Here is a 57671-nt window from a genome sequence, read left to right as displayed (position 1 = left end):
TTGCAGGAACAGGTTGGCGCTGCCCACCTGCTCGCGGATCGACAGGGCCTGGGCGGTGTTATTCAGGTAGAAGCCTGGAATATCACGGGTATTGATCGCCTCCATCACCAGCTTGATGCCCACTGCTTGCAGTTTGTCGGCGGCGTACTTGAGGTTGGCGACAAAGGTTTTTTCCAGGGTTGCATCATCAACGCCCTGGGGCCGGATACCCGCCAGGCAGTTGACCTGCGTATTACCCAGCACCTGGGCATAGGCGATGGCCAAGTTGACCCCCGCGCGGAATTCCTCGACCCGATCCGGGTGGCAGGCCAGGCCGCGTTCGCCCTTGGCCCAGTCACCGGCCGGCAGGTTGAACAGCACTTGGGTCAGGCCATGGGCATCCAACTGTGCCTTGATGTCGGCTGAGCTGAACTCGTAGGGGAACAGGTATTCCACCCCACTGAAGCCTGCCTCGGCAGCGGCTTTGAAGCGAGCAAGAAAGTCCTGTTCGGTAAACAGCATGGACAGGTTGGCGGCGAAGCGCGGCATAGGGTTCTCCTTAATCGAGCAGGGAAATGGCGGTCGGCGCATCATTGCCGACCAGGGCCAGGTCTTCGAATTCATTGACGGCGTTGATCTCGGTGCCCATGGAAATATTGGTCACGCGCTCCAGAATAATCTCAACGATCACCGGGACCTTGAATTCTTCGATCATCGTCTCGGCCTTGCGCAACGCCGGCGCAATCTGGCTCGGCTCGAACACGCGCAGGGCCTTGCACCCCAGGCCTTCGGCAACCGCGACGTGGTCCACGCCATAGCCGTTGAGTTCCGGGGCGTTGAGGTTGTCGAAGGACAGCTGCACGCAGTAGTCCATTTCAAAGCCACGCTGGGCCTGGCGGATCAGCCCCAGGTAGGAATTGTTCACCACCACGTGGATGTACGGCAGCTTGAACTGCGCACCCACGGCCAGCTCTTCGATCATGAACTGGAAGTCATAGTCGCCGGACAGCGCCACCACTTTGCGGCTCGGGTCGGCCTTGACCACGCCCAGCGCTGCCGGGATGGTCCAGCCCAATGGGCCAGCCTGGCCGCAGTTGATCCAATGGCGTGGCTTGTAGACGTGCAGGAATTGCGCGCCGGCAATCTGCGACAGGCCGATGGTGCTGACGTAGCAGGTGTCTTTGCCGAACACCTGGTTCATCTCTTCGTACACCCGTTGCGGCTTGACCGGCACGTTGTCGAAGTGGGTCTTGCGGTGCAGGGTGGCTTTGCGCTGCTGGCAATCATGCAGCCAGGCGCTGCGGTCCTTGAGTAAGCCTGCGGCTTTCCACTCGCGGGCCACTTCGATAAACATCGTCAGGGCGGCGCCCGCGTCGGAAACAATACCCAGGTCGGGGGTGAAGACGCGGCCGATCTGCGTCGGCTCAATGTCGACGTGAATGAATTTACGCCCCTGGGTGTACACCTCCACCGAGCCCGTGTGGCGGTTGGCCCAGCGGTTGCCGATGCCCAGCACCACATCTGACTTGAGCAGCGTGGCGTTGCCGTAACGGTGGGAGGTTTGCAGGCCGACCATGCCCACCATCAGCGGGTGATCGTCCGGGATGGTGCCCCAGCCCATCAGGGTCGGGATCACTGGAATGCCGGTCAACTCGGCGAACTCCACCAGCAGCTCGCTGGCATCGGCGTTGATCACGCCGCCACCGCTTACCAGCAGCGGGCGTTCGGCCTGGTCCAGCAGTGCCAGGGCTTTCTCCACCTGGATGCGTGTGGCCAGGGGTTTGGCCAGGGGCAGTGGCTGGTAGGCGTCGATATCGAATTCGATCTCGGCCATCTGCACGTCGAACGGCAGGTCGATCAGCACCGGACCGGGGCGGCCGGAGCGCATTTCGTAGAAGGCTTTCTGGAACGCGTAGGGCACCTGGCCGGGTTCCAGGACGGTGGTTGCCCATTTGGTCACCGGCTTGACGATGCTGGTGATGTCCACGGCCTGGAAGTCTTCCTTGTGCATGCGTGCCCGCGGCGCCTGGCCGGTGATGCACAGGATCGGGATCGAGTCGGCCGAGGCGCTGTAGAGGCCGGTGACCATATCGGTGCCCGCCGGGCCCGAAGTGCCGATGCACACGCCGATATTGCCGGCCTTGGTGCGGGTGTAGCCCTCGGCCATGTGCGAGGCGCCTTCAACGTGGCGAGCAAGGACGTGATCGATGCCACCCACTTTCTGCAAGGCCGAATACAGTGGGTTGATCGCGGCGCCTGGGATACCGAAGGCGGTGTCCACGCCTTCACGGCGCATCACTAAAACGGCGGCTTCGATTGCTCTCATTTTGCTCATTGTTTTGGTGCCTCTTGCGTTTTGTAATTGTATACAAGTGGTGTTTGTCCAAAGTGTATTCACGGCGAGCGACATAGGTCAATGCATTTTATGTGCGGTCCTTTGCGTTCGTCGGAAGGCAGTTTTTCGACGGATGGAGGGTTTGTTAAGAAATATTGTATACAATAAATAAAATAATTGTGTTCTATTTGTTTGATCGAGCATCTGATCAAACAGACCTCCACGGCGTTACCCATAACAAGATAAGGACGGCACCATGAGCGCTTTAACCTTGAAAATTGCCACCCAACTGGCCAGCCAGGCCCTTACCGCTGGCCGTACGATTTCAGCCGCGCCGCTGACCATCGCGGTACTGGACAGCGGCGGTCACTTGATCACCCTGCAACGGGAAGACGGTGCCAGCCTGCTGCGCCCGCAAATCGCCATCGGCAAGGCCTGGGGGGCGATCGCCTTGGGCAAAGGCTCACGCCTGCTGGCGCTGGATGCGCAGCAGCGCCCGGCGTTTATCGCGGCGTTGAACAGCCTGGGGCAGGGCAGCGTGGTGCCGGCACCGGGCGGGGTGTTGATTCGCGATCAGGCGGGGTTGGTGTTGGGGGCGATCGGGATCAGTGGGGATACGTCGGATATTGACGAGCAGTGTGCGATCACGGCGATCGAGGGGGTGGGGTTGATGGCGGATGCGGGGGTGTCAGCTTGAGGATTGGGTGACTGTCAGGGCCTCATCGGGGGCAAGCCCCTCCCACATTTTGAACTGCGAACATGGTCAAAATTGTGGGAGGGGGCTTGCCCCCGATTGGCCCAGGCCCCCCGGTGTATCAGTCCGGCTCACACCCCTTGAGCACCAACCGAATAATCGTCTGCGCCGCGGCTTCATAATCGGCCTCATCCAGCTTGGCTTTGCCGGTCACCGCCGAGATCTGCCAGTCAAAATCCGCATATGTCTGCGTCGCCGCCCAGATGCTGAACATCAGGTGATTTGGATCGATCGGTGCAATCAACCCGCGATCCACCCAGCTCTGGATGCAGTCGATATTGTGCTTGGCCTGGGCGTTGAGCTGTTCAACCTGCTCGGTGCTCAGGTGCGGGGCGCCATGCATGATTTCGCTGGCGAACACCTTGGAGGCGAACGGCAGGTCGCGGGAGATACGGATTTTCGAGCGGATGTAGTTGCTGAGCACCACCGAAGGCTCACCCTCGGGGTTGAACGGCGTGGAAGCCGCCAGGATCGGCTCGATAATGCTCTCGAGCACCTCGCGGTAGAGGTTGTCCTTGGACTTGAAGTAGTAATAGACGTTGGGCTTGGGCAACCCGGCCTTGGCGGCGATGTCGCTGGTCTTGGTCGCGGCGAAGCCCTTGTCGGCAAACTCCTCGCTGGCCGCCCGCAGGATCTTTTCTTTGTTGCGCTCGCGAATGGTGCTCATAAAGTGCTCAGTCTCACAGATACTGTTTTTTTTTGACGGCGTCTGTTGCCGCCATTCTGCGTCGCCGCTCCTCCCCCTAGCGAGCTATGAGTCGTCGCGGCTCCTTGCCTGACGACAACAGCCACTCGCCAAAAGAGAAACGTATCTATGAAACTGAGCACGGGATGTTTCCTTGCCAGGACAGGCGGTCGGGCATGGTAGCACCGGCTTCGCGCGAGCCTCAAGAATGCGCCATTGCCGCGCTTTCCCTGGGCTGCGTTTGCCATTACCGTATCGGCTCTTTTGCAGTGGTCGATTGCCGATGGACACCTCTGAAAAAAACGTGATTACGTCCCTGGATGTGGCCCGGCATGCCGGTGTTTCGCGCTCGGCGGTGTCGCGCACGTTCACCCCGGGTGCCAGCGTGGCCCCCGCCACCCGCGAAAAGGTGCTGGCCTCGGCCAAGGCCCTGGGTTATCAGGTCAATATGATTGCCCGCACCATGAACAAGGGCAGCAGCAACTTTGTCGGTGTGGTCACTGCCGGTTTCGACAGTGCGTTTCGCGCCAGCCTCTTGAGCCCCATCGCCCATAGCCTGAGCCGTCGTGGCTTGATGCCCTTGTTGATGAATGCCGATGACCCGGCGCAGCTTGAGCAGTCGTTGCATGCGTTGCTCAGCTACCAGATTGCCGGGGTGATCCTGACCTCGGCCTCGCCGCCGTTGTCGGTGGTCCAGCATTACCTGGATCGGCAGATTCCGGTGGCGATGATCAACCGTGGCCATGAACTGGCCGGGGCTGAAGTGGTGGGCAGTGATAACCGCGCCGGTGGGCGTATGGCTGCCGATGCCTTGCTCAAGGGCGGCGCGCGGCGCCTGGCGTTTGTGGGCCAGGGCGCGCATAACTTCAGCAGCCGCGAGCGCTGGCTGGGGTTTTCCCAGCGCCTGGCCGAGGTGGGGGTCGAGGCGCAGACGGTGTTTAATGAAACCCCGGGTTATCAGGGCGGCATGCAGGCGTTGCTGGCGTTGTTCAGCCAGGGGGAGGGACCGGACGCGATCTTCTGTGCAACCGATATGCTGGCACTCGGGGTGATGGACGCATTGCGCTTTACGTTGCACCTCCAGGTGCCGCAACAGGTGCAGGTGATCGGCTTTGACGATATCGCCCAGGCTGCGCAATTGGCCTACGACCTGACCACCGTGCGCCAGGACAGTGTGCAACTGGCGCAACGCGCCGTCGGTGCTATCGTCGCGCGGGGGGAGAACTTCATGCGGGTCGCTGAATTCGAGCCGGTGCCTGTGACCTTGATCGAACGCGGCACGACGAAAATTCAGAAATAAAATTTCAATAATAGCTTGAAGAGAAAATTTATTTCGTGTTGTATGGGCAGTAATCGGTGAATGGCCGGCCTCCCCAAAAAGGCGTGCCTTCACTTTTTTTTCCCGAACGATTGCACACGTGTGCAATCGACGCTGAAGGTAAGGCTTATGACACAAGCAGAGACATTACCGCGCCTCGATCATCTGGCCGCGCGTTACGCGCTGGTGCGTCAGGTCGCGATGGAAGCCGCGCGGCGTGGCATGACGTATTACCAGCAGCGCGAGCAATTGCATGTTGAACATAAAGGGGCTGTCCCCCAGGACGTGGTCAGCATCGCCGACCGCGAGTTGGAGGTGTTTATCAAGGCGCGCCTGGCCGAGCAGTTTCCCGAGGATGGCTTCGTGGGCGAGGAGGGCGGCGCGGCCGGCTTGCAAGCGCGTTGTGTGTGGGTGGTCGACCCCATTGATGGTACCAGTTGCTTCGTCAATGGCCTGCACACCTGGTGCGTGTCCATCGGCCTGCTGGTGGACGGTCAACCCTGGCTCGGTGCCGTGGCCGACGCCAACCACAACGAGCTGTTCCACGCCTGCCGCGGCCTGGGCGCCTATGTGAATGACACGCCGATCCGGGTCAGCCCGGCCGCCGATATTCGATACGGTGTGACCGGCGTCGGCACCTCCCACCGGCGTGGCAAGGAGCACTTCATCCCGTTTCTCACTGGCTTGCTGGAGGGCGGCGGCATGTTTATTCGCAATGGTTCCGGCGCGCTGATGATCGCCTACGTCGCGGCTGGGCGCCTGGTGGGCTACTACGAAACCCATATCAACAGTTGGGATTGTGCGGCGGGGTTGGTGCTGGTCAGTGAAGCCGGTGGCCGTTGCAGCGATTTCCTGCGCGGTGATGGTCTGCTCGGCGGCAACCCGTTGCTGGTGGCCAGCGCCCAGGTGTACCCGCAACTGGCCGAGTTGATCGGCCCGTCACTGGAGGCTTGAGCCCTTTTTACGATCTGCGTTTGAACGTACAGCGAATAATAACAATAGGAGACTGTCCGCCATGAATTCCCTGCTGTCCTTGTTCCATGCCGCGCCTGCGCGACCTCTGGTGGCCGACCCCGATGGGCGACGTTTTCGCCGGGTGCGTTGGCTGACCTTTTTATCCATGTCCCTGAGCTATGCGCTGTTCTACGTGTGCCGGCTGTCCTTCAATGTGGCCAAGCCGGCGCTGGTGGGGCAGAACCTGCTCAGCCCAACGCAACTGGGCATGATCGGTTCCGCGCTGTTCTTCACCTATGCCGTGGGTAAGCTGGTCAACGGCTTCCTGGCCGACCATGCCAATGTGCGGCGCTTCATGATGCTCGGGTTGTTGATCAGCGCGGTGGTCAACGCCTGCATGGGCCTGACCACCAACGCGATCATTCTCACCCTGGCCTGGGGTCTGAACGGTTGGGCCCAGTCCATGGGCGTGGGGCCGTGCGTGGTGTCGTTGTCGCGCTGGTACGCCGACAAGGAGCGCGGCACGTTCTATGGCTTCTGGTCGATTGCCCACAGCCTGGGCGAGGCGTTGACCTACATCGCAGTCGCCGCCGTGATCGTCACCTGGGGCTGGCAGTACGGCTATTTCCTGGCGACTGCCATGGGCGTGCTCGGTATGTTGCTGATCTACCTGTTCATGGCCGACTCGCCGCAGAGCGCAGGCTTTGCAGAAGTGGACGGTGGCCGCGAAGAAGTGCTGTTGAAGACCGTCGGCAAGTGGGGCGCGCAATTGGCACTCCTGAAAAATCCGGCGCTGTGGCTGCTGGCCCTGGCCTCCTGCCTGATGTATATCGGCCGCTATGCGGTGATTTCCTGGGGCGTGTTCTTCCTTGAAAACGCCAAGGGCTACAACACATTGTCGGCTTCGGCGCTGATCTCCATCACCGGTGTATTCGGCATTGTCGGCACGGGCCTCAGTGGGCTGGTGTCCGATCGCTTCTTCGATGGCCGGCGTCATGGCCTGGCGATCCTGTTCGGCTTGATGAACAGTGCGTCGCTGGGGATGTTTCTGTTCCTGCCTGGGGGCCACTACTGGCTGGATGCGCTGGCCATGATGTTGTTCGGCCTTTCCATGGGCGCGTTGCTGTGTTTTCTCGGCGGCTTGATGGCCGTGGACATTGCCGCCAAAAGCGCAGCCGGTGCAGCGCTGGGCATGATCGGCATTGCCAGCTACGCCGGGGCAGCGGCGGGCGAGATTCTCACCGGGGTGTTGATCGAACACGGCACCACCCTGGCCCAGGACGGCAGCAAGCTGTACGACTTCCATACCCTGTCGCTGTTCTGGCTGGGCGCTTCGCTGATTTCGGTATTGATGACCGCGCTGTTTTCCGGGCAAGTTCACCGCCGTAAACGAAAACAACAGCTTTTGATCGATACCCCGTTAACTAACTGACCACCTCTTGGTTTCACCCGTTCCGAGTCATCGGAAGCCGTACCGCTGTGCGCGTAAAACAGCAAAGTTGTCGTGTCATCCACAATAAAAATAACAGGTAAAAACATGAAGAAATTGAGCGCTGGACATCATAAGAAAGCATTAAGGCGATATTCGTTTATTGGTCTGGTCATTGCCTCTAGCACCACCCAGGCGCTGGAACTGGACTACCAGCACCAGTATTCGGAAGTGGAGCGTGAGCATAAGGACAAGGTGATGCTGACCCAGGCCCTGGACAATGGCCTGGCGTTCTCCTTCGAAGCGGTGATGGCCACCGCGCCTGACAGCGACGGCCAGCCGGGCAAGGCGTTTTCGCGGCTGACCAAGGACGAACTCAAGGCCAAGGTCAAGTACAGCCACAAGTTGGGGGCCAAGTGGAAGGTCAAGCCCAAGTTCACCTATGCCGACGGCAAGGATAAGAAATCCTATAAGCCGTCGTTGAAAGTATCCTATGCCATCACTGATAAGTTCTCCATTACCCCGGGGTATTACCACAAACTCACGCGGTATGACGAAGAGGGCAAGGCGGATAAACACGACGATGCGCTGGAGTTGGGCGCCAAGTACAAGTTTGGCCTGTTGTCGGTCGGTGTCGGGCGCAAGCAGATATACAGCAATCAGATTGTCTTCGACGGTACACGCCAGAATTACAGCAATAAGCTGCTGTTCGAATACAAACTCACCAACTACTTGACCCCATACCTGGAAGTGGCCGACGTGTATGTCGACAAGAACACTGACCAGCGCCAGGCCCGCTACCGCGTGGGCTTCTCCTACGAATTCTGATGAAAGGAACCTGAGCATGACCCTATTCAATCGTATGGGCCTGGCTGCGGCTGCGCTGACGCTATGCACCGGCCTCCAGGCTGCCGAAGCCAGCCATTACGTGCTGGAAAAAGCCGTGCAGGTCAGCCGCCATGGCGTGCGCTCACCCACCGATACCGACAAGCTGGTCAAAGCCACCGGCCGTGCCTGGACCCCATGGCTGGTGCAGGATGGCGAACTGACCGGCCATGGCTACCTGGCCGCCAGTTACATGGGCGCCTGGCAAGCGGCGTATTACCGCGATGCCGGCCTGTTGGCCAGTGGCTGTCCGCAAGCTGGGAGCCTGGTCGCCGTGGCCAGTCCCAAGCAGCGCACGCGTTCCACCGCCGCCGCGCTGCTCGATGGCATGTTCCCCGGCTGCGGCGAAAAAGCCCTTGCACGCAACAAGCCAGACCCGTTGTTCCAGACAGATGAAATGCCTTTCGCCAAGATCGACCCGGCCATCGCCAAGGCCCAGATCCTGCAAGCCCTGGGCGGTAACCTGCAAGCCGCCGAGGAGCGCCTGCGCCCGGACCTGGAGCGCCTGAAAAACGCGGTGTGCGAAGTGGGCAAGGCGTGCCCGTTCTTCGACACGCCATGGGCCTTGAAAGAAGGGGATGGCGGGCGGTTCAAGATCAAGGGGCTGGATAAGGCGTCGTCGATGGCCGAGACCATTCGCCTGCAGTACAGCGAGGGCATGCCCCTGACCGATGTCGCCTTCGGCCATGCTCGCGATGCTGCGCAAGTCTCGGCCCTGGGGCGTCTGCACCGGGCCAAATACGACTTCATCAACGACACGCCGCACATTGCCAGCCGTGGCGGCTCGCAGTTGATGAACCAGATTGTGCTGGCCCTGGAACAGGGCACTCCCTTGGAGAAAAATGATCCGCTGGGCAACCCGCCGCCGGCGCGCCTGTTGATGCTGGTGGCCCACGACACCAATATCTCGCACCTGCGCACGATGCTCGGGTTTACCTGGCAACTTGGCGAGTATCAGCCGGGCAATATCCCGCCCACCGGCACCTTGGCGTTCGAGCGCTACCGCGACACCCAGACCGGTGAGCGCTTTATCCGCACGCGGTTTATCACCCAGGGCATGGATCAGATACGCGCCCTGCAACGTCTGGGGCCTGAGCATCCACCGTTGCAAGCCGACTTCGATCAGCCAGGCTGCCAGCACACCGCTGTTGGTACCCTGTGCCCGATGGCGCAGTTTGTCGAGCGCACGGGTCGCGCCATTGACCGCACGGCGCTGACCGCTTACCGCTATCCCTGATCCGGCATGGCCATTCCCGTTCGTCCAGCGTGGGAATGGCCCTCCGTAGACCCGACACAGGACACCGTTATGTTCGCTTGCTTCGTACGATTGACCCCCTTGTTACTGGCCGGTCTGGGTTCACTCCAGACCCAGGCCGCGCCCGCCGACGGTTTTGTGCTGGACAAGGTGGTGCAGGTCAGCCGCCACGGCGTACGCCCGCCCACCGACAGTGCGAAACTGGCCAAGGTCACCGGTCGCGGGTTGCCCAATTGGTCGGTGCCGGATGGGCATTTGACCGGCCACGGTTACGCAGCGGCCGTGGAGATGGGCCGCTATCGTGGCCAGGTCTTGCGCGCCGCCGGCCTGCTGCCCAATGGCTGCCCGGCGCCCGGTGAAGTGTTTGTGCGCGCCAGCCCCCTGCAACGCACCCAGGCCACGGCGTCGGCGTTGCTCGATGGCCTGTTTCCTGGCTGCGGGTTGCAACCGAGCGTGGTGCAGGGCGATAAGGATGCGCTGTTCCAGGCCGACAAAATGCCTTTCGCTCGCCTGGACCCGCAGCGCGCTGAAGACAGCGTGCTGGCCCGCATGGGCGGTAGCGTGGCCGGTGCTCAAGCCCGTTACCACGAGGCTGAACAGCAATTGCGCAAGGTGATCTGCGGTACGTCCGGCGCGTGTGCCTACGCGGCTGAGCCTTGGCAATTGACCCAGGATGAAGACGGTCGCCTGGCGATCAAGGGGTTGAACACCCAAGCCAACCTCGGCGAGACCTTTCGCCTGGAGTACAGCGAAGGCTTGCCGCTGGATCAAGTCGCCTTTGGCCATGGGCGCAGTGCGCAGCAGGTGTCTCAACTGACTGCGTTGACCAAGGCCAAGTACGACTTCATCAACGACAGCCTGTACATCGCCAGCCGCGGTGGTTCGCAACTGATGAACCAGATTTCCCTGGCGCTCAAACAAGGCACGCCACAGGCCGCGCCAGACCCCCTGGGCATGCCGCCCGACGCGCGTTTCACCCTGCTGGTGGCCCATGACACCAATATTTCCTACCTGCGCACGCTGCTGGGGTTTCGCTGGACCCTGGGGGACTACCTGGAGGGCAATATCCCGCCGGTGGGCAGCCTGCAATTCGAGCGCTACAAGCAGGTCGCGAGCGGGCGCTATTTCCTGCGGGTGGCGTTCGAGGCGCAGTCCCTGGAGCAGATTCGTCAGTTGACGCCGTTGTCGATGTCTCAGCCGCCGTTACACGCCGATATGGCCGGTGCTGAGGGCTGTGTCGACACAAACGCGGGCGTACTGTGTCCATTAGCCAGTGCCTTGCAACGGCTGGATCGAAACATCGATCGCACCGCGCTGACGCCTTACCACTATCCATAACCCCCCGAGCCTCCTATCCTCGGCAAAACTTTTCCGAGGAGCGGAACATGGCAGGAAGCAGCTTACTGGTACTGATCGACGACATCGCCGCCGTCCTCGACGATGTCGCCCTGATGACCAAGATGGCCGCCAAGAAGACCGCCGGCGTGCTCGGCGATGACTTGGCGCTCAACGCCCAGCAAGTTTCCGGTGTGCGCGCCGAACGGGAAATTCCGGTGGTGTGGGCGGTGGCCAAGGGCTCGTTTATCAACAAGTTGATCCTGGTGCCCACTGCGCTGTTGATCAGTGCCTTCGCGCCCTGGGCGGTGACGCCGTTGTTGATGCTCGGCGGCGCCTACCTGTGTTTCGAAGGCTTTGAGAAACTCGCGCATAAATTCCTGCACAGCAAAGCTGAAGACCAGGCCGAACACACGCAATTGGTCGAAGCCGTGGCCGACCCGGCAACCGATCTGGTGGCCTTTGAAAAGGACAAGATCAAAGGGGCGATCCGCACCGACTTTATCCTCTCGGCGGAAATCATCGCCATCACCCTCGGCACCGTGGCCGATGCGCCCTTGATGCAACAGGTGATCGTGCTGTCGGGCATTGCCATTGTCATGACCATCGGCGTCTACGGACTGGTGGCCGGTATCGTCAAGCTGGATGACTTGGGCCTGTGGCTCACCCAGAAGCCCGGCCAGATGGCGCGCAGTATCGGCGGCGGGATCCTGCGGGCGGCGCCGTACATGATGAAGAGCTTGTCGGTGATAGGGACGGCGGCGATGTTCCTGGTCGGCGGCGGCATCCTGACCCATGGCGTGCCGGTGGTGCATCACTGGATCGAGGGCGTGAGCCAGAGCACCGGTGGATTGGCGTGGTTGATGCCGACGTTACTGAATGCGGTGGCGGGGGTTATCGCTGGGGCGCTCGTATTGGCGCTGGTCAGCGTGGTGGGCAAGATCTGGAAAGCGCTCAAGGCATAAATCGCCGACACAAAAAAAAGGCCATTCAATCGAATGGCCTTTTTTGTCGGCGTTATTTACTCGGCAATCTGCAACTTGCGTGATTCGGTATAGATGTAGCGCACCTTCTCGTACTCGAACGGCGAGTTCATCTGACCGTAGCGGAAGCTGGTCTGGTAGCGCTTGTCGACGGCACGCAGGGCCCAGATTTCCGGGTGGTTGGAGCTGACTTCGGAGACGTTCAGGAAGTTGATCTCGGTTTCGGCACCGTAGTCGACGATCAGGCCGGTGGTGTCGCGCAGGTTCGACGGGCCGAAGATCGGCAGCACCAGGTAGGCGCCGCCGGGTACGCCGTAGAAGCCCAGGGTCTGGCCGAAGTCTTCGCTCTGGCGCGGCAGGCCCATGGCGGTAGCCGGGTCCCACAGGCCGGCGATGCCGATGGTGGTGTTGAGCAACAGGCGCCCGGTGGTTTCCAGGGAGCGATGGCCCTTGAGCTGCAACAGGCTGTTCAACAGATTGGGGACATCGCCCAGGTTGTTGAAGAAGTTGCTCACGCCGGTCCGCAGGAAGCTTGGCGTGACGTAGCGGTAACCGTCGACCACCGGCAGGAACACCCATTGGTCGAAGCGGTAGTTGAAGTGGTAAACGCGGCGGTTCCACGACTCCAGCGGGTCATACACGTTGAGTGCAGTGAGCGACGAACGCTCGAACTCGCGCTGGTCCAGGCCCGGGTTGAACTTGAGTTTGGTCAGCGGTTCCTTGAAACCGTCGGAATCTACTACGGTCGGTGTGTGGGCCTTGCTGTTGTCGGCATTGGCCACGCCTGCGCACATTAAAGCGGCGAGCAGAAGAAGATATTTAGCCACGGAAGAACTCCAGCATGGCGTCGGCGTTGACGCGGTAATTGAGGTTGCCGCAGTGGCCGCCCAGTGGGTAGACGGTCAAGCGATCGCCGAAGGTTTTACGTAGGAAACCGAGGTCGCCGGGGCCCAGGATCACGTCGTCGGCATTGTGCATGACGGCAATTTTCGGGCTGTCGTGCAGGTAGTCCTTGAGGGCGTACAGGCTGACCTGGTCAACCAGTTGCAACAGACTGCCGCCATCGGAGCGGGCGCGCCACATCGGGATTACCTGCTCGGTGAGGTAGCAGTCGAAGTCGCATTGCAGCGCACGCTTGAGGAATGGCGTGAGGCTGGTGCCTTCGGTGATCGGGTACTTCGGCGGGATGATCAGGCCGCGGCGGTTGATCAGGTCCGAGGTGAAGGCGATGTCGGCCGCCGAGAAGCGAAACGAGGTGCCGATCAGCATGGCCATCTGTTCGTTGGTCAGGTGCTGCTTGGAGTTCTGGAAGTCGTAGAGCAGGGCATCGTTGAGGTCGATGTAGCCCTTTTGCTGGAAGTAGCGGGTCAGTTTATTCAGCACCAGCTCATAGAAAGTGGTGGTGTTGTTGATGCCCTTGACCTCGGTCTGTACCAGCTTGTCGAGGTTGGTGACCGAGGTATACAGGTTGACCGGTGGGTTAAGCAGCAGCACTTTCTTGAAGTTGAAGCTGCGACGGGTCTCGTCGAGCTTGCTGACAAACGCCGCGTCCAGGGCGCCAAGGCTGTAGCCGGTAAGGTAGAAGTCGGTCACCGGCAGCGAGGCGTTCTGTGCGCGCACGGCCTGCATCACGCGGTACATATCTTCGGCATCTTCCTGGCTGATGCCGGGGGTGGCGAAGCGCGAAGCCGAGGCGATGAAGTCGAAGCTGGTCGGCGAAGACAATTGCACTACGTGGTAGCCGGCCTGGTAATACAGCTTTTTCAGGTACTCGTTGATGCTGCTGTCAAAGCGCGCGCCGGTGCCGGCGATCAGGAAGATCAGCGGCGCGGCGCGATCCTGCTTGGCGATGCGGTAGGTCAGTTTCTTCACCGCCCAGAAATTGTCGGGCAGGCTGAATTCGCGCTCGGGGCGCATGTTCAGGGTGTAGTCGGACTGGTTGATCTCGTCGTCGGTCGGCAGTTTGGGCCGAAGGTCAGGCGGGGTGGTGGCGATGGTCGCTTCGAACGGGTTCGTCAAAGGGAAGCCATAGCTGGCTTGGTCAATGTCGACGGCCAGTGCTGACGCACTCAAAAATAGGCTGCCCAGCAAGGCAGCACAGCGCAAGGAACGGAGCATGACTTAATCCCTAAGAGGAAACGTGCTGAATGAAGTTCGCAGGCTATGACCACCGCGTTGCCACCGAAGTGCCAGCCTTCGGCACGAAAAGTCGGAAAAAAACGTCGGAATCGGGGTAATAGTCGGCAGACGATACACTTTGCCACGTATTGGTGAACACTAATTGTGTGTATGTATCTTGCTAACGGCCGCTGGCGCATTAAGCTGAGCGCCGTTTTTGCCTTTCGGAGTGCTCCATGTCCCGCCGCTTGCCGTTGATCCTGCTGCTTATCGCCCTGCCGTTATGGCTGGCTGCCAGTTATGCCGCACGTTACGGCTTCATGGAGGATGGCCAGTGGGTTGGCATCTGTGCCGATGAGGCCAGCCGCTGGGAATGCCAGGTGCGGTCGAACCTGGGCTTGATGATTCACTTCAAAGTGATGGGCTGGGCTGCGTTGGTGACCTCGGTGCTGGCGTTTTTCGTGCCGGGTCGTGCGGGGTGGGGCTTGGCCGTGTTGGGCCTGGTGTTCGGGTTCCCGGCCCTGGCGTTGTACAACACCACGTTTGCGGTGTTTGCGGTAGTGATTGCGGGGTTGCGGTTGGTCAGGCAGCCGCGGGGCGCCTGATAGGGCTGATCCGAAGCGTAGCCCCCTCCCACATTTGTAAGGAGAGGGCGACAGCCGATGGCGGTCTTAAGCCTTGCGCATCCGCAAGCACCGCCACAAGGCCACTACCATCAACACGCTGACCAGCGCCCAGCCCCATGCCTGCTGGTTGAACAGCCCTTCGCGGTACAGCTGCGGCGCAATGCCGGCACCGATGATAAAGGTCAGCAGGGCAATTTCCCGGCGCGGCCCGGTCACCGGGCGAACCAGATAGACCAAGGCGGGCAGTACCAGCGCGGCACTTGGGAAGCTGCGATAACGGGGGTCGAACACCAGTGCCAGCATCATCACCGCGCCCGCGAACCCGGCCGTCGCCACCAGCCAACCGGCGCGGTGCTCCAGCCAGTCGAAGGCACGCGCGCGCCAACCATGGCGAGTGCTCAGGGCCAGGGTAGCATGGGCCAGCACCAGCAGGTTCAGCGCCACCAGCAAGCCGGCCCATACCCACTCATCATTAAAGCGTGCGGTCACGCGGGTGAGTTCGGCCCAGGTGCCGATAGAGCAGGCCGCGACGCCCCCCAGCAGCGGCAACAACCAGGCAGCGCAGGTGCTGCGGACGCGGCCACCGAGCACCAGGGTGCCCAGCAGGATAAGCCCGCCCATGCCCAGCCATAGTGGCCAGTACGGCACATTGGTCACCGGGCCAGCAAGGATGCCCTTGTCCTGGCGATCCGCATCGAACAGGCCCCAGTAACCGCCTACGGCGCCTTCGCTGGCGCGCTTCCACGGTTGGTCGAAGGCTTCGATCAGGTTGTAGCGCCAGCCGTTGGCCTCAGCCATGGCGACAAAACCACGCATGAACTTGGCTTCATTGACTCGGCTCGGCACGGCGGTTTCGCGCTGGCGGCCTTCGCTCGGCCAGCCGGTCTCGCCGATCATCACGTCCTTGGGGGCGAACTTATTGCCGAAGGTCTGGCGCACATCCCCTACATGCTTGAGCGCCTGGTCGATGCCCGACGGGTCATCTTCCCAGTACGGCAGCAGGTGAATGGTCAGGAAATCTACCGCCGGGGCGATTTCCGGGTGTTGCAGCCAGAACTCCCAGACATCGGCGTAGGTGACCGGCTGCTTGATCTGGCTTTTGACTTTATGGATCAGCTTCACCAACTGCGCGGCGGTGACTTCCTTGCGCAGCAGGGTTTCGTTGCCGACGATCACCGAGGTCACCACGTCGGCGTTGGCATTGGCCGAGGCGATCAGGGCGTCGACTTCTTTCTCGGTGTCGACGGGGTTACTGTTGACCCAGGCGCCGATCATCAACTTCAACCCATGCTTGCGCGCCAGGTCCGGCAAGGCTTCCAGGCCGGTCATGGAATAGGTGCGGATGCATTCGAAGCGGGTGGCGAGCAGGGCCAGGTCGGCGTCCATGCGCTCGGGGCGCAGCGTGAACGGCTGGTCGAACGGCGATTGGTCCTTGTCGAATGGCGTGTAGGACGCACATTGCAGTTTGTGGCTGGCGCTGGCGACGTCCGGCAGGACCACCGGCCGGCCGAGGCCATACCAGTAGCCGACAAGGGCAAGCACGGCAAGGATCAGGGCGAAGCAATAGGGCAGGGCAGGGAAGCGGGCATTGGCGGGCATGGTCGGCTTATCTGGGGGAGCAAAGGCGCGCATCTTACCCGGATTTAGCCCGTCCCAGTGCAGCAGCATAATTTTGACATGCAAAGTTCGGGCGGGATTGTGGCGCTATGTCCTACAAAATGACTTGCTGGCGATGTGATGTCGTTTCTTGCTTACCTGAGGTCGCGGACAGAGCAGGTCGAAGATTGGCGCAGGTTGATGATCGAAGTGTCAGCACTCCACTGATGTCGCAACAGCCGAATCGATGCGCGTGAAGGGGGCGCGGTGCACCACATAACAACAGGTTGACGTCGCTCGGCATCCGTCGGGCGCAGCACTTTCGGGGAAGTACTATGAAGATGCGACGACTCTTGGGCGCAGCTGCCACTCTGGTAGTTGCGATGGGCTCCACACTGGCCAGCGCCGACAGCAAGACCCTGAGCATCGGCTACGTGGACGGCTGGTCCGACAGCGTTGCCACCACCCATGTGGCGGCAGAGGTGATCAAGGAAAAGCTCGGTTATGACGTGAAACTGCAAGCGGTCGCCACCGGGATCATGTGGCAGGGTGTGGCCACCGGCAAGCTCGACGCCATGCTCTCCGCCTGGCTGCCCGTGACGCACGGTGAGTACTGGGCCAAGAACAAGGACAAGGTGGTCGACTACGGCCCCAACTTCAAGGATGCGAAGATCGGCCTGATCGTGCCGGAGTACGTCAAGGCCAAGTCCATCGAAGACCTCAAGACCGATACCACCTTCAAGAACAAGATCGTTGGGATTGACGCCGGTTCAGGCGTGATGCTCAAGACCGACGAAGCCATCAAGGCTTATGGCCTGGACTACAAGCTGCAAGCCAGCTCCGGCGCCGCAATGATCGCCGAACTGACCCGTGCCGAAGACAAGCAGGAATCCATCGCGGTCACCGGTTGGGTGCCACACTGGATGTTCGCCAAGTGGAAACTGCGTTTCCTGGACGATCCAAAAGGGATTTATGGTGCTGCTGAAACCGTCAACAGCATCGGCAGCAAGGGCCTGGAGAAGAAAGCGCCGGAAGTCGCGGCCTTCCTGAAGAAATTCCAGTGGGCCTCCAAGGACGAAATCGGCGAAGTCATGCTGGCCATTCAAGAGGGCGCCAAGCCTGATGCAGCGGCCAAGGATTGGGTTGCAAAGCACCCTGAGCGTGTAGCCGAGTGGATCGGTAAGTAACAGACCCTGATATACCTTTGTGGGAGGGGGCTTGCCCCCGATGGCAATCTGTCAGCTATCGATGTGCTGGCTGACACACTGTCATCGGGGGCAAGCCCCCTCCCACATTAATTTCATCCCCTGCAAATCCTCCTGCATTCTCCCGATCCCTCGCTACACTCGATCTAAGACTAAGGTCGTCTGGAACCTCTACGGCAGCCGCATACAGTGGATACGTTCCAATAATAAAAAAGCTGTGCTGCGAGGATAAAAACAATGAACGACAGCATTTACCTCTCGATTCAAAACAGCCCGCGCTTCAAGGAGCTGGTGAGAAAAAGGGAAAGGTTCGCCTGGATTCTCTCGGCGATCATGCTAGGGCTTTACTCCGGATTCATCCTGTTGATCGCCTACGGGCCGCAAATACTGGGCGCTAAACTCAGCCCCGGTTCATCCATCACCTGGGGAATCCCCATCGGTGTCGGGCTGATTGTCTCGGCCTTTGTCCTCACCGGCATCTACGTACGACGCGCCAACGGCGAATTCGACGACCTGAACAATGCGATTCTCAAGGAGGCTGCGCAATGATCCGTCGTCTATTGGCTGTATTCGGCGCTTCGGTCTTCGCGCCCGCTGTCTGGGCGGCGGATGCATTGACCGGTGAAGTGCACAAACAACCGCTGAATATTCCAGCGATCCTGATGTTCGTGGCCTTTGTCGGCGCGACATTGTGCATTACCTATTGGGCATCCAAGCGCAACAAGTCGGCGGCCGACTACTACGCGGCCGGCGGCAAGATCACCGGTTTCCAGAACGGCCTGGCGATTGCCGGCGACTATATGTCGGCCGCGTCCTTCCTGGGGATTTCCGCACTGGTCTATACCTCTGGCTACGATGGCCTGATCTACTCGATCGGCTTCCTGGTGGGCTGGCCGATCATTTTGTTCCTGATCGCCGAGCGCCTGCGTAACCTGGGCAAATACACGTTTGCCGACGTGGCGTCCTACCGCCTCGGGCAAACCCAGATCCGCAGCCTGTCGGCATGTGGCTCGCTGGTGGTGGTTGCGTTCTACCTGATTGCGCAGATGGTTGGCGCGGGCAAGCTGATCCAACTGCTGTTCGGCCTGGATTACCATGTGGCGGTGATCCTGGTGGGTATCCTGATGTGCATGTACGTGCTGTTCGGCGGCATGCTGGCAACCACCTGGGTGCAGATCATCAAGGCCGTGCTGCTGTTGTCCGGTGCCTCGTTCATGGCGCTGATGGTGATGAAGCACGTCAACTTCGACTTCAACATGCTGTTTTCCGAGGCGATCAAGGTTCACCCTAAAGGTGAGGCGATCATGAGCCCCGGCGGTTTGGTGAAAGACCCGATCTCGGCATTGTCCCTGGGCCTGGCGCTGATGTTCGGTACCGCCGGCCTGCCGCACATCCTGATGCGCTTCTTCACGGTGAGCGATGCCAAGGAAGCGCGTAAGAGCGTGCTGTATGCCACTGGCTTTATCGGCTACTTCTACATCCTGACCTTCATCATCGGCTTCGGCGCGATCCTGCTGGTCAGTACCAACCCGGCGTTCAAGGATGCGGCAGGTGCCTTGCTGGGCGGTAACAACATGGCGGCGGTGCACCTGGCCAATGCGGTGGGCGGCAGTATCTTCCTGGGCTTCATCTCGGCCGTGGCGTTTGCCACCATCCTGGCAGTGGTAGCCGGCTTGACCCTCGCGGGTGCCTCGGCGGTGTCCCATGACCTGTACGCCAGCGTGATCAGGAAAGGCAGGGTCAACGAGAAGGACGAGATCCGCGTCTCGAAGATCACCACCATCGCCCTGGCGGTGCTGGCTATCGGCCTGGGTATCCTGTTCGAAAGCCAGAACATTGCGTTCATGGTCGGCCTGGCGTTCTCCATCGCCGCCAGTTGTAACTTCCCGGTGTTGCTGCTTTCCATGTACTGGAAGAATCTCACCACCCGTGGCGCGATGATCGGCGGCTGGTTGGGCCTGGTCAGCGCGGTGGGCCTGATGATCCTGGGGCCAACCATTTGGGTCTCGATCCTGCACCATGAGAAAGCGATCTTCCCGTACGAATATCCGGCGTTGTTCTCGATGATCATTGCGTTCATCGGTATCTGGTTCTTCTCCATCACCGACAAGTCGGCGGCGGCAGTCAAGGAACGTGCGCTGTACTTCCCGCAGTTTGTGCGTTCGCAGACTGGCCTGGGGGCGAGTGGGGCGGTTTCTCACTAAGGTAGTAGCTGGATAAGGAAATGCCCCGGTCGAAAGGCCGGGGCATTTTTTTTCTGGGGTTCCGGGTTGTCTGTACCAATGTCATCGGGGGCAAGCCCCCTCTCACCGTTAACCGAGTACATCATTTGGAATGCAGTTCAATGTGGGAGGGGGGCTTGCCCCCGATGGCGGTAGTGAAGTGCGCCCCAAAAGCTGGACAGCTGTTGGTTAGGCTACAGCGGACCGGGTCCTGTACGCTACAGGGCTCAGTCCGCCAAGCTTCACTTTGATTCGCTTATGGTTGTAGTAATGGATGTACTCATCCAGCCCCGCTTGCAACTGCTCCACGCTTTCAAAGCTTTCCCGATAGTAGAACTCTGACTTCAGCGTGCCGAAGAAACTCTCCATTGTGGCGTTGTCATGGCAGTTTCCTTTGCGTGACATGCTTTGCTCCAGCCCTGCTTTTTCTAGCCTCTCCCGGTACTTTGGATATCGATAGTGCCAGCCTTGATCTGAATGCAGCATAGGCTTGCCGCCCTCAGGTAAGCCTTCAATAGCTTTTTCCAGCATCTCGCCCACCAAGGCATATTGGGGACGTATTGCCGTCTGATAGGCCACGATTTCTCCGTTGTACAAGTCCAAAACTGGGGACAAGTACAGCTTTTTGCCGGCCACTTTGAACTCGGTGACATCCGTCACCCATTTCTGATTCGGTTGCTCAGCCTCGAACTGACGAGCCAAGGTGTTGGGCGACACTTCGCCCATCGGCCCTTTATACGACCTGTATTTCTTAGGCCGCACCGTGCATTTCAGACCCAGCTCCCCCATCAGTCGTCGTACCGTTTTACTGTTGATCAGCGATCTTTCTTTACGTAGTTCTAGCGTCATCCGACGGTAACCAAAGCGGCCCTTATGCTCGTTTTGGATGGTCTGGATAGAAGCTTTGATCGAGGAAAATCGGTCCGCAACGCCCATCGCCTTGAGTTGGTAGTAGTACGTACTTCGCGCAAGGCTCACTAGCTTGAGCAAGTCACGCAAGGGAAAGTGTTGCTTAAGCTCACTGACTAATCGGGCTTTTTCTTCTGTTCTTTCTCCCGCCTCATCACCGCCTCGCCTAACTCCCCAAGCTTTTTTAGATAAGCGTTCTCCATCCGTAGGTATTGGAGCTCATCAAGTAACGTCTTGTGCTCAGGCTCAGGGCTGGTGAGTGGGGCAGCGGTTTTGCGTGGTTTAGCAGGTGGTTTAGGCATAGCGGTGCTCAGTCCTCTTTTCCCTGACTCCAGGGCTTCAATACCGCCACTGTAATACTGCTGTTGCCATCTGCCCACCTGAGTGGAATCCCCCAAGTTGAAAAGCGCCGCTGCGCGGCGCAAGGAAAGGGAGTCATCCCACATGCGCCGTAGAACAGAGAACTTGAACAAGGCACTGTAACGCTGGCCGGTACTGCTCAAGCTGGCCTCACCGTGTAATCGATAAGCCTCGACCCAACGACGAAGCAAGGTGGGGTCCATTTGAAATTGAGCGGCGACCCGGCGAAACCCTCGGCCTCGCTCAAGGAAAGCGGTGATGGCAGATAGCTTGAACTGCGTGGTGTACTTGCTCATGAAAACGCCCCAGAAATTGGATGGGTGTCCAACTTCTGGGGCGCACTTCAGTAGACCAGGCGGCACAAACAAAAACGGCCTCCACTGAGGGAGGCCGTTTTCGGTGCAACTAAGCGATGCTTACTTGCGATCTTCCAGCTTGGTGATGTCACGCGACTCGTAGCCGGTGTACAGCTGGCGCGGGCGGCCAATCTTGTACGGGCTGGAGAGCATTTCTTTCCAGTGGGAGATCCAGCCCACGGTCCGCGCCAGGGCGAAGATCACGGTGAACATGCTGGTTGGAATGCCGATCGCCTTGAGGATGATCCCCGAGTAGAAGTCGACGTTCGGGTACAGCGAGCGTTCGATGAAGTACGGGTCGGTCAGGGCGATCTCTTCCAGGCGCATGGCCAGTTCGAGTTGCGGATCGTTGTTGATGCCCAGTTCCTTCAGCACTTCGTCGCAGGTCTGCTTCATGACGGTGGCGCGTGGGTCGCGGTTCTTGTAGACCCGGTGACCGAAGCCCATCAACTTGAACGGATCGTTCTTGTCCTTGGCCTTGGCGATGAACTTGTCGATGTTCGAGACATCGCCGATTTCATCGAGCATGGTCAGTACGGCTTCGTTTGCACCGCCGTGGGCAGGGCCCCACAGTGCGGCGATACCGGCGGCAATACAGGCGAACGGGTTGGCACCCGAAGAGCCTGCCAGGCGCACGGTAGAGGTGGAGGCGTTCTGCTCGTGGTCGGCGTGGAGGATGAAGATCCGGTCCATTGCCTTGGCGAGTACCGGGCTGATCGGTTTGATCTCGCACGGGGTGTTGAACATCATGTGCAGGAAGTTTTCCGCGTACGTCAGGTCGTTGCGCGGGTACATCATGGGTTGTCCCATGGAGTACTTGTAAACCATTGCGGCCAGGGTCGGCATCTTGGCAACCAGGCGGATCGCGGAAATTTCGCGATGCTGCGGGTTATTGATGTCGAGGGAGTCGTGATAGAAGGCAGACAGGGCGCCAACCACACCGCACATGACGGCCATCGGGTGGGCGTCGCGGCGGAAGCCGTTGAAGAAGGTCTTCAACTGCTCGTGAACCATGGTGTGGTTCTTGACGGTGCTGACGAACTGGGCTTTTTGCTCGGCTGTTGGCAGTTCGCCATTTAGCAGCAGGTAGCAGGTTTCCAGGTAGTCCGATTTTTCAGCCAGTTGCTCGATCGGGTAGCCCCGGTGCAGCAAAATGCCATTATCGCCATCGATATAGGTGATCTTCGACTCGCAAGAGGCGGTCGACATGAAGCCTGGGTCGAAAGTGAAACGGCCCGTGGCCGTCAGGCCCCGTACGTCGATAACATCGGGACCAACGGTGCCGGTTAAAATGGGCAGCTCGACGGGGGCTGCGCCCTCGATGATCAACTGCGCTTTTTTGTCAGCCATGTGGCCTCCTATTTATGCTTCAAATCATCAGACAGACCCCCCACGCAGGGCCCGCACCACTATAGTGAGATAAATTCAGATGTCAATTTGCCTAAAGTCTTGCTCCAGAAGGCTTTAACCGTACTTTTTCCTCGAAATTGACTGCCATTTACGCCTTTTATCCCTCCAGCGCAATCCGCTATTAGGGTGAGGTGCGCGCGTTGTCATTAGTAACCTAACTGTCTATACTCGGCCACCGACCGCCAAGGGCTTTTGGGCTTGCTTTCATTGGGGGTCGCACTCCCTGGGTGGTGCTTACCTGACCAGTGCACTCCCCTACAACTTTGCCCTGATTGTTAGGGGCTCTTCAGTGTGAAAAAAAGCCGTGAAGAATAGCCAACGACCTGTAAACCTTGACCTAAGGACCATCAAACTCCCCATCACCGGCGTTACGTCGTTCCTGCACCGTGTTTCCGGCATCATCCTGTTCCTGGGCCTGGGCATCATGCTTTATGCATTGAGCAAATCCCTGGGTTCCGAGGAAGGTTATGCCGAGGTGAAGGCATGCTTGACCAGCCCGCTGGCCAAGTTCGTAGCATGGGGCCTCCTGTCCGCTCTGCTTTATCACCTGGTAGCCGGCGTGCGCCACTTGATTATGGATATGGGCATCGGTGAGACGCTGGAAGGCGGCCGCCGCGGCTCGAAAATCGTCATCGCCATTTCCGTGGTGCTGATCGTTCTGGCAGGAGTTTGGATATGGTAACCAGCGTAACGAATCTGTCGCGTTCGGGCCTCTATGACTGGATGGCACAGCGTGTGTCTGCGGTCGTTCTCGCGGCTTATTTCATTTTCCTGATCGGATACCTCGTCGCAAACCCGGGCATTGGCTATGAGCAATGGCACGGGTTGTTTTCCCACAATGCGATGCGAATCTTCAGTCTGCTGGCCCTTGTAGCCCTGGGCGCTCACGCCTGGGTCGGCATGTGGACCATCGCGACCGACTACCTGACGCCGATGGCGCTGGGCAAGCCCGCGACCGCAGTACGGTTTCTCTTCCAGGCAGTATGCGGCGTCGCGATGTTCGCTTACTTCGTCTGGGGTGTGCAGATTCTTTGGGGTATCTGATCCATGGCTAACATTCCAACTATTTCCTTCGACGCCATCATTATTGGTGGTGGCGGTGCTGGCATGCGCGCAGCGCTGCAGCTGGCTCAGGGCGGTCACAAGACTGCCGTGATCACCAAGGTGTTCCCGACGCGTTCCCATACCGTATCGGCCCAGGGTGGCATCACCTGCGCCATCGCGTCTGCCGACCCGAACGATGACTGGCGCTGGCACATGTACGATACCGTCAAGGGTTCCGACTACATCGGTGACCAGGACGCTATCGAATACATGTGTCAGGAAGGCCCGGCCGCGGTGTTCGAGCTGGACCACATGGGCCTGCCGTTCTCCCGTACCGAGCAGGGCCGTATCTACCAGCGTCCATTCGGCGGCCAGTCGAAGGATTACGGTAAAGGCGGCCAGGCTGCCCGTACATGCGCCGCCTCCGACCGTACCGGTCACGCGTTGCTGCACACCCTTTATCAGGGCAACCTGAAAGCCGGCACCACGTTCCTGAACGAGTACTACGCGGTTGACCTGGTGAAAAACCAGGACGGCGCATTCGTCGGCGTGATCGCCATCTGCATCGAAACCGGTGAAACCACCTATATCCGCGCCAAGGCGACTGTTCTGGCGACCGGTGGTGCAGGTCGTATCTACGCTTCGACTACCAATGCCCTGATCAACACCGGTGACGGCGTCGGCATGGCACTGCGTGCTGGCGTGCCGGTACAGGACATCGAAATGTGGCAGTTCCACCCGACCGGTATTGCCGGCGCTGGTGTACTGGTTACCGAAGGTTGCCGTGGTGAAGGTGGCTACCTGATCAACAAGAACGGCGAGCGTTTCATGGAGCGCTATGCTCCGAACGCGAAAGACCTTGCCGGTCGTGACGTTGTAGCCCGTTCGATGGTCAAGGAAATCATTGCCGGTAACGGCTGTGGCCCGAATGGCGATCACGTGCTGCTCAAGCTCGATCACCTTGGCGAAGAAGTGCTGCACAGCCGCCTGCCAGGTATTTGCGAGCTGTCCAAGACCTTCGCGCACGTTGATCCGGTCGTTGCCCCGGTTCCGGTTGTTCCGACTTGCCACTATATGATGGGCGGTGTTCCGACCAACATTCATGGCCAGGCGATCACCCAGAACGCAGACGGTGTGGACGAGATCATCCATGGTCTGTTCGCCGTGGGCGAAGTGGCTTGCGTATCGGTTCACGGCGCCAACCGCCTGGGCGGCAACTCGCTGCTCGACCTGGTGGTATTCGGTCGTGCTGCTGGCCTGCACCTGGAAAAGGCGCTGACCGACGGCATCGAATACGATGACGCTACCGACGCCAACATCGAAGCGGCCCTGGCACGTCTGACCGCTCTGAACGAGCGTACTGATGGCGAGGACGTGGCTACCCTGCGTCGCGAGCTGCAAAGCTGCATGCAGAACTACTTCGGTGTATTCCGTACTGGCGAATACATGCAGAAGGGTATTGCCCAGCTGGCTGACCTGCGCAAGCGTATCGCCAACGTCAAGATCAACGATAAGAGCCAGGCGTTCAACACCGCTCGTATCGAAGCCCTTGAGCTGCAAAACCTGCTGGAAGTGGCCGAAGCGACTGCGATTGCCGCTGAGGTTCGTAAGGAATCCCGTGGTGCTCACGCTCGTGAAGACTATGAAGATCGCGACGACGAGAACTGGCTGTGCCACACCCTGTACTTCCCGGGTGAAAAGCGCGTTGCCAAGCGTGCCGTGAACTTCTCGCCGAAGACGGTTCCGACGTTTGAACCGAAGATTCGGACTTACTAAGGGTGGCTGCCATGTTGAAAGTCAGTGTTTATCGCTACAACCCTGATCAGGACGCTGCGCCGTTCATGCAGGAGTTCCAGGTCGATACCGGTGGTAAAGACCTGATGGTGCTGGATGTATTGGCCCTGATCAAAGAGCAGGACGAAGGTTTCTCCTATCGTCGCTCTTGCCGTGAAGGTGTGTGCGGGTCCGACGGCATGAACATCAACGGCAAGAACGGCCTGGCGTGCATCACGCCGCTGTCCGCCGTTGTTAAAGGCAACAAGCTGATCGTTCGTCCACTGCCAGGTTTGCCGGTTATCCGTGACCTGGTCGTCGATATGAGCATCTTCTACAAGCAATACGAGAAAGTTAAGCCATTCCTGCAGAACGACACGCCGGCTCCGGCCATCGAACGTCTGCAGTCCCCGGAAGAGCGTGAAAAGCTCGATGGCCTGTACGAGTGCATCCTGTGCGCTTGCTGCTCGACGTCGTGCCCATCCTTCTGGTGGAACCCGGACAAGTTCCTGGGCCCAGCCGCTCTGCTGCAAGCGTACCGCTTCCTGGCAGACAGCCGTGACACCAAGACTGCCGAGCGTCTGGCTTCACTGGATGACCCGTTCAGCGTATTCCGCTGCCGCGGGATCATGAACTGCGTCAACGTATGTCCCAAAGGCTTGAACCCGACTAAAGCCATTGGTCACATCCGTAACATGTTGCTGCAAAGCGGCGTGTAACTGACGTTGTAGCAAAGCAGGACCGTTGTGCCCGTAAATGCTGCGGCGCAGGCTTCAACCGGCGCCGTAGTTTTAACTTGAGCAGCGACTTACAAAGCCGCGGCTCTTATTTTGAAGAAATGAGACAAGCAGGGGCATTCGGGTTGGTACCCGAACTATCAGCGTGATCCTAAGTGGCTTGTTTTGGTCGCTGCACTTGGCCTTTTGCAAGCAAACTCGGTGTTTTCGCCGGTGGTGTCCCCAAATCGAGGGTGACCAAGCATGCAAGAAAGCGTGATGCAGCGCATGTGGAACAGCGGCTATCTTTCAGGTGGTAACGCTGCCTATGTGGAAGAGCTTTATGAGCTCTACCTGCACGACCCTAACGCTGTGCCAGAAGAATGGCGCACCAAATTTCAGACGTTGTCTTCAGACGGCAACGCTGCCACCGATGTATCGCACGCAACAATTCGCGATCAGTTCGTGCTGCTGGCAAAGAACCAGCGCCGCGCCCAGCCGGTTTCCGCCGCAAGCGTGAGCAGTGAGCACGAGAAGAAGCAAGTTGAAGTACTGCGACTGATCCAGGCCTACCGTATGCGTGGCCACCAGGCGGCCCAGCTCGACCCGCTGGGGCTCTGGAAGCGTCCTGCACCTGCAGACCTGTCGATCAATCATTACGGCTTGACCAATGCCGATCTTGATACGACCTTCCGTGCCGGCGACCTGTTCATCGGCAAAGAGGAAGCGAGCCTACGCGAAATTCACGAAGCGTTGCAGCAGACATATTGCCGCACCATCGGCGCTGAGTTTACGCACATCACCGATTCCGAACAGCGCCACTGGTTCCAGCACCGTCTCGAAGGCGTGCGTGGCCGTCCGGTGTTGTCCGCCGATGTGCGCAGCCACCTGCTTGAGCGTGTGACCGCAGCCGAAGGTCTCGAGAAATACCTGGGCACCAAATACCCGGGCACCAAGCGTTTCGGCCTGGAAGGCGGCGAGAGCCTGATTCCGATGCTCGATGAGCTGATCCAGCGTTCCGGTTCCTACGGCACCAAGGAAATCGTGATCGGCATGGCCCACCGTGGCCGCTTGAACGTGCTGGTCAACACCTTTGGCAAGAACCCGCGCGAGCTGTTCGACGAGTTCGAAGGCAAGAAGAAGGTCGAGCTGGGTTCCGGTGACGTTAAATACCACCAGGGCTTCTCGTCCAACGTGATGACCACCGGTGGTGAAGTTCACCTGGCCATGGCCTTCAACCCATCCCACCTGGAAATCGTTTCTCCAGTGGTCGAGGGTTCGGTCCGTGCTCGCCAGGATCGTCGTAACGATTCCACCGGTGAAAAGGTCCTGCCGATTTCCATCCACGGTGACGCGGCATTCGCCGGTCAAGGCGTGGTCCTGGAAACCTTCCAGATGTCGCAGACTCGCGGCTTCAAGACCGGCGGCACCGTTCACATCGTCATCAACAACCAGGTGGGCTTCACCATCAGCAACCCGTTGGACGCGCGTTCCACCGAGTACGCCACCGACGTTGCCAAGATGATCCAGGCGCCGATCCTCCATGTGAATGGTGATGATCCGGAAGCCGTGCTGTTCGTGACCCAACTGGCTGTCGACTACCGCATGCAGTTCAAGCGTGACGTGGTGATCGACCTGGTTTGCTACCGCCGTCGCGGTCACAACGAAGCCGATGAACCAAGCGGCACCCAGCCGTTGATGTACCAGCAGATCACCAAGCAGCGCACCACCCGTGAGCTGTATGCCGAAAGCCTGATCAAGGCCGGTATCGTTGATGATGCGCGTGTTCAGGCGAAGATCGATGAATACCGCAACGCGCTGGACAATGGTCTGCATGTAGTAAAAAGCCTGGTCAAAGAGCCGAACAAAGAGTTGTTCGTTGATTGGCGTCCGTACCTGGGTCACACCTGGACGGCGCGTCACGACACCTCGTTCGATCTGAAGACCCTGCAGGAACTGTCCGCCAAGCTGCTGGAAATCCCGGATGGCTTCGTGGTACAGCGCCAGGTTGCGAAGATCTACGAAGACCGTCAGAAGATGCAAGCCGGCGGCCTGCCGATCAACTGGGGTTATGCCGAAACCATGGCGTACGCGACCCTGGCGTTCGAAGGTCACCCGATCCGCATGACCGGCCAGGACATCGGCCGTGGTACGTTCTCGCACCGTCACGCGGTATTGCACAACCAGAAAGACGCGGGCACCTACATCCCGTTGCAGAACCTGTACGAAGGCCAGCCACGTTTCGACCTGTACGATTCGTTCCTGTCCGAAGAAGCCGTACTGGCGTTCGAATACGGTTACTCGACCACTACGCCTAACGCGCTGGTGATCTGGGAAGCCCAGTTCGGCGACTTCGCCAACGGCGCACAGGTGGTGATCGACCAGTTCATCACCAGCGGTGAGCACAAGTGGGGCCGTCTGTGCGGTCTGACCATGCTGCTGCCACACGGTTATGAAGGTCAGGGCCCGGAGCACTCCTCGGCCCGTCTGGAGCGTTACCTGCAGCTGTGCGCCGAGCACAACATCCAGGTGTGCGTGCCGACCACCCCGGCGCAGATCTACCACTTGCTGCGTCGCCAGGTGATCCGCCCGCTGCGCAAGCCGCTGGTAGTGCTGACCCCTAAATCGCTGCTGCGTCACAAATTGGCCATCTCGACCCTGGAAGATCTGGCGGATGGTTCGTTCCAGACCGTGATTCCAGAAATCGATACGCTGGACGCCGCCAAGGTCACTCGCCTGATCCTGTGCAGTGGCAAGGTCTACTACGATCTGCTGGAAAAACGCCGTGCCGAAGGCCGCGAAGACATCGCCATCGTGCGTATCGAGCAGCTTTACCCGTTCCCGGAAGATGACCTGATGGAGATCATCGCGCCTTACACCAACCTCACGAATGTCGTGTGGTGTCAGGAAGAACCGATGAACCAGGGCGCGTGGTACAGCAGCCAGCATCACCTGCGTCGCAGCATCGGTAACCACAACAAGGCCCTGGGCCTGGAGTATGCCGGTCGTGATGCTTCTGCTGCACCTGCTTGTGGTTATGCGTCGATGCACGCCGAGCAGCAGGAAAAACTGCTGCAAGATGCTTTCACTGTTTAACGCCTTCGCGCTGACTGAAACCGAATTTTAAGGACCCACAGATAATGGCTATCGAAATCAAAGCCCCGTCATTCCCGGAATCGGTTGCCGATGGCACCGTTGCCACCTGGCACAAGAAACCGGGCGAGGCCGTCAAGCGTGACGACCTGATCGTCGACATCGAGACTGACAAAGTCGTACTGGAAGTGTTGGCCGAAGCCGACGGCGTCCTGGGCGCAATCGTTGCCAACGAGGGCGACACCGTCCTGTCCAACCAGGTCCTGGGCTCGATCGAAGAGGGCAGTGCCGCCGCCGCTCCAGCCGCCGCTGCACCGGCTGTCGCTGCTTCGGCTCCAGCTGCCGCACCGGCTGCTGGTGGTGAAGACCCAATCGCTGCCCCGGCTGCGCGTCAGCTGGCGGAAGAAAACGGCATCAACCTGGCTTCCATCAAAGGCACTGGCAAAGACGGCCGTGTGACCAAGGAAGACGTGGTTGCTGCAGTTGAAGCCAAGAAAAACGCTCCGGCTGCCGCGCCTGCCAAGGCTGCTGCCCCAGCCGCCGCTGCGCCTGTGTTCGCTGCTGGCGACCGCACCGAGAAGCGCGTACCGATGACCCGCGTGCGTGCCACCGTGGCCAAGCGCCTGGTTGAAGCCCAGTCGAACATGGCGATGCTGACCACGTTCAACGAAGTCGACATGACCGAAGTCATGGCCCTGCGTTCGAAGTACAAGGACCTGTTCGAGAAGTCCCACAACGGCGTGCGCCTGGGCTTCATGTCGTTCTTCGTGAAAGCGGCCACCGAAGCGCTGAAGCGCTTCCCGGCAGTCAACGCTTCCATCGACGGCAGCGACATCGTCTACCACGGCTATGCAGACATCGGCGTTGCCGTGTCCAGCGACCGTGGCCTGGTGGTTCCGGTTCTGCGTAACGCCGAGCTGATGAGCCTGGCTGAAATCGAAGGCGGCATCGCCGGCTTCGGCAAGAAGGCCCGTGACGGCAAGCTGACCATCGACGAGATGACCGGTGGTACCTTCACCATCACCAACGGTGGTACCTTCGGTTCGATGATGTCGACACCGATCGTCAACCCGCCACAAGCCGCAATCCTGGGCATGCACAACATCATCCAGCGTCCGATGGCCATCAACGGCCAAGTCGTGATCCGCCCAATGATGTACCTGGCGCTGTCGTACGATCACCGCCTGATCGATGGTAAAGAAGCCGTGACTTTCCTGGTGACCATCAAGAACCTGCTGGAAGACCCGGCTCGTCTGCTGCTGGATATCTGATAGAAGCAGCTGCAGGCCTCGAGTGACAGGCTGCCGGAGAAGGCAGTCGGGCTTGGGGCTTGCGGCTTGAAAGCTTGCTGCTAAATAGAGGAACTATTTTCATGTCGCAGAAATTTGACGTTGTAGTGATTGGTGCAGGCCCTGGCGGCTATGTTGCCGCCATCAAGGCCGCACAATTGGGCCTCTCGACTGCTTGCATCGAAAAATACACCGACAAGGAAGGCAAACTGGCATTGGGCGGTACCTGCCTGAACGTTGGTTGCATTCCTTCCAAGGCGCTGCTGGACAGCTCCTGGAAATTCCACGAAGCGCAAAGCGGTTTTGCCATCCACGGCATCAACCACGCTGGCGTGACCATGGACGTACCCGCGATGGTCGGCCGTAAAGCCAACATCGTCAAAGGCCTGACCTCTGGCGTTGCGACCCTGTTCAAGGCCAACGGCGTCACTTCCCTGCAAGGCCACGGCAAACTGCTGGCCGGCAAGAAAGTTGAAATCACCAAGCCAGATGGTTCGGTAGAAATCATCGAAGCCGAGAACGTGATCCTGGCGCCAGGTTCGCGTCCAATCGACATTCCACCGGCACCTGTTGACCAGAAAGTCATCGTTGATTCGACTGGCGCCCTGGAATTCCAAGCCGTGCCTAAGCGCCTGGGCGTGATCGGCGCTGGCGTGATCGGCCTGGAGCTGGGTTCCGTCTGGTCCCGCCTGGGTTCCCAGGTCACCGTGCTCGAAGCCCTGGACACGTTCCTGCTGGCCGCCGACACCGCGGTGTCCAAGGAAGCGCTGAAAACCCTGACCAAGCAAGGTCTGGACATCAAGCTGGGCGCTCGCGTGACCGGCTCGAAGGTTAACGGCGAAGAAGTCGTTGTGACCTACACCGACAAGGATGGCGAACAGACCATCACGTTCGACAAGCTGATCGTCGCCGTGGGTCGCCGTCCAGTGACCACCGACCTGCTGGCTTCCGACAGCGGCGTGAACATCGACGAGCGTGGCTTCATCCACGTTGACGATCACTGCGCTACCACCGTTCCTGGCGTCTACGCCATTGGCGACGTGGTTCGCGGCATGATGCTCGCGCACAAGGCTTCCGAAGAAGGCATCATGGTTGTCGAGCGCATCAAGGGCCATAAAACCCAGATGAACTACGACCTGATCCCATCGGTTATCTACACCCACCCGGAAATTGCATGGGTCGGCAAGAACGAACAGCAGTTGAAAGCTGAAGGCGTTGAAGTTAACGTCGGCACCTTCCCGTTTGCCGCTTCTGGCCGTGCCATGGCAGCCAACGACACCGGTGGTTTTGTCAAAGTCATCGCTGATGCCAAGACTGACCGCGTATTGGGCGTCCACGTGATTGGCCCAGGCGCAGCAGAGCTGGTTCAGCAGGGCGCAATCGGTATGGAATTCGGCACCAGTGCCGAGGACATCGGCATGATGGTCTTCTCCCATCCGACCCTGTCCGAAGCGTTGCACGAAGCCGCGCTGGCAGTGAATGGCCATGCCATCCACATCGCCAACAAGAAGAAGCGCTGAACGAGATAATAAGAAACCACGGCGGTTGCCCGTCGTGAGCCTTGCGCGCAAGACTCACCGCGGAATATCCGCTGGACGCAGTCTTGCGCAGCTTGACCGGGCCCAAGTCCGGCAAGTTGCGTAAGCAGCAGTCACAGGTGGCGCGGCACTCATAATGAGCGCAGCGCCGAATGCGCAGTACCTAACGAAGACGGTAAAAAGCATGAATCTTCACGAGTATCAGGGTAAGCAGCTGTTCGCTGAATACGGCCTGCCAGTTTCCAAGGGCTACGCAGTAGACACCCCGGAAGCAGCAGCAGAAGCTTGCGACAAAATCGGCGGCACTGAATGGGTTGTCAAAGCCCAGGTCCACGCTGGTGGTCGCGGTAAAGCGGGCGGCGTTAAGCTGGTTCGCAGCAAAGAAGACGCCAAGGCCTTCGCACAGCAGTGGCTGGGCAAGCGTCTGGTGACTTACCAGACTGATGCCAATGGCCAGCCAGTCACCAAGATCCTGGTTGAATCGTGCACTGATATCGCTAAAGAGCTGTACCTGGGCGCTGTCGTTGACCGTTCGAGCCGTCGCATCGTGTTCATGGCTTCCACCGAAGGTGGCGTGGACATCGAGAAGATCGCTCACGAAACCCCAGAAAAAATTCTGAAAGCCACGATCGATCCACTGGTTGGCGCTCAGCCATTCCAGGGTCGCGAGCTGGCTTTCCAGCTGGGCCTGGAAGGCAAGCAAGTTGCCCAGTTCGCCAAGATCTTCGTAGGTCTGGCCAAACTGTTCCAGGATCACGATCTGGCCCTGCTGGAAGTGAACCCGCTGGTGATCAAGGCTGACGGCGATCTGCACTGCCTCGACGCCAAGATCAACATCGACGCCAACGCCATGTACCGTCAGCCTAAGCTGAAGACTTTCCACGATCCGTCGCAGGACGATCCGCGCGAAGCGCACGCTGCCAAGTTCGAACTGAACTACGTAGCCCTGGAAGGTAACATCGGTTGCATGGTCAACGGTGCCGGCCTGGCCATGGGTACCATGGACATCGTCAACCTGCATGGCGGCAAACCAGCCAACTTCCTCGACGTAGGCGGTGGTGCTACCAAAGAACGCGTAACCGAAGCCTTCAAGATCATCCTGTCCGACTCCAACGTCGCTGCAGTACTGGTCAACATCTTCGGCGGCATCGTTCGTTGCGACATGATTGCCGAAGGCATCATCGGTGCAGTGAAAGAAGTCGGCGTTAAAATCCCGGTTGTTGTTCGCCTTGAAGGCAACAACGCTGAACTGGGCGCTAAAGTACTGGCAGAAAGCGGTTTGAACATCATCGCGGCTACCAGCCTGACCGACGCTGCTCAACAAGTTGTCAAAGCTGCGGAGGGCAAATAATGAGCGTCCTGATCAATAAAGACACCAAAGTTATCTGCCAGGGTATTACCGGTTCGCAAGGTAGTTTCCACACCCAGCAAGCCATCGAATACGGCACCAAGATGGTTGGCGGCGTAACGCCGGGCAAAGGCGGCACCGAGCACCTGGGCCTGCCCGTGTTCAACACCGTGAAAGACGCTGTAGCTGCCACTGGCGCCACCGCCAGCGTGATCTACGTTCCAGCTCCTTTCTGCAAGGACTCGATCCTGGAAGCGGCATTCGGCGGCATCAAGCTGATCGTGTGCATCACCGAAGGCATTCCTACCCTGGACATGCTGGACGCTAAAGTTAAGTGCGACGAGCTGGGCGTAGTCCTGATCGGCCCTAACTGCCCAGGCGTGATCACTCCAGGCGAATGCAAGATCGGCATCATGCCAGGTCACATTCACTTGCCAGGTAAAGTCGGTATCGTTTCCCGTTCCGGCACCCTGACCTACGAAGCTGTGAAGCAGACCACTGACGCCGGTTTCGGTCAGTCGACTTGCGTCGGCATCGGCGGTGACCCGATTCCAGGTTCGAACTTCATCGACATCCTGAAATTGTTCCAGGAAGACCCGAAGACCGAAGCGATCGTGATGATCGGTGAGATCGGCGGTTCGGCTGAAGAAGAAGCGGCTGCCTACATCAAGGCACACGTGACCAAGCCGGTTGTTTCCTACATCGCTGGTGTGACTGCCCCTGCTGGCAAGCGCATGGGCCATGCTGGCGCAATCATCTCTGGCGGCAAAGGCACTGCAGACGAGAAATTCGCTGCACTGCAAGACGCAGGCGTTAAAACCGTGCGTTCGCTGGCAGACATCGGCAAGGCCCTGGCCGAGCTGACCGGTTGGGCTGTCAAGTAAGCCTCGCGCTTAACTGACGCTTTACCAGGCAAAGGCCACCTTCGGGTGGCCTTTGTGCGTTCTGAGTTTGTTCATTTGCCTGTATTGCCAAATTAGGTATGAAAACGCGACATGAAAGTGTCGCTTATCGGACAGTCCGCCCCGCAACAGTGCGTTCGTCAGGCTAATTCTGTACCCTAGCCGCCTCTTTATGCGCCGACATCCCAAAAGGAAGCCGCGCGCTAGACCCGTCGGTCCCCATAAGGGCCGGCCGTATTTCCCTCATCCATAGGGAATCCCTCTCTAAATTCCGATTCAGTAGTGTGGTATTTCCTCAAATGAAAGTGTTGAAAAGCCAGGATATCCTGGCGTTGGGCTTCATGACTTTTGCCCTGTTCGTGGGCGCTGGCAACATCATTTTCCCGCCTATCGTTGGTTTGCAGTCCGGGCCTCATGTCTGGATGGCGGCGTTGGGCTTCCTGATCACTGCGGTCGGCTTGCCGGTGGTCACCGTGATTGCCCTGGCCAAGGTCGGTGGCGGCATGGACGCATTGAGCAGCCCGATCGGCAAGATCGCCGGTGGCCTGCTCGCGGCAGCGGCGTACCTGGCGGTAGGGCCGCTGTTCGCCACTCCGCGTACCGCGACCGTGTCCTTTGAAGTGGGCCTGGCGCCGCTGACCGGCGAGAGCCCGCTGGCGTTGTTCCTCTACAGCTCGGTGTATTTCCTGGTGGTGTTCTTTGTCTCCCTGTACCCAGGCCGGCTCCTGGACACCGTGGGTCGCTTCCTGGCGCCGCTGAAGATCATCGCGCTGGCCATCCTCGGCATTGCCGCGTTTGCCCTGCCGGCCGGTGAGGTGGGTGTCGCCACCCCGGAATACGTTGCTGCACCGTTCTCTCAAGGCTTTATCAATGGTTACCTGACCATGGATACCCTGGGGGCGCTGGTGTTTGGCATTGTGATCGTCAATGCGATCCGTTCCCGTGGTGTTGAATCGCCCAAGTTGATCACCCGCTACGCGATCATTGCCGGGTTGATTGCTGGCGTAGGTTTGGCGCTGGTGTACATCAGTTTGTTCCGCCTCGGGGCGGGCAGCCATGAAGTCGCTGCTGGCGCAGCCAATGGCGCGGCTGTATTGCACGCCTATGTGCAACACACCTTCGGCTCCCTGGGCAGTGGTTTCCTGGCGGTGTTGATTTCGCTCGCGTGCCTGGTCACCGCCGTCGGCCTGACGTGCGCTTGCGCCGAGTACTTCAGCAAAATCCTGCCCCTGTCCTACAAGACCCTGGTAGTGATCCTGGCGCTGTTCTCGCTGTTCGTGTCGAACCTGGGGTTGACCAAGCTGATTGCGTTCTCGATCCCGGTACTCACCGCGATCTACCCGCCGTGCATCGTGCTGGTGGCCTTGAGCTTCTGCAAAGACTTCTGGCAGGAGCAGGGCCGTATCGTCGGACCGGTGATGCTGGTGTCGTTTATCTTTGGCTGCATCGACGCGCTCAAGGGCGCCGGCCTGGCGGGCTGGATGCCTTCGCAGCTGGCGAACCTGCCGCTGAGCGAGCAAGGCCTGGCCTGGCTGGTGCCGTCGGTGATGACGCTGGGTGTGGCGGTCGTTATTGATCGCATGCTGGGTAAGCGCAGCGAAGCCATCGCGTAACACGCGGGTTTCATGCGGTATAGAAATGCCCCGTATCAATCGATACGGGGCATTTTTTATGCTTTATGAAACTACACCTTCTAAAGTTGGAACTGGATCAGTGTGGGAGGGGGCAAGCCCATCCCACCTTTGAACCGCATTCCGCCATCATTCACCCTGTAATAGGACCCGCATGTCGTTCGTCGAAGCCAATCAGATCCACCTGCTTGCTGCCCTCTGGTTCATCCTGTGTTGGGGCGGCTACACCCGTTATGCCACCTGGAAAGCCCGAGACACCGCGTGCCTGGCCAGCGTGCTGCATTTGTATCGCGAGGACTGGATGCGCCGCATGCTGCTGCGTGACAACCGGATCGCCGACGCCAGCGTGATCGGCAATCTGGAGCGTAATGCCTCATTTTTCGCCTCCAGCACCTTGATCATCCTCGCCGGCATTCTCACGGTGCTCGGTGCTTCCGAGCGGGCGGTGTCATTGCTGGCGGACATCCCCATGGTGCAGCAGGCCTCCCAGGGCATGTCGGAGATCAAGCTGCTCTGCCTGGCGCTGGTCTTCGTCTATGCCTTCTTCACCTTCAGTTGGTGCATGCGTCAGTACAACTTTGCAGCGGTGCTGGTAGGTTCGGCACCGATGATCGGCGAGCGGCATGTGTCCGAGCAGGAGCGAAAGGCATTTGCCTTGCGAGCGGCACGGGTTATCTCGATGGCAGCCAATCAGTTCAACTTCGGCCTGCGTTCTTATTACTTCGGCATGACCATGCTGGCGTGGTTTGTCAGCCCGTGGTTATTCATGTTGATGAGCGGCGGGGTGGTGCTGGTGCTGTATCGCCGAGAGTTTCATTCCGACGTACTGCAAGTGATGGTGTATACCCAGACGGATACGCCACCTCCGGAAGCGCTCAAAGAAGTGGCTTAGGCTGGATCAGCGTATTAATACGGAGAGTAAAGAACAGCAGACAAAGTAAAGCCCGCTATTTAAGCGGGCTTTCTTTTTGCAGCGAAGCTAATTCAAGCCGCGGTCTCAAGAACCGGTGGCTGGGGTAGCGGGTGCAGCTTCTTTCGCAGCGGCGGCGTTCGATTCAGCCTGAGCTTTGGCAGCATCGGCGTTTTCTTTCGCAGCGTCGTTCACTTTATCCTGAGCTTTGGCCATATCTTTCTGAGCTTGCTCAGAATGCGCGGCGGCATCTTGGGCTTTGTCTTCGGATTTTTTATCGCAGGCAGCGAGACCGAGGGCAGCGGCCAACATCATGGAAATAGCTAAAGTCTTGCGCATGGGGTGTTTCTCCTTATTGAAGATATCTACTGGCCTTTCGAACGTGGGGGGCAAGCATTAGTTCCTTTTATTGCGTAGATATATAAACCTCGCGCGCCAAGGAACTTTCGCCCGTGGCGCCCACTCCGCGGATCAACACTAATAAGAGTCTGGAACGAATGACCGAAAATCCACTGTTAGCGCGTGCCACACGCTTTGTATCGGCGCTGCGCCATTGTCAGGTCCTGGGTATTACCGTTCATCACGCAGATGGGGAGGGTATGACGCTGGTCCTGCCCTACGGGCCGCACATAGTCGGAGACCCCCTGAGCGGGGTGATCCATGGCGGCGCCTTGACCTCGTTGATGGACACTGCCTGCGGCATGGCCACCCTGTGTGTCTTGCCGGAATTCGAGGTGTGTCCGACCCTGGATCTGCGTGTGGACTACATGCATCCGGCCGAACCGCACAAGCCGGTGTACGGCTTCGCCCAGTGCTACCGGGTGACCAGCGATGTGATCTTTACCCGTGGCTTCGCCTATCAGGACGACCCCCAGCAGCCCATTGCCCATGTGGTGGGCACGTTCATGCGCATGGGTAAACGCCTCAAGGGCACGCAGGGATTGGGCAGCACTGTCCAGGGAGAGAAAGCATGACGCACCGGTTCAAAACCCGACTCGAACAAGCCCATCAGCGCGGTAACTACGCGGTGCTGCTCGACCTGATCCCCTACGCCAGGCTGATCGGCATCGAGTGCACCCGCCTGGGCGATGAATTGTTGTTCCGCATGCCGGCCAACCAGGACAACATTGGTAACCCCATATTGCCGGCACTGCACGGTGGCGTGATTGCCGGCTTTATGGAACTGTCGGCGGCGTTGCACCTGCTGGTGTTTACCGGTGCGCCGGGGCTGCCGAAGATTATCGATTTCTCCCTGGATTACCTGCGTGCCGGGCAGTTTCGCGACACCTATGCCAAATGCCAGGTATGGCGCCAGGGCCGTCGCGTGGCCAATGTGGCGATCACCGCCTGGCAAAGCACCCCAGCGGAACCGATTGCCACTGCGCGTGCGCATTTCAAGATTGAGGAAGTGGCCCGCCCTTGAAATCCTGGTCTTAGCCCCCAACTTTGATGACAACCCGCCGCCAACCCTCTAGGGCGCGGCCACTGCCATCCAATTGGAGTTTGATGACCATGAGTGTGGAAACTCAAAAGGAAACCCTGGGCTTCCAGACCGAGGTGAAGCAACTGCTGCACCTCATGATCCATTCGCTGTATTCCAACAAGGAAATCTTCCTTCGCGAATTGATCTCGAACGCCTCTGACGCTGTCGACAAATTACGTTTCGAAGCCCTGTCCAAGCCTGAGTTGCTGGAAGGCGGCGCGGAACTGAAAATCCGTGTGAGCTTCGACAAGGACGCCAAGACCGTCACCCTCGAAGACAACGGTATCGGCATGAGCCGCGAAGAAGCGATTACCCACCTGGGGACCATCGCCAAATCCGGCACCGCTGACTTCATGAAAAACCTCTCGGGTGACCAGAAGAAAGATTCGCACCTGATCGGCCAGTTCGGCGTGGGCTTCTACTCCGCCTTCATCGTCGCCGACAAGGTCGAAGTGTTCAGCCGTCGCGCCGGCCTTGACGCCAGCGAAGGCGTGCATTGGGCTTCGAAAGGCGAGGGCGAGTTTGAAATCGCCACGATCGACAAGGCTGACCGCGGGACCCGCATCGTGCTGCACCTCAAGCCCGGTGAAGACGAGTTCGCCGATGGCTGGCGCCTGCGCAACATTATCAAGAAGTACTCTGACCACATCGCTCTGCCGATCGAATTGCCGAAAGAGCAGGCTGCTGCCGAAGGCGAAGAAGCGCCAGCGGTTGAGTGGGAAACCGTCAACCGCGCCAGCGCGCTGTGGACCCGTCCGCGTACCGAGATCAAGGACGAGGAATACCAGGAGTTCTACAAGCACATCGGTCACGACTACGAAAACCCGCTGAGCTGGAGCCACAACAAGGTTGAAGGCAAGCTGGAATACAGCTCGCTGCTGTACGTGCCGGCCCGTGCGCCGTTCGACCTGTACCAGCGTGAAGCGCCGAAGGGCCTGAAGCTCTACGTGCAGCGGGTGTTCGTGATGGACCAGGCAGAGTCGTTCCTGCCGCTGTACCTGCGCTTTATCAAGGGCGTGGTCGACTCCAATGACCTGTCGTTGAACGTATCGCGGGAAATCCTGCAGAAAGATCCGATTATCGACTCCATGAAGTCGGCGCTGACCAAGCGCGTGCTCGACATGCTGGAAAAACTGGCGAAGAACGAGCCTGAGCAATACAAGGGCTTCTGGAAAAACTTCGGCCAGGTCATGAAAGAAGGTCCGGCAGAAGACTTCGCTAACAAGGAAAAAATCGCCGGCCTGCTGCGCTTCGCATCCACCCAGGGTGACGACGGCGAGCAAGTGGTGTCCCTGGCCGAGTACCTGGCGCGCGCCAAGGAAGGCCAGGACAAGATCTACTACCTGACTGGCGAAACCTACGCTCAGGTCAAGAACAGCCCGCACCTGGAAGTCTTCCGCAAGAAAGGCATCGAAGTGCTGCTGCTGACCGACCGCATCGATGAGTGGCTGATGAGCTACCTCAACGAATTCGACGGCAAATCTTTCGTCGATGTGGCGCGTGGCGACCTGGACCTGGGTAACCTGGACTCTGAAGAAGAGAAGAAAGAAGCCGAAGAAGTCGCCAAGGCCAAAGAAGGCCTGGTTGAGCGGATCAAGGCGTCCTTGGGGGATGCGGTCAGTGAAGTGCGGGTCTCCCACCGTCTGACCGACTCCCCGGCGATCCTGGCTATTGGTGAGCAGGACCTGGGCATGCAGATGCGCCAGATCCTCGAGGCCAGCGGCCAGAAGGTGCCGGATTCCAAGCCGATCTTCGAATTCAACCCGGCTCACCCGCTGATCGAGAAACTCGACGGCGAGCAGAGCGAAGAGCGGTTTGGCGACCTGTCGCACATCCTCTTCGACCAGGCGGCCCTGGCCGCTGGCGACAGCCTGAAAGACCCGGCCGCCTATGTGCGCCGACTGAACAAGCTGTTGGTTGAACTGTCGGTTTAACACCGTTGTAGAAAAACCCGCTTCGGCGGGTTTTTTCGTTTGGAGGCGCGAGCAAGCTCGTTCCTACAGCCCATTTCCGTTCTAGTGATCTTCAACTGGAGAAAATGATGAGCCAAGTCACCGTGCGTTCCGTGGTCTATCAGATTGATGGCCAGTCTTATGAAAGCCGCCTGGCGTTTGATGCCAGCCACAAAGGTCCGTTGCCAGGCCTGCTGATGGCGCCGAACTGGATGGGTGTGAGTGCGGGTGCCGAGGAGATCGCCAAGCGCGTTGCCGCCAAGGGCTACGTGGTGCTGATCGCCGACCTGTATGGGCAAAAGGTTCGCCCATCGAATGGTGATGAAGCCGGCGCGGCGATGATGCCATTGAAAAACGACCGCCCGTTGCTGAATAAGCGTATGCAGGCAGCCTTGGAGCAGTTGCAGGGCCAGGCCGAAGCCGCCGTGGATACCTCGAAGCTGGCGACCTTCGGTTTCTGCTTTGGTGGTTGCTGCTCGTTGGAACTGGCGCGTACCGGTGCGCCGTTGAAGGCTGCCGTGTCGTTCCACGGCACCCTCGATACGCCGAACCCGGCGGATGCCAAGAACATCAAGGGCTCGGTGCTGGTGTTGCATGGCGCTAGCGACCCGTTGGTGCCCAAGGAGCAGTTGCCGGCCTTCGAAGATGAAATGAACGCGGCCGGTGTGGATTGGCAACTGCTGAGCTACGGCGGCGCGGTGCATTCGTTCACCGATCCGCACGCCAATGTGCCGGGCATGATGATGTACGACGCGAAGACCGCTGCGCGGGCTTTCCAGTCGATGCACAACTTGCTGGATGAAGTGTTCAAGGGCTAAATCTTCAACGTCTGTTCTGGCCTGATCGGGGGCACGCGCCTTCCCACACTTGATTGGATTCACACGGTCAAAATGTGGGAGGGGCGGTGCGACGATTCGACTTGCCCCCGATAGCTATCTCACAGGCAACTCAATTCTTTCTGACTCCCCCGGCACCGTCGGCCAATCCCCAGCGGCCCAGCGCTGCCTGGCCTGCTCAATCCTGGCCGGGTCACTCGCGACAAAATTCCAGTTGATCCTTCGCGGCCCATCCAGCGGCGCGCCGCCAAACACCACTAGGTGGCAATCGCTCTCGACAGACAGCGTCATTTCCTGGCCGGCTGGCAATACCACCAGGCTGTGCACCTCAAGTGGCTCACCGTCCAACTGAGCTTCACCCTCCAGTACGTACACCGCGCGTTCCTCGTGTTCATCCGGGATCAGCAAGGTAGTGGCCGGCTGCATCTGTACCTCGGCATACAACGTGGGCGATAGCACCGGTACCGGCGATGTGAGGCAGAAGCCACTGCCGGCGATCAAGCGGATCTGTACGCCCAGATTGTCACTCACTGGCAAGCTTGCCGCGGGGTGATGGCTGTAATGGCCAGGTCCGCTCTCATGATCCTTGGGCGAGGCCAGCCACACTTGCAGGCCGTGCAGGTTGGATCCCTTGGTCTTGAGCGGCTCCGGCGTGCGTTCGATGTGGGCAATCGCGCTGCCGGCGGTCATCCAGCTGACATCGCCAGCTTGCACCACCTGGTCCGACCCTAGGCTGTCCTTATGCTGCAATGCGCCGTCGAACAGGTAGGTGAGGGTGGACAGCCCGATATGCGGGTGCTGGCGGACATTCATGCCGCTGCCCGGTGCATAGTGGGTGGGCAGCATATGGTCGAAGAACACAAAGGGCCCGACACTGCGGCATTCGCGCGACGGCAGCGGGCGCAGGATGGGTTGGCCTTCGACATCTTCGGCGCGAGGGCGGATCACGGTGAGGGTGGTCATGGTGCGTCCCAGTCTGAGCGGGTTAGATGATGCAGAGCATAACCCGCTCGACGGGAGGTTGCTGCTATTGGCTGAAGGCGCCTTCGGACAATTGAGTCTCAATGGTGACTTCGGCGGTAGTCATCAGCTTGTGTACCGGGCAACGGTCGGCAACACGGTGCAATTCGTTGCGCTGCTCGTCGGTGAGCACGCCCTTGAGGGTCAGCTTGACGTTGAGCTTGTACTTGCCCTTTTGCTCCTCGGTCGCATCGTGGGTGACTTCCACGGTGACGCCCGTCAGCGGGATGTCCTTTTTCTGTGCATAGAGCTTGACGGTCAAGGCCTTGCAGGACGCCAGTGCGGCATCGAAATAATCGTGGGGAGAGGGCGCTGAATCGTCGCCCCCAAGGCTTTTGGGCAGGTCGGTGAACAGCTCATGGTTATTGATATTGACGCTGTGACGAAAGTTATCGTGGTTCAGCGTGTTGACGGTAACAGGCATGGCAAACCTCACTAAGGGGGCAGGATGAAGGTCTTGCAGTTATAGAGCATGCTGGCACTTAGGTGTTCCGTGTTTTTCGTGATGAACCCGGATGTATCACCCAAGGTCTACCCGTATCAGCCCCTATCGAGGTGTTACCGTGCCCTGGACCCGCCTGAGTCTAGCCCTGTTGCTCGCTGCCAGCAGCCTTGCCGTACAGGCTCGCGATTATGCCTACAGCGATGCGCACCTGCATTACGTGGACTTCTTCCAGGAAACGGCGGGCATGGACAAGCTGCTCAAGGCGATGGCGGATAATCGCATTGAGCATGTGATGATTTCCGGCATCCCTGTGGCGAAGAAATGGCACGAAGACGAACCCAAGCGCCCGCGCTACTACGCCGGCGATGACGCGGATGCCTACTGGTACAGCGCCACCGATGTCATCGTCGCGGCAGCGATCAATGCACTGACGCCGGAGCAACGCTCGCGCTTTCATCCGTTTCTTTCCGGCTTCAACCCCAACGACAAGAATTCCGCCGCCCATATCCAGCGCATGCTCGACCTCAACCCGGGGCTGTGGCAGGGCATTGGCGAAGTGTTTACCCGGCATGATGACCTGACCGCGCTGACTTCCGGTGATACACCGCGGGCCAATAACGAAGCCATGACGCGCATCTATCACCTGGCCGCCGAAAATGACCTGCCGGTGATGTTGCATTCCAACATCACCTCCAAGCGCGAGCGCAACCCGCTGTACCTCGCTGAAGTCGAACAACCGCTGCGTAATCATCCGCATACTCGGTTTATCTGGGCCCATGCCGGCACCAGCAAGGAAATCCATCGCCATCAGGTGCAGATGGATTTTTTGCTCCCCACGCTGAGCCGCCTGCTGGAGGCGTACCCCAATCTGTATATCGACCTGTCCTGGAGCATGCTCACGCCGTATTTGCTCGATGAGGCGGGTAAGCCCCGGCCGGAATGGGTTGCGCTGGTAGAGCGCTTCCCGGAGCGCTTTATGCTGGGGTCGGATGTGGTAGGGCGTTTCAACAAGCTGGGTAAGGAAATGCGGGGATTTGATCCCTTCCTGAATGCGTTGCCTGAGGAGGTTGCGCACAAGGTGGCGCGGGATAACTTTCTGGCCATCCTGCCCAAGCCCCGTCGCGGCGGTTAGATTGAGGCGGGCGTGCTCGCGATGCAGTCGACACCGTCTGAGATTTCATCAGCCAAAAAAAAGCCCCGAACCAGTCGGGGCTTTTTCATGTGATCAACCTGCGGGGCTTACTTGCCCTGCCAGCGTTTCAGCACCAGGGTGGCGTTAGTGCCACCGAAGCCGAAGCTGTTGCTCATCACGGTGTCGACTTTTACGTTTTCCACGGTCTTGGTCAGGATCGGCATATCGGCCACGACCGGGTCGATCTCTTCGATATTGGCCGAACCGGCCATGAAGTTGCCTTCCATCATCAGCAGGCAGTAGATCGCTTCGTGAACGCCGGCGGCACCCAGGGAGTGACCGGACAGGCTCTTGGTCGAGCTGATGGCCGGGGCCTTGTCACCGAATACCGCACGTACGCCTTCCATTTCCTTGGCATCGCCGACCGGAGTCGAGGTGCCGTGGGTGTTCAGGTAGTCGATCGGGGTATCCACGGTTGCCATTGCCATCTGCATGCAGCGGATGGCGCCTTCGCCGCTTGGCGCAACCATGTCGTAACCATCGGAAGTGGCGCCGTAGCCGACGATTTCCGCGTAGATCTTCGCACCACGGGCCAGGGCGTGTTCCAGCTCCTCGACTACGACCATGCCGCCGCCGCCGGCGATGACGAAACCGTCACGCTTGGCGTCATAGGCGCGGGAGGCTTTTTCCGGGGTGTCGTTGTACTGGGTGGACAGGGCACCCATGGCGTCGAACAGGAACGACTGGCTCCAATGTTCTTCTTCACCGCCACCGGCGAAGACGATGTCCTGCTTGCCCAGTTGGATCTGCTCAACGGCAGTACCGATGCAGTGAGCACTGGTCGCGCATGCGGAGGAGATCGAGTAGTTCACGCCCTTGATCTGGAACGGCGTGGCCAGGCAGGCGGAAACGGTGCTGCCCATGGTCCGCGTAACGCGGTACGGGCCAACGCGCTTCACGCCTTTTTCGCGCAGGATGTCCAGCGCTTCCATCTGGTTCAGGGTGGACGCGCCGCCGGAGCCGGCGATCAGGCCGGTGCGCACGTTCGAGACCTGGTCAGGGCTCAGGCCGGAGTCGGCGATCGCATCTTTCATGGCCAGGTAGGCGTAGGCGGCAGCGTGGCCGACGAAGCGGTAGATCTTGCGATCAATCAATTCTTCGAGGGGCAGGTCGATGGAGCCGGAAACCTGGCTACGCAGACCCATTTCGGCATATTCCGGGTTGAATCGGATGCCAGGGCGACTTGCACGCAGGTTAGCGGTGACGGTCTCTTTGTCATTGCCCAGGCAAGAAACGATGCCCAGACCAGTGATAACGACGCGGCGCATGCGGATAACCCTTAAAAGTTGTCAGTGGAAGTGAATACGCCGACCCGAAGGCCTTCGGCAGTATAGATCTCGCGACCGTCGACGCTCACCGAACCATCGGCGATGGCCAGGTTCAGCTTGCCCCGGAGGACGCGCTTGATCTGAATGTTGTAGGTGACTTTCTTGGCGGTCGGCAGGACCTGGCCAAAGAACTTCACTTCGCCCGAACCCAGGGCGCGACCGCGGCCCGGCAGACCTTGCCAGCCGAGGAAGAAACCGACCAGCTGCCACATCGCGTCAAGGCCCAGGCAGCCCGGCATGACAGGATCGCCTTCGAAATGGCAGGCGAAGAACCACAGGTCCGGGGTGATATCCAGCTCGGCGACCAATTCACCTTTGCCGTACTTGCCACCCTCTTCGCTGATATGGGTGATGCGATCCACCATCAGCATGTTCGGGGCGGGCAGTTGCGCGTTACCTGGGCCGAACAGCTCACCGCGACTGCAGCGCAGCAGGTCTTCCCGAGTAAAGGCGTTTTGTTTGGTCATGCGAGCTCCTCAATAATCCCATGCGGCAGGGTAGGGCAAATCTTCCCGAACCGACTGAAGCGTTCATGCCTCATCTCGGCAGCCTACACATAGACTATTGCGTTGTAGTGAAAGTCACAGCGTCAAGGCACTGAATGTACACTTGTTCACTGAAATTTTAAACCGGACCCGTTTATAGGCCCGTTCGGGTGCCTAAGACTGCCGCACTTTCGTGTTTCACGCCAGTCGGACTTGGCTGATGGCGCTGGGCTATTGCACCCAGCGCTGCAGGATTTGCTGCAAATCCGTGCGTTTGAACGGCTTGGCCAGGTAATCGTTCATTCCGGCAGCGAGGCAGGCTTCACGGTCGCCCTGCAAGGCATTGGCGGTGAGGGCGATTATCGGCAGGTCGGCGCAGCCCGGCAGTTGGCGAATCTGCCGGGTGGCCTCGTAGCCGTCGATCAACGGCAGTCGGCAATCCATCAGGATCGCGGTGAATATGAGGCTCTCGGCGCTGCGGATCGCTTCGGCGCCGTCGGTGGCCAGGCTCACCTCAAATCCGAGGCTGCGCAGCATGGCTTCGACCACCGTGCGGTTGACCGGGTTGTCCTCTACCAGCAGCACGTGCCGGCCTTCGCCTGCGCCGGCTTTGCCTTCGGCATCCTGGGCAATGGCCGGCAGGCTGTGCTGGTCGATGGCCAGGGGGATTTCCAGGGTAAACACCGAGCCACGGCCTTCTTCGCTCTGGGCCCGCAGGGTGCCCCCCATGCGTTCGGCCAGGGTCCGGGCGATTGGCAGGCCCAGGCCGGTGCCGCCGTAACGTCTTGAAATGGAACTGTCAGCCTGCTGGAACGCGTCGAACATCAACTCCAGGCGCTCGGCAGAAATGCCGATGCCGCTGTCGCGCACGGTGCAGGTAAACCACAGCAGTTCATGGTCGAGGGTTTGCCATTGGGGTTCGACGCTGACCGTGCCGTGCTCGGTGAACTTCAGGGCATTGCCGATCAGGTTCACCAGGATCTGGCGGATACGCGTGGGGTCGCCCAGCACCCGCAGCGCCCCCATGCCTGGCGGAATCGGCAGGGTCAGGGCCAGCCCGCGCTGTTGGGCGCTGTGCTGGAAGGCCTGGGCACAGCTATTGATCAGGTCCGCCAGGTTGAATGGAATATGTTCCAGCTCCAGGGCGGCGCGTTCGATGCGCGAGAAGTCGAGGATGTCATTGATGACCTTGAGCAAATGCTCGGTGGACTCGGACGCCAGCGCCGCGTATTCGGTCTGCTCCTCGGTCATTTCGGTGGTTTCCAGCAGTTGCAGCATGCCCAGCACCCCGTTCATGGGCGTGCGCAGCTCATGGCTCATCATTGCCAGGAATTCCGACTTGGCGTTGTTTGCCCGTTCAGCTTCCTCCCGGGTCTGGATCAACTGGGCCATGGCCTGCTGCTGTTCGCGACTGGCCTGGTTGAGGCCTGCGGCCAGGTTGTTGATATGCCGCGACAGGTCGCCCAGCTCCGAATCATCCACAATCGGCAGCGGCGTCTTGTAGTCGCCTTGCTGGATGGCTTTTACCGCGTTGCCCATCGCGCTGATCGGTTGCGACAGGCTCGCCGCCAGGCGCCTGGCGAGCAGGAAGGTAAACAGCAGGGCGAAGAGGGCCAGGATGCCGGCCTTGAACAGGATCTCCTGCTGGCGCTGGCTGAAGGCGTCGTTGGACATGCCGACGATCACCCGACCCAGGTAGTCGGCGCGGGGAGCCTTGGGTTCGTTGAGGTTGTCCTGGAAAAAGTCATTGCCCAGCTGGATATGTTGCAGGCGAATCGGTGCCTGGAACACTTTTACCGACAGCGAGCGGTCGTGTTTTTCCGAGGGTTGTTCGACGTACACCAGTATGTTCTCAGCGCTGTCCTGGATCTCCAGGAAGCGCACATGGGGGGTGGCCAGCGTTGCGCGCAGCAGGCTGTCGAGCACGTCGTTGTTGCCGGAGATCACCCCGTATTCGGTGGCGGGGGCCAGTTGGTTGGCGATCAATTGGCCGGTGTGGTCCAGTTCCTGGCGCAGGTCCTGGATACGCACGAAGGTGAAGAAACTGATCAGCAGTAATGTCAGCAACAGCGCCGGGCCCAGGGTGATGAGCTGGGTGCGGGTGTTGATGTCCCAACGACGACGCAGAGTCATGGGCGTTTTTCTCCTTCGGCCAGGCGGGCGGCGACGTTGGCTTCGTCGACCTGTTCGATGCCCAGTGAGCGTGCGACTTGCGGGTTGCCCACCACTTTGAAGTGTTCCGGGTACAGCGCGCGTGGCCAATTGGCCGGCGAATGGTCAAGCAGGCGGTCGAGCACGGCGAGCCAGTCGGCCTGGTCACTGTAGGTGCTGGCCAGGCTGCCAGCCTTGACGAACCCGGCGTTGGGGCCCACCAGCGGCAATTGCCGGGCGTAGCTGCTCAGCAGCAGGTTCTTCGCGGTTTTCGGGTTATACAGCTGCGGGTCGTCGAGGCCGAGCAGCACGTCACTGTTCTTGAACAGGTTCAACAACGGTCGGCTGTCATTAATGTTGTCCCACCGCTGCGGCACGATCTCCAGGCCCAGGGGCGCTGCGTACTGGGTCAGCTCAGGGAGCAGGAATTCGCTGTCGGTGCCGTAGAGCACGCCGATGCGCCGCGCCTGGGGCAGGATGCCGGTGATCAGGCGTAACTGACGATCCAGGGGCGGGTCGCTCCAGAGCAGGCTGATCCTGGCGGGCAGGTTGCTGCCCAGGCGTTGCCGGGCTTGCAGGCGGCTGATACGCAAGACCAGGGTCGGCGGGCCCTGGGTGTCCTGCAGGCGCCAGTCGAGGCCGGGCAGGTCCAGCAGGATCAGGCGGGTGCCGGCGGGCAAACGGTTTGGCGCCGGCAGGTCCTTGAGGGGAGTAAAGGTCACGTGGTCTTCGGGACGCTGGCGGGCCAGTGCCTGGGCGAAGGCCTGGACGCCCGTGCCGTCTTCGGCGGCGGTCAGCAGGATGTCGGCACCCCAGGCCGACCCGGTCAGCAGCAGGCATGCCAGCAGCACACAGCGCTGGCAAAACCTTGAGATAAAAAAGAGGGTCATCCTTGACTGATCGCCCATGTCAGAACTCTAACTCCGCGCTGAAGTAGAGTACGTGGCGATGGTCATAATTGTTATCGGCCCAGGTGGTGGGCTGGTTGTCGAGGCGTGTTTGCAACATGCCGGCCAGCTCCACGTTGGCTTTGCCCAGGGCAAGGCGCTTGGCCACCCGCAGGTCGACCCGTTCGAAGCGATATTGGTTGAGTGCGTCGTCGCCATAGTAGAACAGCGCGCTGGACCAGCCTTGCCCCCATTCGCGCAGCCAGCCCGCCGAGCCGCTGTTGCGCGCAGTCTGCGCCTTGTCCCGCGGGTTGCTGGTGGTGGCGTCGACGTAAGCGTAGGTGAGCCGCAGGCGGTCGGCGTTGCTCATGCGCCAGTCGAACTGTGATTCGGCGCCGGTAAACCGCGAACTGTTGGCGTTGCTGGCAATGTATTGGTTATTGCGCAACGGCGAGCTGATCATGTCGGTGATTTCGTCGTAGAACAGTTTCACGTCCATGTTCAGTCCGAGGTCGGCAAAAAAGCCGTTATAGCCCAGTTCCCGTGATTTCATCAGCTCTTTATCGAGGTTTCCGGGGCCGCGTGTCACTACAAAGTATTGCCCGGAATTCTGCCCGTAGGTCGGGGAGCTGAGGTTGGTGACGCGGTAGCTCCAGTTGACGTTGTTCTCGAACATGTCCGGGGAACGGATGGCTTCGGAGTACACCGCGCGCAGGCCGTGGCGCGGGTTGATCAGGTAGTTGACCGCCACCCGCGGCGTCAGCGAGTTGCCGCTCAGGTGGGTGTCTTCATACATGGCACCGCCTTGCAGCAACCAGTGTTCGCTGGCGCGCCATTCCAGTTGGCCGAACAGGCGCCAGGTGGTGTCGTCCAGGGTGCCATTGAAATAGGTGTCGGAGTCGGCGCGGTCGTAGCGATAGTTCATGCCGCTGACCAGGCGCAGGCTGTCGGAGAGGCTCAGGGTGTCCTGGACCTCCAGGTCGTAGCGGCTTTCGCGGGTGCTCTGGTCGATATTGCCGCATACGCTCTGGTTGGCGCCGTTGCGCCACTGGTTCAGCACTTCGTTGGCCAAGGCTTGCTCGGCGGCGCTACCGGGCGGAGCGGTGCCCTGGCTGTAGGTGTCCATGTGCCGGGCCAACTGTTCGGCGTAGTTGGGGTTCAGTTGCCACAGGCGGGTCAGCTCCGGGCTGAACGACACCTTGGCGTCACAGGCTTTCCAGACCTGCCGGCGGTCCCATTGTTGCGCTGAGCCCTGGACGTAGAGGCTGTGCTCGGGGTTGAAATCGAAGTTCCAGCGCAGCGAGCCGGCATAGTCCTTGGCAGTGACGTCGGAGTTGTCACCGCCTTCGGTAATCCCGGCAAATACAGGTGTGTAGGTATAGGGACGCTGGTTGGTCCCTTCCTTGGCGTTCAGTTGCCAGTCGATACTCTGTTGCGCGTTCAATGTCTGGCTGACCGCCAGGCTGAAGCGGTTAAGACGCCGACCGTCACGGCGGTCGGCGCCCACGGCATCGCTGTCGAAGCCATCGTCCTGCTGCCCGGACATGGACAGGCGCAAGTCACCGGTTTCCCAGCCCACGCCCTGGCTGGCATAGAAATCGTTGATCCCCCGTTCGCCACGAACCACTTTCACCCGCGTGCCATGGCTATTGGCCGGCGCGCGCGTGAGGATATTGACCACGGCCATCAACGCGTTGGCGCCGTAACTGACCGTATTGGGCCCACGGAACACTTCGATGCGCTCGATATCCTCCATGGCCACCGGGATATCGCTCCAGTCCACGGTTGCCAGGCCCGCGCGGTACACCGAGCGTCCGTCGATCAGCACTTGCATGCGTCGCGCATCGCTGGCGCTGGTGCCGTGGTAGTTCACTGCCGCCTGGTTACCGGTGGTGTAGCCCACCATCATCCCCGGCACCAGCCGCAGCAGCTCGGCGATGTCTCGCGCACCACTGGCCTTGATCAGCTCGCTGTCGATCACGGTCATGCTGCCGGGCACGGCGGCGGCCGATTGCTTGAGGCGCGTGGCGGTGAGGACCTGGGGCAGCGGCTGGCTGTCGAGGAACAGGTCGTCGGCACACACAGCGCCGCTGAACAGCAGCAACCACCACAGGGATGAACGGGGAGGAGGGCCCAAATACACGGCACGGCCTTGATAATTACGGATAGCCGCCCATGTTAACTGAGGCGGGGCCATTTGCCAGTCGCCACCCTTGCAATTACTTCACACAGGCATGGCATTTTCCGACAGGCGTGCGAATTGACACGGGGGCTGGCCGCAAGCGGGTCGGCCCGTATAATGCCGCCATCGCCACTGGTATGGATTAACGGATTGCATATGACTGAACAGCGCCCTATTGCGGTCCTGGGAGGCGGAAGTTTTGGTACCGCCGTGGCTAACCTGCTGGCTGAGAACGGTCACCCGGTGCGTCAGTGGATGCGTGATCCCGAGCAGGCCGAGGCCATTCGCGTGCATCGGGAAAACCCCCGTTACCTCAAAGGCATCAAGATTCATCCGGCGGTCGAGCCGGTTACCGACTTGCAGGCCACGCTGGAGGCGTGCGAGCTGTGCTTCGTCGCGCTGCCTTCCAGCGCCTTGCGTTCGGTGCTGGCGCCGCATGCCGAGCGCCTGGCGGGCAAGCTGCTGGTCAGCCTGACCAAGGGCATCGAAGCGCACACCTTCAAGCTGATGAGCGAAATTCTCGAGGAGATCGCTCCGCAGGCGCGCATTGGCGTGTTGTCCGGGCCGAACCTGGCGCGGGAAGTGGCGGAGCACGCGCTGACCGCCACGGTGATCGCCAGTGAAGACGAAGCGCTCTGCGAGCGTGTCCAGGCGGTACTGCATGGCCGGACCTTCCGGGTCTATGCCAGTGGCGACCGCTTCGGTGTCGAACTGGGCGGTGCGCTGAAAAACGTCTACGCCATCATCGCCGGCATGGCGGTGGCCCTGGGCATGGGGGAAAACACCAAGAGCATGCTGATCACTCGCGCCCTGGCGGAAATGACCCGTTTTGCAGTGAACCAGGGGGCCAATCCGATGACCTTCCTGGGCCTGGCGGGCGTGGGCGACTTGATCGTCACCTGTTCGTCGCCCAAGAGCCGTAACTACCAGGTTGGCTTTGCGCTCGGCCAGGGTTTGAGCCTGGAAGACGCCGTCACACGCCTGGGTGAAGTGGCCGAAGGGGTCAATACCCTCAAGGTGCTGAAGGCCAAGGCCCAGGAAGTCGGGGTGTATATGCCGCTGGTGGCCGGCTTGCATGCGATCCTGTTTGAGGGGCGCACCTTGAACCAGGTCATCGAGTTGCTGATGCGCGCCGAGCCGAAAACCGATGTCGACTTTATTTCCACCAGTGGTTTCAACTGAGGAACGCGTCATGAACGATCCGAAAGCAGCTCCCAAGTACGAATCCATTGCCTTGCGCATCCTGTGGATGCTGGTGTTTGCCCTGGTGTGGCAAGTGGCGCAGTTCCTGCTCGGCGCGCTGGTGGTGGTGCAGTTGGTTTACCGCCTGGTCTACGGCGCACCGAACCTGGGCCTGATGAACTTTGGCGATAGCCTCAGCCAGTTTCTCGCGCAGATCGGCCGCTTTGGCAGCTTCCACACCGAACAAAAGCCATGGCCGTTCGCCGATTGGCCAACCCCGCGCGCGCCGGAAGGTGAAGCCGCCCACAGCGTGCCGCCGGCACCGCACCCGGTGCGCGACGAGGAGCCGAAGCTATGAAGTTGTGGGTGTTGCGTCACGGTGAGGCCGAGGGCCATGCCCGTACCGATGCCGAGCGCGAACTCACCGAGCATGGCCGTGCCGAGGTGTTGCGCAGTGCGGCGCACCTGATCGGCCAGCCTGTGGACGCGATCATTGCCAGCCCGTACGTGCGGGCGCAGCAAACTGCGCAGTTGGTGCGGCAGGCGTTGGGTTTTGAAGCGGACATCCGCACGGTGCCTTGGCTCACGCCGGAGGGCAATCCGCTGGAGGTTCTGAACAAGCTCGACAGCGATGACAATGTGCTGCTGGTCAGCCATCAGCCCCTGGTCGGCAGCTTGATCAGCTTTCTGCAGCATGGTCATCAGCGTCAGCCGCAGCCCATGCACACCGCCAGCCTGGCGGAGCTAGAGGGCGACTTCCCGTTGGCGGGGCTGATGAGCCTGGTCAGTGTGAAGAATCCGTAGGCTTTCTCGCGGCTTTGTGTGTGCTATATAGTCAACCAAGCAAGTGCTTGGTTGGCTATCGCCGGATCACAAAGGAGCGCGTCCCATGCCTGTCGCTTTTCGTTTGCCGTTGCAAGTCTTCTACGAACGTGAAGCGCGGCACCCGCGCCAACCTTTTCTTGTCCAGCCCATCGGGGGTGGCGCGGTACAGACCCTCACCTGGGGCGATGTCGGCCACCAGGCACGCTGCGCCGCGCATTGGCTGCGCGCCAGGGAGCTGCCCCAGGGCTCGCACATCGCTCTGATCTCGAAAAACTGCGCGCACTGGATCATCGCTGACCTCGCGATATGGATGGCCGGGCATGTCTCGGTGCCGCTCTATCCCAACCTCACCGCCGATTCCGTTACCCATGTGCTGCAGCATTCCGAGGCCGTGCTGGTATTCATCGGCAAGCTCGATGACTGGCCGACCATGGCTCCCGGCGTGCCTGCCGGCATGCCCACCATCAGCCTGCCGCTTTGCCCGGCCGGCGACTTTGATTACCACTGGGCCGACCTGCAAGGCTGTTCACCGATCCAGGATGACCCGCTACCGCCGGCCTCGGCCCTCGCCACCATCATTTATACCTCCGGCACCACCGGCCTGCCCAAAGGCGTGATGCACAGCTTCGGCGCCCTGGGCTTTGCCGCTACGCACGGCACTGAGTTGTTTGGCCTGGGGGAGGGCGACCGGCTGTTGTCCTACCTGCCGCTGTGCCATGTGGCGGAGCGGATGTTTGTGGAAATGGCTTCTATCTATACCGGGCAAACCGTTTATTTCGCTGAAAGCCTCGATACTTTTCTGACGGATCTGCGTCGGGCGCGGCCCACGGCATTGTTTGGCGTACCGCGTATCTGGACCAAATTCCAGATGGGCGTCTATGCCAGGATCCCGGGAAAGCGCCTGGACAGGTTGTTGCGCCTGCCATTTATCGGTAAGCGCGTGGGCCATAAAGTCCTCGCCGGCCTGGGGCTCGACGCGCTGCGCATTGCACTCTCCGGCGCGGCGCCGGTGCCTGAGGCCCTGCTGCGCTGGTATCAGCGCCTGGGCCTGGATGTGCTGGAGGTGTATGGCATGACCGAGAACTGTGGCTACTCCCATGTGTGCCGCCCTGGCCAGCAGAAGATCGGCTGGATCGGCCTGCCTTGCCCCGGCGTTGAAGTGCGCATTGACCAGGCCGGTGAAGTGCAGGTGCGTAGTGGCGCGACCATGCTGGGCTACTTCAAGGACGCGCAAAGAACGGCTGAAGTGCTGACCGAAGATGGCTTCCTGCGCACTGGCGACAAGGGGGAGCAGGACGCCGACGGCCGCCTGCGCCTGACCGGACGGCTCAAGGAAATCTTCAAAACCAGCAAAGGCAAATACGTAGCCCCGGCACCGATTGAAAACCGCCTGGCCGAACATGCGCGCATCGAACAGGTATGTGTGGTCGGTGACGGCCTTACCGCGCCCATGGGCCTGTGCGTGCTGTCAACGGTGGGCCAGCCCGATGCGCGCCATGCCTTGCAGGACAGCCTCGAGCGTTGGCTGGAACAGGTCAACGCGGCCTTGGACAAACATGAGCGTTTGCGGCAACTGGTGGTGGTAAAAGACACCTGGGCGGTAGAAAACGGCTTTCTGACGCCGACCCTGAAGATCAAGCGCAACGTGATTGAATCGACTTACGGTCCACAGTTTCAGGTGTGGAGCGAGCGCACCGAAGTGATTCTGTGGCAGGATTAGGGCCATCATAAAACCAACAAGGACAACGGTATGAGCCTGTGGCGCACCCAACCCAATATCGAGCAACTCAACGCGAGCCAGAAAAACACCATTGGTGAGTTGCTGGATATTCGTTTCGAAAGTTTCGACGACGAGTCCCTGACCGCCAGCATGGTGGTTGACCATCGCACCCACCAGCCCTACGGCTTGCTGCACGGCGGGGCGTCGGTGGTGCTGGCCGAAAGTGTCGGCTCCATGGCCGCCTACCTGTGCATCGATGCCAGCAAGTTCTATTGCGTGGGCCTGGAGGTCAACGCCAACCACCTGCGCGGGGTGCGCAGCGGGCGGGTGACGGCGGTGGCCAAGGCGATTCATATCGGCCGCACCACGCAGGTGTGGGACATCCGCCTGACCAACGATGAAGGCAAGACCAGTTGTGTCTCGCGCCTGACCATGGCCGTGGTGCCCCTGGGCGAGACCCCGCCGGCGCGATAGGCGTGGCGTGAGTGTCATCATTCCTGGCGGTTACGGTCATTGCTGTCCGGGCCAGGCGTGGGACAATCAGTGTCTGTTTTTTGTCGATGGAACCGGTATGTCGCAGCCTGTGTTTTTTGCCCACGCCAATGGCTTTCCTTCCGCTACCTACGGCAAGCTGTTTGCCGCCCTGGCGCCGGAATATGCCGTGGCCCATCTGCCGCAGCACGGCCACGACCCCAGGTTCCCAGTGGACGATAACTGGCAGAACCTGGTGGACGAACTGATCCACCATCTGGAGCAACAGCCAGAACCGGTGTGGGGGGTAGGCCATTCCCTGGGCGGCGTACTGCATTTGCATGCGGCCATGCGCTGCCCGCAGCTGTATCGCGGCGTGGTGATGCTCGATTCGCCAGTGCTGACCCGCGCGGACCGTTGGGTGATCCGTGCCGCCAAGCGCTTTGGCTTTATCGATCGCCTCACGCCGGCCGGGCGCACCCTGGGGCGTCGCGAAGAGTTCACAGACCTGGAGGCCGCGCGCAGTTATTTCGCGGGCAAGACCCTGTTTCGCGGCTTCGACCCGGAATGCTTCGACGCCTATCTGCAACACGGCCTGCACCAGGTGGGTGATCGCCTGCGCCTGCGCTTTGACCCCGCTACCGAAATCAGCATCTACCGAGGCGTGCCCCACACCAGCCCAGGTCAGGTGCGCCAGTTGAAAGTGCCCTTGGCAGTGGTGCGCGGTCGCCAGAGCCGGGTGGTGATGCGTCACCATGCCAGCGGCGTCGACCGCTTGCCCATGGGTGAAATGCTCACCATGCCGGGCGGCCACATGTTTCCCCTTGAACGCCCCCAGGACACTGCAACCTTGATCAAGAACCTGTTCACTCGTTGGCAGACCCGCGAGCGCAGTTGCGCATGAGTACGCCGGTCGAAGAGGTTCGCCTGAGCTTGCCGCATATCGAATTGGCGGCGCACCTGTTCGGCCCCGAGGATGGCGTGCCGGTGATCGCCCTGCATGGCTGGCTGGATAATGCCAACAGCTTTGCGCGGTTGGCGCCGAAGCTGCAGGGCTTGCGCATCGTCGCACTGGACATGGCCGGGCACGGGCATTCGGCGCATCGCCCTGTCGGAGCCGGTTATGCCTTGTGGGATTATGTCTTTGACGTGCTGCAAGTCGCCGAGCAACTGGGCTGGAAACGTTTTGCATTACTTGGCCACTCTCTAGGCGCCATCGTCTCGTTGGTACTGGCCGGCGCCTTGCCGGAGCGCGTGACGCACCTGGGGTTGATCGACGGCGTGATCCCGCCGACCGCCAGTGGCGAGAATGCCGCTGAGCGCCTGGGCATGGCGTTGCAGGCGCAACTGAACCTGCGGGACAAGCGCAAACCGGTCTACAGCACCCTGGAGCGTGCGGTCGAGGCGCGCATGAAAGGGGTGGTGGCTGTCAGCCGCGAAGCCGCGGAACTGCTGGCCCAGCGCGGTTTGATGCCGGTGCCGGGCGGTTACACGTGGCGTACCGACAGCCGCCTGACCCTGGCGTCGCCGATGCGTCTGACTGATGAGCAGGCGATGGCGTTCGTGCGCAGAGTGAGTTGCCCTACGCAATTGGTGGTCGCGGCTGACGGCATGCTGGCGAAACATTCCGAATTGCTTTCTCAACTACCCTTTACGGTCACAACGCTGCCGGGAGGCCATCATTTACACCTGAATGATGAGCCGGGCGCGGTCCTTGTTGCAGACTGTTTCAATCGGTTCTTCCACGCGCCTTGACTTGGCGCGGGCAACTGCCGAGGCTGGGCGGATTGAAAGGGAGTCAACCATGTACGATCTCAACACCGATCTTGAAACTGCTGTGACCTCCGATGGCCAGGGCTTGCCGATCCGATGAGCCTGCGTAAAGGATGTATCCGTGCCCTCGGCCTGTGCTGTTTCAGCCCCTTGGTGTTCGCCGCCGATGTGCCGGGAAGCCAGGATTTACCTGCCGTGTCCCGCCAGGTTGATGCGCAAATCGTCGATTACCGCCCCGCTGAAGAAAAGGAACGCATCTACCCCATGGGCGCGATCCGCAAGATCAGCGGCCAACTGCGCTACGAAGGCCAGGCCACTGCCCGCGGGCGAACCACGGCGATCACCTATGAACTACCCGCCGAACACACCTCCAGCGCCGCTTTCACTGCCACGCGCGAAGCCTTGCAGGCCAAGGGCGCGCAACTGCTGTTCTGGTGCCAGGCCCGCGATTGCGGCGAAAGCAGCCTGTGGGCCAATGAAGTGTTCGGCAATGCCAAGCTGGTCGGCGCCGACGGCCAGCAGGAGTACCTGCTCTTGCGCCTGGCCGCCCCGCAGGAAAACTCCCTCGTGGCGCTGTACGGCATCACCCGGGGCAATCGCCGGGCTTATCTGCATGTCGAGCAAATAGACGCCGGCGCACCGCTCGGCGAGCTGCTGCCAACCTCCGCCACGCTGTTGCGAGAGCTGAAAAGCACCGGCGAACTGGACTTCCCGACCTTGGGCACAGACCCTGACGCCACCTGGTTGACCTTGATATCCCGCGGGTTGAACCTCGACACCA

At 60.0% G+C, this 57671-nt stretch carries 52 protein-coding genes (2 of these 52 running past the window's edge); 36 read left to right on the top strand and 16 right to left on the bottom strand.

What is annotated here, in order from left to right; translation table 11 throughout:
- Positions 1-528, bottom strand: partial view of a hydroxypyruvate isomerase gene (hyi, locus tag QU606_RS06850; RefSeq protein WP_069075577.1) — the 5' portion only. The gene continues 255 nt to the left of window position 1, outside the view; only the first 528 of its 783 coding nucleotides appear in the window; it begins with the start codon at positions 526-528; its stop codon lies beyond the left edge, outside the window.
- A gap of 10 nt (positions 529-538) precedes the next feature.
- Positions 539-2314 carry a glyoxylate carboligase gene (gcl, locus tag QU606_RS06845; protein ID WP_069075578.1) on the bottom strand — a complete coding sequence of 592 codons (1776 nt, stop codon included), beginning with the start codon at positions 2312-2314 and terminating at the stop codon, positions 539-541.
- A gap of 256 nt (positions 2315-2570) precedes the next feature.
- On the opposite strand from gcl, the gene QU606_RS06840 reads away from it, so the two are divergent.
- Positions 2571-3011: a heme-binding protein gene (locus QU606_RS06840; RefSeq protein ID WP_024074283.1), complete on the top strand. Its 441-nt coding sequence runs from the start codon at positions 2571-2573 to the stop codon at positions 3009-3011.
- 118 nt (positions 3012-3129) lie between these two features.
- Here the strand turns inward: QU606_RS06840 and QU606_RS06835 are convergent, their stop codons facing one another.
- Positions 3130-3735, bottom strand: coding sequence for a TetR/AcrR family transcriptional regulator (locus tag QU606_RS06835; protein WP_024074284.1), 606 nt, complete (start codon positions 3733-3735; stop codon positions 3130-3132).
- Between the two features lie 301 nt (positions 3736-4036).
- Here QU606_RS06835 and QU606_RS06830 point away from each other — a divergent pair, with 301 nt between their 5' ends.
- The 7 genes from QU606_RS06830 (at position 4037) to QU606_RS06800 (ending at position 11894) form a co-directional block, all read left to right on the top strand.
- Complete coding sequence (locus tag QU606_RS06830) at positions 4037-5053, top strand: LacI family DNA-binding transcriptional regulator (protein WP_024074285.1); 1017 nt, start codon at positions 4037-4039, stop codon at positions 5051-5053.
- 147 nt (positions 5054-5200) lie between these two features.
- The gene (locus QU606_RS06825) at positions 5201-6025 is read left to right on the top strand and encodes an inositol monophosphatase family protein (protein WP_024074286.1); all 825 of its coding nucleotides are present in this window, start codon (positions 5201-5203) and stop codon (positions 6023-6025) included.
- Between the two features lie 61 nt (positions 6026-6086).
- Positions 6087-7457, top strand: coding sequence for an MFS transporter (locus QU606_RS06820; RefSeq protein WP_024074287.1), 1371 nt, complete (start codon positions 6087-6089; stop codon positions 7455-7457).
- 105 nt (positions 7458-7562) lie between these two features.
- Positions 7563-8282, top strand: a complete 720-nt coding sequence (locus tag QU606_RS06815; protein WP_024074288.1) for an oligogalacturonate-specific porin KdgM family protein — start codon at positions 7563-7565, stop codon at positions 8280-8282.
- A gap of 16 nt (positions 8283-8298) precedes the next feature.
- Positions 8299-9576 carry a histidine-type phosphatase gene (locus QU606_RS06810; protein ID WP_024074289.1) on the top strand — a complete coding sequence of 426 codons (1278 nt, stop codon included), beginning with the start codon at positions 8299-8301 and terminating at the stop codon, positions 9574-9576.
- A 69-nt stretch (positions 9577-9645) separates the two neighbouring features.
- Positions 9646-10932, top strand: a complete 1287-nt coding sequence (locus tag QU606_RS06805; protein WP_304998247.1) for a histidine-type phosphatase — start codon at positions 9646-9648, stop codon at positions 10930-10932.
- Positions 10933-10979: 47 nt separating this feature from the next.
- Complete coding sequence (locus tag QU606_RS06800) at positions 10980-11894, top strand: DUF808 domain-containing protein (RefSeq protein WP_069075579.1); 915 nt, start codon at positions 10980-10982, stop codon at positions 11892-11894.
- Between the two features lie 56 nt (positions 11895-11950).
- On the opposite strand, the gene QU606_RS06795 is transcribed toward QU606_RS06800, so the two are convergent.
- Together QU606_RS06795 and QU606_RS06790 are read right to left on the bottom strand one after the other, a co-directional pair.
- Positions 11951-12739, bottom strand: coding sequence for a VacJ family lipoprotein (locus tag QU606_RS06795; protein ID WP_024074292.1), 789 nt, complete (start codon positions 12737-12739; stop codon positions 11951-11953).
- Positions 12732-14030 (bottom strand): serine protein kinase PrkA, encoded by a 1299-nt coding sequence (locus tag QU606_RS06790; protein WP_024074293.1) that lies wholly within the window; start codon positions 14028-14030, stop codon positions 12732-12734. Before QU606_RS06790 ends, QU606_RS06795 begins: the two co-directional genes overlap by 8 nt.
- 236 nt (positions 14031-14266) lie before the next feature.
- Between QU606_RS06790 and QU606_RS06785 the strand changes: the two genes are divergently transcribed.
- Positions 14267-14635, top strand: a complete 369-nt coding sequence (locus tag QU606_RS06785; RefSeq protein WP_024074294.1) for a hypothetical protein — start codon at positions 14267-14269, stop codon at positions 14633-14635.
- A gap of 66 nt (positions 14636-14701) precedes the next feature.
- On the opposite strand, the gene QU606_RS06780 is transcribed toward QU606_RS06785, so the two are convergent.
- Positions 14702-16255, bottom strand: a complete 1554-nt coding sequence (locus QU606_RS06780; protein WP_069075580.1) for a glycosyl hydrolase family 17 protein — start codon at positions 16253-16255, stop codon at positions 14702-14704.
- Positions 16256-16587: 332 nt separating this feature from the next.
- On the opposite strand from QU606_RS06780, the gene QU606_RS06775 reads away from it, so the two are divergent.
- The 3 genes from QU606_RS06775 to QU606_RS06765 all read left to right on the top strand — a co-directional run bounded on the left by QU606_RS06775 (position 16588) and on the right by QU606_RS06765 (position 19661).
- A complete protein-coding gene (locus tag QU606_RS06775) occupies positions 16588-17439 on the top strand; it encodes a glycine betaine ABC transporter substrate-binding protein (protein WP_024074296.1) in 852 nt (283 codons plus the stop codon).
- A 255-nt stretch (positions 17440-17694) separates the two neighbouring features.
- On the top strand, positions 17695-18006 hold the full coding sequence (locus QU606_RS06770) for a DUF485 domain-containing protein (protein ID WP_024074297.1): 312 nt from the start codon (positions 17695-17697) through the stop codon (positions 18004-18006).
- Positions 18003-19661, top strand: coding sequence for a cation acetate symporter (locus QU606_RS06765; RefSeq protein ID WP_024074298.1), 1659 nt, complete (start codon positions 18003-18005; stop codon positions 19659-19661). The genes QU606_RS06770 and QU606_RS06765 overlap by 4 nt, the downstream gene beginning before the upstream one ends.
- Positions 19662-19868: 207 nt before the next feature.
- On the opposite strand, the gene QU606_RS06760 is transcribed toward QU606_RS06765, so the two are convergent.
- A protein-coding gene (locus tag QU606_RS06760; RefSeq protein WP_370531087.1) for an IS3 family transposase occupies positions 19869-21244 on the bottom strand; the annotation gives its coding sequence in 2 pieces (ribosomal slippage) (positions 19869-20764 and positions 20764-21244; 1377 coding nt in all).
- A 120-nt stretch (positions 21245-21364) separates the two neighbouring features.
- Positions 21365-22654 (bottom strand): citrate synthase, encoded by a 1290-nt coding sequence (gltA, locus tag QU606_RS06755; RefSeq protein WP_003222994.1) that lies wholly within the window; start codon positions 22652-22654, stop codon positions 21365-21367.
- 364 nt (positions 22655-23018) lie between these two features.
- On the opposite strand from gltA, the gene sdhC reads away from it, so the two are divergent.
- From sdhC to QU606_RS06700, 11 genes are all read left to right on the top strand, one after another.
- Entirely contained in the window at positions 23019-23396 is a 378-nt protein-coding gene (sdhC, locus tag QU606_RS06750; RefSeq protein ID WP_024074299.1) for a succinate dehydrogenase, cytochrome b556 subunit, read from the top strand.
- Positions 23390-23758: a succinate dehydrogenase, hydrophobic membrane anchor protein gene (sdhD, locus tag QU606_RS06745; RefSeq protein ID WP_024074300.1), complete on the top strand. Its 369-nt coding sequence runs from the start codon at positions 23390-23392 to the stop codon at positions 23756-23758. The genes sdhC and sdhD overlap by 7 nt, the downstream gene beginning before the upstream one ends.
- 3 nt (positions 23759-23761) lie before the next feature.
- On the top strand, positions 23762-25534 hold the full coding sequence (gene sdhA / locus QU606_RS06740) for a succinate dehydrogenase flavoprotein subunit (protein ID WP_024074301.1): 1773 nt from the start codon (positions 23762-23764) through the stop codon (positions 25532-25534).
- 11 nt (positions 25535-25545) lie between these two features.
- Entirely contained in the window at positions 25546-26250 is a 705-nt protein-coding gene (locus QU606_RS06735) for a succinate dehydrogenase iron-sulfur subunit (protein WP_024074302.1), read from the top strand.
- 261 nt (positions 26251-26511) lie between these two features.
- A complete protein-coding gene (locus QU606_RS06730) occupies positions 26512-29343 on the top strand; it encodes a 2-oxoglutarate dehydrogenase E1 component (RefSeq protein WP_024074303.1) in 2832 nt (943 codons plus the stop codon).
- 44 nt (positions 29344-29387) lie between these two features.
- Positions 29388-30611, top strand: a complete 1224-nt coding sequence (odhB, locus tag QU606_RS06725; RefSeq protein WP_024074304.1) for a 2-oxoglutarate dehydrogenase complex dihydrolipoyllysine-residue succinyltransferase — start codon at positions 29388-29390, stop codon at positions 30609-30611.
- A 101-nt stretch (positions 30612-30712) separates the two neighbouring features.
- Entirely contained in the window at positions 30713-32149 is a 1437-nt protein-coding gene (lpdA, locus tag QU606_RS06720; RefSeq protein WP_024074305.1) for a dihydrolipoyl dehydrogenase, read from the top strand.
- A 202-nt stretch (positions 32150-32351) separates the two neighbouring features.
- Positions 32352-33518: an ADP-forming succinate--CoA ligase subunit beta gene (gene sucC, locus QU606_RS06715; RefSeq protein WP_003233235.1), complete on the top strand. Its 1167-nt coding sequence runs from the start codon at positions 32352-32354 to the stop codon at positions 33516-33518.
- Positions 33518-34399 (top strand): succinate--CoA ligase subunit alpha, encoded by an 882-nt coding sequence (sucD, locus tag QU606_RS06710; protein ID WP_003172813.1) that lies wholly within the window; start codon positions 33518-33520, stop codon positions 34397-34399. The genes sucC and sucD overlap by 1 nt, the downstream gene beginning before the upstream one ends.
- Positions 34400-34716: 317 nt before the next feature.
- The gene (brnQ, locus tag QU606_RS06705; RefSeq protein ID WP_024074306.1) at positions 34717-36030 is read left to right on the top strand and encodes a branched-chain amino acid transport system II carrier protein; all 1314 of its coding nucleotides are present in this window, start codon (positions 34717-34719) and stop codon (positions 36028-36030) included.
- A gap of 172 nt (positions 36031-36202) precedes the next feature.
- Complete coding sequence (locus tag QU606_RS06700; protein ID WP_024074307.1) at positions 36203-36940, top strand: DUF599 domain-containing protein; 738 nt, start codon at positions 36203-36205, stop codon at positions 36938-36940.
- Between the two features lie 105 nt (positions 36941-37045).
- On the opposite strand, the gene QU606_RS06695 is transcribed toward QU606_RS06700, so the two are convergent.
- On the bottom strand, positions 37046-37297 hold the full coding sequence (locus QU606_RS06695; RefSeq protein ID WP_012723095.1) for a hypothetical protein: 252 nt from the start codon (positions 37295-37297) through the stop codon (positions 37046-37048).
- A 158-nt stretch (positions 37298-37455) separates the two neighbouring features.
- On the opposite strand from QU606_RS06695, the gene QU606_RS06690 reads away from it, so the two are divergent.
- The 4 genes from QU606_RS06690 to QU606_RS06675 all read left to right on the top strand — a co-directional run bounded on the left by QU606_RS06690 (position 37456) and on the right by QU606_RS06675 (position 41211).
- Entirely contained in the window at positions 37456-37932 is a 477-nt protein-coding gene (locus QU606_RS06690; protein ID WP_024074308.1) for a PaaI family thioesterase, read from the top strand.
- Positions 37929-38381, top strand: coding sequence for a PaaI family thioesterase (locus QU606_RS06685; protein WP_024074309.1), 453 nt, complete (start codon positions 37929-37931; stop codon positions 38379-38381). Before QU606_RS06690 ends, QU606_RS06685 begins: the two co-directional genes overlap by 4 nt.
- 89 nt (positions 38382-38470) lie before the next feature.
- On the top strand, positions 38471-40375 hold the full coding sequence (gene htpG, locus QU606_RS06680; RefSeq protein WP_041161130.1) for a molecular chaperone HtpG: 1905 nt from the start codon (positions 38471-38473) through the stop codon (positions 40373-40375).
- Between the two features lie 107 nt (positions 40376-40482).
- On the top strand, positions 40483-41211 hold the full coding sequence (locus QU606_RS06675; protein ID WP_024074311.1) for a dienelactone hydrolase family protein: 729 nt from the start codon (positions 40483-40485) through the stop codon (positions 41209-41211).
- Between the two features lie 114 nt (positions 41212-41325).
- Here the strand turns inward: QU606_RS06675 and QU606_RS06670 are convergent, their stop codons facing one another.
- Positions 41326-42192: a pirin family protein gene (locus QU606_RS06670; RefSeq protein ID WP_024074312.1), complete on the bottom strand. Its 867-nt coding sequence runs from the start codon at positions 42190-42192 to the stop codon at positions 41326-41328.
- A gap of 64 nt (positions 42193-42256) precedes the next feature.
- The gene (locus tag QU606_RS06665; RefSeq protein ID WP_024074313.1) at positions 42257-42673 is read right to left on the bottom strand and encodes an OsmC family protein; all 417 of its coding nucleotides are present in this window, start codon (positions 42671-42673) and stop codon (positions 42257-42259) included.
- 139 nt (positions 42674-42812) lie between these two features.
- Here QU606_RS06665 and QU606_RS06660 point away from each other — a divergent pair, with 139 nt between their 5' ends.
- Positions 42813-43826, top strand: coding sequence for an amidohydrolase family protein (locus tag QU606_RS06660; RefSeq protein ID WP_024074314.1), 1014 nt, complete (start codon positions 42813-42815; stop codon positions 43824-43826).
- A 107-nt stretch (positions 43827-43933) separates the two neighbouring features.
- On the opposite strand, the gene fabB is transcribed toward QU606_RS06660, so the two are convergent.
- From fabB to QU606_RS06635, 5 genes are all read right to left on the bottom strand, one after another.
- Positions 43934-45154, bottom strand: a complete 1221-nt coding sequence (gene fabB / locus QU606_RS06655) for a beta-ketoacyl-ACP synthase I (RefSeq protein WP_102624104.1) — start codon at positions 45152-45154, stop codon at positions 43934-43936.
- A gap of 11 nt (positions 45155-45165) precedes the next feature.
- On the bottom strand, positions 45166-45681 hold the full coding sequence (gene fabA / locus QU606_RS06650; protein WP_024074316.1) for a 3-hydroxyacyl-[acyl-carrier-protein] dehydratase FabA: 516 nt from the start codon (positions 45679-45681) through the stop codon (positions 45166-45168).
- Positions 45682-45930: 249 nt separating this feature from the next.
- Positions 45931-47832 (bottom strand): ATP-binding protein, encoded by a 1902-nt coding sequence (locus tag QU606_RS06645; RefSeq protein WP_024074317.1) that lies wholly within the window; start codon positions 47830-47832, stop codon positions 45931-45933.
- Positions 47829-48758, bottom strand: a complete 930-nt coding sequence (locus QU606_RS06640) for an ABC transporter substrate-binding protein (protein ID WP_024074318.1) — start codon at positions 48756-48758, stop codon at positions 47829-47831. The genes QU606_RS06645 and QU606_RS06640 overlap by 4 nt, the downstream gene beginning before the upstream one ends.
- 1 nt (position 48759) lies before the next feature.
- On the bottom strand, positions 48760-50880 hold the full coding sequence (locus QU606_RS06635) for a TonB-dependent siderophore receptor (protein ID WP_069075585.1): 2121 nt from the start codon (positions 50878-50880) through the stop codon (positions 48760-48762).
- A gap of 195 nt (positions 50881-51075) precedes the next feature.
- Between QU606_RS06635 and QU606_RS06630 the strand changes: the two genes are divergently transcribed.
- The 8 genes from QU606_RS06630 to QU606_RS06595 form a co-directional block, all read left to right on the top strand.
- On the top strand, positions 51076-52101 hold the full coding sequence (locus QU606_RS06630; protein ID WP_024074320.1) for an NAD(P)H-dependent glycerol-3-phosphate dehydrogenase: 1026 nt from the start codon (positions 51076-51078) through the stop codon (positions 52099-52101).
- A gap of 10 nt (positions 52102-52111) precedes the next feature.
- The gene (locus QU606_RS06625; protein WP_024074321.1) at positions 52112-52459 is read left to right on the top strand and encodes a DUF4389 domain-containing protein; all 348 of its coding nucleotides are present in this window, start codon (positions 52112-52114) and stop codon (positions 52457-52459) included.
- Positions 52456-52905 (top strand): phosphohistidine phosphatase SixA, encoded by a 450-nt coding sequence (gene sixA, locus QU606_RS06620; RefSeq protein WP_024074322.1) that lies wholly within the window; start codon positions 52456-52458, stop codon positions 52903-52905. Before QU606_RS06625 ends, sixA begins: the two co-directional genes overlap by 4 nt.
- An 85-nt stretch (positions 52906-52990) precedes the next feature.
- Positions 52991-54646 carry an AMP-binding protein gene (locus QU606_RS06615; protein ID WP_168232878.1) on the top strand — a complete coding sequence of 552 codons (1656 nt, stop codon included), beginning with the start codon at positions 52991-52993 and terminating at the stop codon, positions 54644-54646.
- Positions 54647-54676: 30 nt separating this feature from the next.
- Positions 54677-55120 carry a hotdog fold thioesterase gene (locus QU606_RS06610; protein ID WP_024074324.1) on the top strand — a complete coding sequence of 148 codons (444 nt, stop codon included), beginning with the start codon at positions 54677-54679 and terminating at the stop codon, positions 55118-55120.
- A gap of 97 nt (positions 55121-55217) precedes the next feature.
- Positions 55218-56021, top strand: a complete 804-nt coding sequence (locus QU606_RS06605) for an alpha/beta fold hydrolase (RefSeq protein ID WP_024074325.1) — start codon at positions 55218-55220, stop codon at positions 56019-56021.
- Complete coding sequence (locus QU606_RS06600) at positions 56018-56872, top strand: alpha/beta hydrolase (protein ID WP_102624107.1); 855 nt, start codon at positions 56018-56020, stop codon at positions 56870-56872. The genes QU606_RS06605 and QU606_RS06600 overlap by 4 nt, the downstream gene beginning before the upstream one ends.
- A 114-nt stretch (positions 56873-56986) precedes the next feature.
- On the top strand, positions 56987-57671 hold the 5' portion of the coding sequence (locus QU606_RS06595) for a DUF4892 domain-containing protein (protein WP_024074327.1). 134 nt of this gene lie beyond the right edge of the window; the window shows 685 of its 819 coding nt (coding positions 1-685); the start codon lies at positions 56987-56989; its stop codon lies off the right edge, out of view.

It is taken from the genome of Pseudomonas sp. OVF7 (assembly GCF_030644265.1).
GTDB lineage: Bacteria > Pseudomonadota > Gammaproteobacteria > Pseudomonadales > Pseudomonadaceae > Aquipseudomonas > Aquipseudomonas gorinensis.
The sequence above is the reverse complement of the archived record's forward strand: the minus strand, read 5'-3'. Positions and strand labels throughout refer to the sequence as shown.

Excerpts from the sequence above, each read along its gene's own strand:
- gcl (WP_069075578.1), bottom strand. The coding sequence starts at position 2,314 with ATGAGCAAAATGAGAGCAATCGAAGCCGCCGTTTTAGTGATGCGCCGT.
- QU606_RS06840 (WP_024074283.1), top strand. The coding sequence starts at position 2,571 with ATGAGCGCTTTAACCTTGAAAATTGCCACCCAACTGGCCAGCCAGGCC.
- QU606_RS06835 (WP_024074284.1), bottom strand. The coding sequence starts at position 3,735 with ATGAGCACCATTCGCGAGCGCAACAAAGAAAAGATCCTGCGGGCGGCC.
- QU606_RS06830 (WP_024074285.1), top strand. The coding sequence starts at position 4,037 with ATGGACACCTCTGAAAAAAACGTGATTACGTCCCTGGATGTGGCCCGG.
- QU606_RS06825 (WP_024074286.1), top strand. The coding sequence starts at position 5,201 with ATGACACAAGCAGAGACATTACCGCGCCTCGATCATCTGGCCGCGCGT.
- QU606_RS06820 (WP_024074287.1), top strand. The coding sequence starts at position 6,087 with ATGAATTCCCTGCTGTCCTTGTTCCATGCCGCGCCTGCGCGACCTCTG.
- QU606_RS06815 (WP_024074288.1), top strand. The coding sequence starts at position 7,563 with ATGAAGAAATTGAGCGCTGGACATCATAAGAAAGCATTAAGGCGATAT.
- QU606_RS06810 (WP_024074289.1), top strand. The coding sequence starts at position 8,299 with ATGACCCTATTCAATCGTATGGGCCTGGCTGCGGCTGCGCTGACGCTA.
- QU606_RS06805 (WP_304998247.1), top strand. The coding sequence starts at position 9,646 with ATGTTCGCTTGCTTCGTACGATTGACCCCCTTGTTACTGGCCGGTCTG.
- QU606_RS06800 (WP_069075579.1), top strand. The coding sequence starts at position 10,980 with ATGGCAGGAAGCAGCTTACTGGTACTGATCGACGACATCGCCGCCGTC.
- QU606_RS06790 (WP_024074293.1), bottom strand. The coding sequence starts at position 14,030 with ATGCTCCGTTCCTTGCGCTGTGCTGCCTTGCTGGGCAGCCTATTTTTG.
- QU606_RS06785 (WP_024074294.1), top strand. The coding sequence starts at position 14,267 with ATGTCCCGCCGCTTGCCGTTGATCCTGCTGCTTATCGCCCTGCCGTTA.
- QU606_RS06780 (WP_069075580.1), bottom strand. The coding sequence starts at position 16,255 with ATGCCCGCCAATGCCCGCTTCCCTGCCCTGCCCTATTGCTTCGCCCTG.
- QU606_RS06775 (WP_024074296.1), top strand. The coding sequence starts at position 16,588 with ATGAAGATGCGACGACTCTTGGGCGCAGCTGCCACTCTGGTAGTTGCG.
- QU606_RS06770 (WP_024074297.1), top strand. The coding sequence starts at position 17,695 with ATGAACGACAGCATTTACCTCTCGATTCAAAACAGCCCGCGCTTCAAG.
- QU606_RS06765 (WP_024074298.1), top strand. The coding sequence starts at position 18,003 with ATGATCCGTCGTCTATTGGCTGTATTCGGCGCTTCGGTCTTCGCGCCC.
- gltA (WP_003222994.1), bottom strand. The coding sequence starts at position 22,654 with ATGGCTGACAAAAAAGCGCAGTTGATCATCGAGGGCGCAGCCCCCGTC.
- sdhD (WP_024074300.1), top strand. The coding sequence starts at position 23,390 with ATGGTAACCAGCGTAACGAATCTGTCGCGTTCGGGCCTCTATGACTGG.
- sdhA (WP_024074301.1), top strand. The coding sequence starts at position 23,762 with ATGGCTAACATTCCAACTATTTCCTTCGACGCCATCATTATTGGTGGT.
- QU606_RS06735 (WP_024074302.1), top strand. The coding sequence starts at position 25,546 with ATGTTGAAAGTCAGTGTTTATCGCTACAACCCTGATCAGGACGCTGCG.
- QU606_RS06730 (WP_024074303.1), top strand. The coding sequence starts at position 26,512 with ATGCAAGAAAGCGTGATGCAGCGCATGTGGAACAGCGGCTATCTTTCA.
- odhB (WP_024074304.1), top strand. The coding sequence starts at position 29,388 with ATGGCTATCGAAATCAAAGCCCCGTCATTCCCGGAATCGGTTGCCGAT.
- lpdA (WP_024074305.1), top strand. The coding sequence starts at position 30,713 with ATGTCGCAGAAATTTGACGTTGTAGTGATTGGTGCAGGCCCTGGCGGC.
- sucC (WP_003233235.1), top strand. The coding sequence starts at position 32,352 with ATGAATCTTCACGAGTATCAGGGTAAGCAGCTGTTCGCTGAATACGGC.
- sucD (WP_003172813.1), top strand. The coding sequence starts at position 33,518 with ATGAGCGTCCTGATCAATAAAGACACCAAAGTTATCTGCCAGGGTATT.
- brnQ (WP_024074306.1), top strand. The coding sequence starts at position 34,717 with ATGAAAGTGTTGAAAAGCCAGGATATCCTGGCGTTGGGCTTCATGACT.
- QU606_RS06700 (WP_024074307.1), top strand. The coding sequence starts at position 36,203 with ATGTCGTTCGTCGAAGCCAATCAGATCCACCTGCTTGCTGCCCTCTGG.
- QU606_RS06695 (WP_012723095.1), bottom strand. The coding sequence starts at position 37,297 with ATGCGCAAGACTTTAGCTATTTCCATGATGTTGGCCGCTGCCCTCGGT.
- QU606_RS06690 (WP_024074308.1), top strand. The coding sequence starts at position 37,456 with ATGACCGAAAATCCACTGTTAGCGCGTGCCACACGCTTTGTATCGGCG.
- QU606_RS06685 (WP_024074309.1), top strand. The coding sequence starts at position 37,929 with ATGACGCACCGGTTCAAAACCCGACTCGAACAAGCCCATCAGCGCGGT.
- htpG (WP_041161130.1), top strand. The coding sequence starts at position 38,471 with ATGAGTGTGGAAACTCAAAAGGAAACCCTGGGCTTCCAGACCGAGGTG.
- QU606_RS06675 (WP_024074311.1), top strand. The coding sequence starts at position 40,483 with ATGAGCCAAGTCACCGTGCGTTCCGTGGTCTATCAGATTGATGGCCAG.
- QU606_RS06670 (WP_024074312.1), bottom strand. The coding sequence starts at position 42,192 with ATGACCACCCTCACCGTGATCCGCCCTCGCGCCGAAGATGTCGAAGGC.
- QU606_RS06665 (WP_024074313.1), bottom strand. The coding sequence starts at position 42,673 with ATGCCTGTTACCGTCAACACGCTGAACCACGATAACTTTCGTCACAGC.
- fabB (WP_102624104.1), bottom strand. The coding sequence starts at position 45,154 with ATGCGCCGCGTCGTTATCACTGGTCTGGGCATCGTTTCTTGCCTGGGC.
- fabA (WP_024074316.1), bottom strand. The coding sequence starts at position 45,681 with ATGACCAAACAAAACGCCTTTACTCGGGAAGACCTGCTGCGCTGCAGT.
- QU606_RS06645 (WP_024074317.1), bottom strand. The coding sequence starts at position 47,832 with ATGACTCTGCGTCGTCGTTGGGACATCAACACCCGCACCCAGCTCATC.
- QU606_RS06640 (WP_024074318.1), bottom strand. The coding sequence starts at position 48,758 with ATGGGCGATCAGTCAAGGATGACCCTCTTTTTTATCTCAAGGTTTTGC.
- QU606_RS06630 (WP_024074320.1), top strand. The coding sequence starts at position 51,076 with ATGACTGAACAGCGCCCTATTGCGGTCCTGGGAGGCGGAAGTTTTGGT.
- QU606_RS06625 (WP_024074321.1), top strand. The coding sequence starts at position 52,112 with ATGAACGATCCGAAAGCAGCTCCCAAGTACGAATCCATTGCCTTGCGC.
- sixA (WP_024074322.1), top strand. The coding sequence starts at position 52,456 with ATGAAGTTGTGGGTGTTGCGTCACGGTGAGGCCGAGGGCCATGCCCGT.
- QU606_RS06615 (WP_168232878.1), top strand. The coding sequence starts at position 52,991 with ATGCCTGTCGCTTTTCGTTTGCCGTTGCAAGTCTTCTACGAACGTGAA.
- QU606_RS06610 (WP_024074324.1), top strand. The coding sequence starts at position 54,677 with ATGAGCCTGTGGCGCACCCAACCCAATATCGAGCAACTCAACGCGAGC.
- QU606_RS06605 (WP_024074325.1), top strand. The coding sequence starts at position 55,218 with ATGTCGCAGCCTGTGTTTTTTGCCCACGCCAATGGCTTTCCTTCCGCT.
- QU606_RS06600 (WP_102624107.1), top strand. The coding sequence starts at position 56,018 with ATGAGTACGCCGGTCGAAGAGGTTCGCCTGAGCTTGCCGCATATCGAA.